Genomic DNA, 54017 nt, shown 5'->3' with positions numbered 1-54017 from the left:
TGGCCGCGCCCATCAGCGCCGCTGCCAGCCCCGCCGCGCCCGCCCACAGCGACGGCACGCGCAGCACCAGCAGCAGCAGCACGAGCACGATCGGCACGGCCGCGACAGTCAGGCTGAGCGCGTCGGGGTGCACCTCTGCACGCTATCGAGCGATCGTGGTCAGGGAAGGACCGACGCATGCCGGGCGCCTCAGCGCCGCACAGCCCTCAGGTCGGAGAATGCCCACAATTGCGGCGCCAAACCCAGTATTGTGTGCCTAGACACGAAATACTGGGAGTGACGATGCAACTGCAGTCCCCGATGAAGGTGATCACGCCGACCGTCGACGGCGATGTGCTGACCGTGCTCGCGCGCGCCGAGCAGCAGTTCACCATCCCGACCCTGGCGAGCATCATCCAGAGCCGTTCGCCCGAGGGCATCAGGCAGGCAATGTCAAGGCTTGTCGAGCAGGGCATCGTCCACCAGCAGTCCATCGGGCGCGCACGCGTCTACGCGCTGAATCGCGAGCATCTCGCTGCGGCAGCGATCGTCGAGCTCGCCGATCTGTCCCGCATCCTGAGCCGCCGCATCCGGGCTGCGATCGAATCGTGGAGCGAACCGCCCGTCTACGCAGCGCTCTTCGGCTCTGCCGCGCGCGGAGAGATGCTCCCCGGCTCTGACATCGACCTCTTCATCCTTCGAGACCGGCCCCTCACCCCGCTCTGGGACATGCAGGTCGCGCAGCTGCTGGAGGACATCACCAAGTGGACCGGCAACGATGCTCAGGTGTTTGAGACCGCCGTGGACGAGGCGCGCGCCAATGGGCACCCAGAGCCCGTCATCGATGACATCCTGCGCGACGGCGTCCCCGTCTTCGGCGACACGACGGCGCTGCGCCGACTGGCGGTTGCGCGGTGACGCCGCGCCCCGGCAGCCAAGCGGACGCGACCGCTCGGATGGCCAAAGCGCGACAGTTCGCTGATGCCGCAGCCTTGTTCTACGACGACACAACCGGCTCCGCAGATCTCCCTGACGCCTACGTAACGACGGCCGTGCACTCGGGCATCGCTGCCGCAGACGTCGTGTGCATCCGACGCTTGGGCGCGTATCAGGCGAGCGGTGCCCATCAGGAAGCAGTCGCGCTGCTCAAGCGCGCGGATGCCGACGCTTCGAAGCACCTCTCGCGACTGCTCAGCCTGAAGTCCAAAGCTGGCTACTCAGCCAATCCAGCGTCGCGCGCCGACGTCGACGCCGCCCGGCGAGCTCACCTCGCGCTGCTTGAGGCAGCCGAGAGCGCATAGGCGGCCGCTCGACGCGTTGCATGCAGCCCACATCGCTCGCCGCGCCCCTTGCCCGTGCGCGCAACCAGATTCGCCGATATTCTAACTGACATCTTGATTGACGAAAGAAACCGGCGGGTGTTCAATCAGAGCAGCAGGGGTCTCAACGAAGGGTCACCGACATGAGCATCGTCATCATCGGCGCGGGGCTGGCGGGCGCGACCGCCGCCACCGAGCTGCGCGAGCAGGGCTACGAGGGCGAGATCGTGCTGATCGGAGCCGAGACCACCCCGCCTTACGAGCGGCCGCCGCTGTCGAAGGGCTACCTGCTGGGCAACGACGCGTTCGAGAAGGCGCTCGTGCACCCCGAGCCCTGGTATGCCGAGCACGACATCGACCTGCGCCTGGGCACCCGCGCCACCGCGATCGACCGCGAGCGCCGCGTGGTGCACGTCGAGCCGGCGAGCGGCGGCGAGAGCACGGGCGGCGGCCAGAGCACCGAGATCCCCTACGAGCAGCTGCTCCTCGCCACCGGCGCCTCCTCGCGCCCGCTGCACATGGACGGCGTCGGCGAGTTCCTGACGCTGCGCTCCAGAGAAGACAGCACCCGCCTCAAGGAGGCCTTCCACGCCGGCACGAAGGTCGCGATCGTCGGCGCCGGCTGGATCGGCCTCGAGGTGGCCGCCGCCGCTCGTGAGGCCGGCAGCGAGGTGACCGTCTTCGAGCAGGCCGCCGTGCCGCTCGAGCGCGTGCTCGGCGCCGAGATCGGCGCCGTCTTCGCCGACCTGCACCGCGGCCACGGCGTCGACCTGCGCATGAGCACGCAGGTCACGGCCGACGACCTCAAGAGCGCCGACGTGCGCATCGCCGCCATCGGCGTCACCCCCGACATCGCGCTCGCCGAGGCCGCCGGGCTCGAGCTCGCCACCCGCGAGCAGGGCGGCGGCGTGCTCGTCGACGCCAGCCTGCGCACGAGCGATCCGCGCATCTTCGCCATCGGCGACATCGCCAACCACGACCACCCCGTGCTGGCCGTGCGCATCCGCGTCGAGCACTGGGACACCGCCATCGAGCAGGGCAAGGCCGTCGCCCGCACGCTCGCCGGCACCGACACGCCCTACGAGCGCCTCCCCTACTTCTTCACCGACCAGTACGACCTCGGCATGGAGTACGTCGGCAGCCCAGGCCCCGACGGCTACGACCGCGTCGACATCGAAGGAGAGACGGATGCGCTGCACGGCGACGCGTTCCGGGCCTTCTGGGTGCGTGGTGACGCGGTCGTCGCCGCGATGCACGTGAACGACTGGGACGCATCCGAGGTGATCCGCGACAGCATCGGCAGCCGCCGAGCGGTCACCGCCGAACCAGTGTCCGCCGAATCGGTGTCCACCGAACCGGCGTCCACCGAATCGGTGTCCACCGAACCGGCGCCCGTGGACAGCGGGGCCGCGCAGTGACCGCCGAGCCCGCCCTGCAGACGCTCGCGCCACCGGTCGCCGAACGAAGCACCGCGACCACGCGACGCATCGGCGCCCGCGAGTTCGACTTCGAGCGGCAGGTCGCGGTGATGGCGGTAGTGAACCGCACGCCCGACTCGTTCTTCGACCGCGGCGCGACCTTCGCGCTCGACCACGCCGTCGGCCACGCGCTGCGCGCGGTCGAGCTGGGCGCCGACTGGATCGACATCGGCGGCGTGCCCTTCGGCCGCGGGCCGGAGGTGACGACCGCGGCCGAGATCGAGCGGGTCGTGCCGGTGATCGAGGCGGTGCTCGCCGCCGCGCCGGACGTCGTCATCTCGGTCGACACGAACCGCGCGGCCGTCGCGCGCGCCGCGATCGCCGCCGGCGCAGCGGTCGTCAACGACACCAGCGGACTGGGCGATCCTGACATGGCAGCGGTGATCGCCGGCTCCGACGCGCACGTGGTGATCACGCACTCGGTCGGCCCGCCGCGGGTCGAGAAGCCGGCCGCCCGCTTCGACGACGTCGTCGGCGACGTGCGCGCGTTCCTCGAGGAGCGCATCCGTCACGCCGAGGCCGCGGGCATCCCGCGCGAGCGCATCATCATCGACCCGGGCCACGACCTCGACAAGAACACCCTGCACTCGCTCGAGCTCACGCGGCGGCTCGGCGAGATCGCCGGGCTCGGGCTGCCGCTGCTCGTGGCGGTCTCGAACAAGGACTTCATCGGCGAATCGATCGACCGGCCGAAGGAGCAGCGGCTGCCCGGCTCGCTCGCGGCGATGACCGCGTGCATCCTCGCCGGCGCCAGGATCGTGCGCATGCACGACGTCGAGGCGACGGTGGATGCGGTGCGGATGACCGAGGCGATCCTCGGCATGCGCGCCCCCGTCAGGCTCGAGCACAACTGCCACCCGACGAGGAACGTGTGAGCGAGGCGCCGGCACCCGACGCTGTGGCACCAGACGCGGCAGACTCGACCGACGTGTTGGCTGACGTGACCGCAGCCGACGTGACCGCGTCGGCCGACGCATCCGCCCGCATCGACCGGCTGTGGCCCGAACCCGCGGCGGACCTCGACGACGAGGCGCTGCTCGAGGCCTACGCCTTCCCGGGCGAGGGGCCGTGGCTGCGCATGAACTTCATCGCCAGCCTCGACGGCGCGGCGACGCGCCAGGGTCGCTCGGGCGGGCTGGGCGACGCCGCCGACCGGCGCGTCTTCGAGCTGCTGCGGTGGGGTGCGGATGCGGTGCTCGTCGGCGCGGGCACGGTGCGCGCCGAGGGCTACGGGGCGATGCGGCTCGACAATGCGGCGGTCGCATGGCGGGTGACGCGCGGGCTGCCCGCGCAGCCGGTGTTCGTGCTCGTCACGCGCACGCTCAACCTCGACCCGGCCTCGTCAGTGTTCACGGATGCGCCGGTGCGGCCGATCGTCTGCACGGTCGCCACCGCTCCCGCGTCGCGTCGCGCCGCGCTTGCAGTTGTCGCGGATGTCGTCGACGTGGGCGAGACCGAGGCCGACCCGCAGCGGCTGCGCGACGAGCTCGCCGCGTGGGGGCTGCCGCGCATCCATGCCGAGGGCGGCCCGAGCCTGTTCGGCGCGTTCGTCGCTGGCGGAGCGGTTGACGAGCTGTGCCTCACGCTCTCGCCGACGCTCGAGGCCGGCGACGCGCGCCGCATCGCGCACAGCCCCCTCGCCGCGCCGACCGGCATGGCTCTCGCCTCGGTGCTGCGCTCGGGCGACGAGCTGCTGCTGCGCTATCGGCGCGCCTGACGCGCGCCGGGGCGCGGTGAGCGGCGGGCCGCACCCCTGTGGAGAGCCTCCGACGGCGACCGCTACGCGCCGTACACTCGAGTCATGACCCGAAACGCGGCGAAAGTGCTCGAGGCGGCCAAGTCGCTCTCGCGTACTGAACGAGCCGAAGTCGCACAGGAACTGCTGTCGACCCTGGATGCCGACGACGTCTCTAACGAGGTGCGATTGGCGGCGCTCCGCTCTGCGGTCGATGCGGCGGCAACGAGTCTCCATGCAGGCGAACGCATCGCTGTCCCTACTGGAGAGCTGCGGGAGTACTTGCGAGATCGAGGAAGGCTGGCAACCGAGCGGGCCGCTGCGCGTTCGCGGTGACCTTCCCACTCGAACTCGCCCCAGAGGCCGAGTCGGATATCGACGACATCCTCGAGTGGTCCGCGTCTCAGTTCGGCGGAGCGATCCGCAACGGCTATGAAGCGCTGCTCGACGCAGCAATCCGCAGCATCCAAGAGGATCCGGACAGACCCGGGTCGCGCGAGCGCTCCGAACTTGGACGCGGCATCCGGAGCCTTCATCTGACGTCGAGTCGAACGGCGGTCGGGGACGGCGCGCGCAAGATCGCACGCCCGCGCCATTTCATCGTCTACCGGCAGGATGGCGAGGTGATCCAGGTGCTGCGCGTGCCGCACGACGCGATGGATCTGCCAACGCAGCGAATGCGTTGAGTCGCGGCACGGTCGCGCATCGCCGCAGCTCAGACCCGTTGCGGCAGCGCTTCGTCGTGCTGCAGGACCACCGGGTGCTCGGTGCCCTCGTCGACCGTGTGGCCGACGGTGCAGAGCCGGTCGATCGCGCGCTCCGCACGCTCGGCGAGCGCCGCGACGTGCGACTCATCGAGGGCGCCGAGGTTCGCGCGGATCGTCGACGCGATCAGGTCGTAGCGATCCTCCTCGGCGTGCTTCCGCTGCTCGATGTCGACCGTCGCGGCAAAGTCGTCGCCGAGCTTGCTCGCGATCGTGTGGTCGGCGGAGAGGATCCCGCAGGCGGCGAGCGCCACGGCGAGCAGCTCGCCCGGCGAGAACACGCCGTCGGCGCTGCCACTGCCGATCGCCACCTCGGCGCCGCGCGCGTTGCGCCCGACGTAGGTCTTCGGCGCGGTGCGCTCGATGTGCAGGGGCGTGGGCTGCGTGCTCATGGGGACATCGTACGAGCGCCCGCGCAGACGGGCCGGGTCGCGTGCACCCGCTCGGCTTCGACGGCTCAGCGATGAGACGAGGAAAGCCCCGCCGAGGCGAGGCCTTCCGAACGTGGACCCAGGGGGATTCGAACCCCCGACCTCCTCGATGCGAACGAGGCGCGCTACCAACTGCGCCATGGGCCCGGACCGGGAAATGCTATCGGATCGCGCCGTCCGGCGCGAAATCGACTGTCGCGCGACTGGCTCAACGTGTGAGGTGGTGCTTCGCCGCACTCAGTGCGGCGAGCGAGCACCTGACACGTTGAGATCCGCGCGGCTCAGCCGACGCGGCGGAGGAATGCCTCGTGCACGTCCATGCCGCCGAGGTCGTCGTCGACGAGTCCCATCGCGGCGAACTTCGAGCCGGGGGCGGCGGGGACCGGCTCGGCGACCTGCGCCGCGGGCGTGCGGTCGGTGGCGCGCGCCGCGGGCGTGCGCTCGTCGCGTGCGAAGATCATGTGCTCGTCGGTCTCGGTCTGGATCGGCGCATCGGCGCGGGTGACATCGAGCGCATCGGCGCGGGTGACATCGAGCGCATCGGCGGCCGCGACCGCGCGCTCCCGGTGCACCTCGCGGATCGGCGGGGCCGGCTCCGTCGGCGACATGCGGCGCTCCGACTCGGTGAGCGAGGCCGCTTCGCCGCCGTCGATGATCTCATCGAAGCTGGCCTCGAGGCGGGTCACGCGAGCGATGGGGCCGGAGATGGCGCGGCGATCCTCCGCCAGCTGCGCCTTCGCCCGTGCCAGCAGATCATCGCTCGGGTGGCGCGCCGGCTCGTACTGCACGCGCAGCCGCTGCTCGGGCACCGAGCGCGGCGTCCAGGCGCGCGAGGCGAGCACCTCCTCGGTCTGCAGCGCAGCGCCGTCGCTCGAAGCGGCGCTCGCGTCAGCGCGCTGCGACTGCCGCGCCACCACCTGCTCGGCCATGCGAGTCTCGGTCGCGACCGCGTGCGCGGCGACCTCGCGCGCCTCGACCAGATCGCGAACGCGCGGCGCCGTCGCCTCGGCGACCCGACGCATCCGCGCCGACGACGAGTTGACCCCCACCAGTCCGACCATGCCCAGCACGGCGACCGCGGCGCCGACGGCCAGCAGCAGCTGCAGGCCGGGCACCAGCGCGCCGGCGGCGGTGGCGACGAAGCCGAGCACGACGAGCGCGAAGCAGGCCAGGCGGGTGCGGCGCAGGCGCTGCGCGCGGGAGACGGTCGACTTCACGGCCGCGCGCACCTCGCGCTCGACCGCCTTGATCTGCTCGTCGAGCTCGCGGGCGCGGGCGACGGCCTTCGCGTGCTCCATCGCCTGCTTGAGGCGAGCTTCCTTGGCGACCGCCTTCTGCTGCACGGCGATCGTGCGGGCGTCGGCCTCCAGCTGCACCTCTTCGGGCGCCTCAGCCGACTCGGCCATGATGCGGAGCGTCTGCTGCAGGCGGATCGCATTGCGCTCGGTCGCGAGGTACTCGCGCTTGCGGGTCCAGACCGGCACCAGGTAGGCGACCCAGAGCACGACGGCGATGATGAGGACGAGTGTCGTCCCGAGACCTGCGAACTCTGGCATGTCCTGCACGGTAGTGCGAGAACGGCGCCGACGACAGTAGGCACTGCGGCGGTTCGTTCACCCTCAGGCTGAAGTCGCACCTCGAGGGTCGCCGCCGACCTCGCCCGGGTACACCGAGCGGTCGAAGGGCGGCACCCGGCCGGCCAGGTAGCGCTCGAGCACGGGCTCGGCGAGCTCGTCCCGCACGAGCGCGAAGCACAGGTGGTCGCGCCAGTCGCCGTCGATGTGGATGTAGCGGCGCCGGCAGCCCTCGTAGCGGAAGCCGAGCTTCTCGACCACCCGCAGGCTGGCGATGTTCTCGGGCCGGATGCAGATCTCCACCCGGTGCAGGCCGCGGCCGAGCATGAGGTGGTCGGTGACCAGGGCGACCGCCGTGGTGGTCGCTCCCCTGCCGGCGAAGCGGCGCGCGATCCAGTAGCCGAGGGTCGACGAGGCGAGCGCGCCGCCGGAGATGTTCGCGACGTTCAGCTGCCCGGCGAACTCGCCGTCGACCTCGATCACCATCGCCATGCCGCTGCCGTCGCGGTCGGCATCCAGCAGCGAGCGGATCGACGAGCGCGTGTCGAAGCGGCCGCTGGGGCGCGAGCCGGGCAGCGTCGCCTCCCAGCGCTCGAGCCACGGCCGGTTCACCTGCAGCTCGGTCTCGAGCGTCTTCGCGTCGCGCAGCTTGATGCCGCGCACGGAGATCGCACCGTGACTCAGGCGCGGGGCGGTGTCGAACACAGTCCGAGCCTACGGCTGGAGCACGCACACCCGCGCACGGAGCGACCGAGAACTCTCCGGTCGTCGATGCATAAGGTGATGTAGCATTACATCATGCTCCGAACGCAGATCTCCTTGCACCCGGAAGAGCGTCAGCTGCTCGACGCCGAGGCGGCGCGCACAGGCCGATCGATCTCGGCGCTGATCCGCGACGCGGTCACGCGCACCTATGGCTCCCTCGACGACGCAGATGCGGATCTGCGAGCGATCGACGCGGCATTCGGCGGCTGGTCCGACCGTGACGAAGACGGCGAGCAGTACGTCGACCGACTGCGCTCGGGCGGGCGGCTGGCTGAGGCGACGGGCCCGTGACGCTCGTCGACACGTCGATCCTCATCGATGTGCTGCGCGGCCGGGATGAGGCGGTCGCAGCGCTGCGCGAGGCTCGGCACGCCGGCCCGCTGCACGCGAGCGAGGTCACGCGGCTCGAGGTGCTCGCGGGCATGCGCCCGAAGGAGGAGCCCGCCACACGCGCCCTGCTCGGCGCGCTCACCTGGCACCCCCTCGACGCGCGCATCGCGGAGATCGCCGGCGAGCTCGGCCGGCGATGGCTGCCCGCGCAGCGCGGCATCGACTCCGCCGACCTCGCGATCGCCGCGACGGCGATCGCGCTGGGCGCACCGCTGGCCACGCGCAACGTCAAGCACTTCCCCATGTTCGAGGACCTCGTCTCGCCGTATTAGGCAGACTCGCTCGCGGGCGCGGCGACCACGTTGAAGTTGTCGCGGAAGAGGTTCTCGGGGTCGACCTCGGCCTTCAGCGCCCGCAGCCGCGCGAGCGTCGCCGGCGGGAAGGCCTCCTCCAGCCGCCCGCGGCGCTGGTCGGTCTCGAACGAGAGATAGAGGCCGGATGCGTGGGGCGCGATGAGCGTGTCCCACGCGGCATCGAGGCGGGCGCGCTGGCCGCCGAACGCGATCACCGAGAACTTCGCCTCCCGGTGCGCGAAGGCCGTCGCGTCGCTCGCCACATCGCCGATCGCGCCGCCCATCGCCCTGATCTGGAAGAAGTAGTGGGCGCCGGCGTCGAGGAAGCGCGCGAGCGCCCGCGCCACCTCGGGGGTGATCGAGCCGATGAGCGCCGAGCGCGTCGCCGGCTCCCCCTGCCCCTGGTGCGCGCCGCCGGGCGCGTTGTCGATCACGCCCGCGTACGGCGTCTTGATCACCTGCTGGCCGACCAGCGGCGCCACCATCGCGAACGGCTGCAGGTGCTCGATGATCGTGTCGGGGTCGGATGCGTCCACGGCGATCATCGCCTGCGCGACCCTCGGCCTGCCCCGCTGGTCGCCGCCCAGCAGCAGGAAGGGCGTCACCACGCGGTCGCTCGCCTCGGTCGTCGCGCCCCAGCGCTCGAAGAAGTCGGCCGTCTCGCTCGCGTCGAAGGCGAGCTGCGCGAAGCCGATCTCGCCCACCGGCTGCGCGAGCATCTCGAACGCGACGGCCACACCCAGGTTGCCGCCGGCGCCGCGCATGCCCCAGAACAGCTCGGCGTGCTCGTCGCGGCTGGCGCGCACGAGCGAGCCGTCGGCGAGCACCACGTCGATCGACTCGATGTGGTCGATGGTCAGCCCGTGCTCGCGGCCCAGGTAGCCGACGCCGCCCGCGGTCGCGAGCCCGCCGACGCCGACGCCGCCGAAGTCGCCCGAGGAGATCGCCCAGCCGCGCTCGTCGAGCACGGTCGCGACCCGGCCCCAGGTGGCACCGGCGCCGATGCGCACGAGCCGCCGGGAGGCATCCACCACGTCGATGCGATCGAGCGCACCCAGGTCGATGACGATGCCGCCATGGTTGGTCGACCGGCCAGAGATGCCGTGCCCGGCCGAGCGGATGCTCAGCGGCACGCGCCCCGCGCCCTCACCCGCGAGCGCCGCGCCCTGCGAGCGCGCGTAGGCGAGCGCCTCGGCGACCTGCGCGGGGCTGGTCGGGCGCAGCAGCACGCCGGGCGCGCCGCCGCGCAGGTAGGTGTTGCGCCGCTCGGGGTACTCCCACGAGCCGGGCTCGACCGCCGTCGCCTTGAGGCTCTCGGGGATCGCCTGGTAGTCGAGCGCCTCGGCGCGCAGCGCGATCGCTGCTGCCGATAATCGCGACGCGACCGCGGTGCCGCGCGCGAGCCGCTCGGCCGCGATCTGCTCGCGCACCGCCGGCGCCACCTCGGCCATGAAGCGCTGCATGACGGTCGGTTCGTCGGTGCTGACGATGAACGTGCCGATGCCGTCCTCGAGGGCCAGCTCGACCAGCCGGCCCAGCTCCGCGGGGTCGGCGAAGTCGGCGCCGACGTTCAGCAGCCGGCGGATCTCGCCCGGCTCGCGGTCGGCCCGCGCTGCCGCCTCGTCGATCGTGGCGTTGCCCTTCGCCAGGTCGCCCGGCTGCATGTAGCCGAGGCTCGGCAGCCAGCCGTCGCCCAGCCGCCCGGTCAGCCGCAGCATGCGGGGCTTGTAGGCACCGATGTGGAGGGGGATCGGATGCGCGGGTCGCGGCCCGCGCTTGGCCCCGCTGGCACGGTGGTGCTGCCCGTCGACGCGCACGCCGCCTCGCTCGCCGGTGTTCCAGATCTCGCGGATGATCGCGATCGCCTCGCCCAGCGCATCGACGCCCTGGCCGGGCGTGAGCTTCGTGCCGCCCATCGCCTCGATCGCGTCCCAGAACCCGCCGGAGCCCAGGCCCAGCTCGATGCGGCCGCCGGTGAGCAGGTCGAGGCTCGCGGCGCTGCGGGCGAGCACGGCCGGCTGCCGCAGCGGCACGTTCGCGACGTTCGGAGAGAGGCGGATGCGCTCGGTCACCGCCGCGACGTAGCTCATGAGGGTCCACGTGTCGTGGAAGGAGGGCTGGTACGGGTGGTCCTGGAAGGTCGCGAGGTCGAAGCCCACCTGCTCGGCCAGCTGCGCGAGCTGCACCGGCTGCTGCGGACGCTGGTTCGTCGGCGTGATGAAGACGCCGAACTCGATCTCGTGGCCGTAGTCCATACCTGACTCAACCGGCCGCGGTGCCGGGCATTCCCCCGGCACCCGGGCCGCGCATCCGCCCCTCGCCGCACCGACGCATCCGCCCCTCTCCAGCCCGCGCAAACGGCCGATTCGCGGAGCGGCTGTGCGCGGAATTCACCCCGACGCGCTACATTCCAGCCCGTGACCGACGACGAAGCCGCCATCGAGGACGCCAAGCGCGTGCTGCGCCGGCAGCTGCGCACCGAGCGGGCCGAGCGCGGTCCGGCGTTCTCCGCCGAGCGGGCGCCGGCGCTCGCCGAGCAGCTCGAGGCGCTCACCCGCTCGCTCGAGGCGCGCACGATCTCGGCCTACCTCTCGACGCCCGACGAGCCCGACACCCGGGCCTTCCTGACCTGGGCGGCCGAGCAGGGCATCCGGGTGCTGCTGCCGATCATCCGGCCGGACGGGCTGCTCGACTGGGCCGAGCACGACGGCACCGAGACCATCGAGGCGACGCTCGGGATGCCCGAGCCCGCGAGCGACGCGCTGCCGCCGACCGAGCTGGAGTCGGTCGACCTCATGCTGATCCCCGCGACGGCGGTCGGGCGCGACGGCTCGCGGCTCGGCGGCGGGCGCGGATTCTTCGACAAGACGATCGCCGCCATGGCAGAATGTCCCTTGGTCTACGCAGTGGTGCATGACGAGGAGCTCTTCGACAGCGTCCCGCACGCCGGCTACGACCAGCCTGTCGACGGCGTGGTCACGCCGTCCGGGATCATTCACCTAGCCACCAGGAGCTGACCTCATGCCCGTCTACGCCTATGCCTGCACCGCCTGCGACCACGCCTTCGACGTGCGGCAGGGCTTTCACGAGCCCGCGCTCACCGTCTGCGAAGCGTGCGGCGGCGCGCTGCGCAAGCAGTTCGGCGCGATCGGCGTGAGCTTCAAGGGCTCGGGCTTCTACCGCACCGACTCGCGCGCCGCCGCCAAGGCCGGCGCCTCCTCCACCATTCCCGGCGGCTCGTCCGCCGGAAAGTCCAGCGGCGACTCGTCCGCCGCCAAGAGCACCAGTAGCCCCCAGCCTGCTGCGAAGACCTCCACCGCATCCAGCGGCGGAGCCGGCACGGTCGCCTGACCGGGCCGTTCACCCCTTCACAACCAGCACACTCTCGAGGAGGACCCCATGGAGGGCTTCAAGAAGTTCCTGATGCAGGGCAATGTGGTCGAGCTCGCGATCGCCGTCGTCATCGGCACCGCGCTCACGGCTGTCATCACCGCGGTCGTCGACGGCATCATCACTCCGATGATCGCCGCCATGTTCAACGCCGATGACATCGCGGATGCCACCGCGGGCATCTTCAAGATCGGCCTGGTCATCGCCGCGCTGATCAACTTCGTCATCATCGCAGCGGTCGTGTACTTCGCGCTCGTCCTGCCGATGGCGAAGCTGAAGGAGCGCAACGACCGCCGCAAGGGCGTCACCGCCGACGAGCCGGCCGAGACCGACGTCGACATCCTGCACGACATCCGCGACCTGCTGCGTGCGCAGCAGGCGCCGGGCACCGCGCCGCGCGCCTGACGCGCCACGCACACCCGCACCACGAACGGCGGTCCCGCGAGGGGCCGCCGTTCTGCGTCTGCGGGTGGCGCCACTGCGCCTCTCCGGCTGCCACCCCCGGCGGCCACCACCGGCGGCCAGCACCGGCGGCCACCACCGGCGGCCACCACCGGCTGCCACTTCCGCGCCCCACCGGCACCGCACCTTCCGCTGGCCGGACCCCTTCGGGATTCGAGGACCCGATGTACCGGGTCCAGCCCGACGGAACAGGTCCACGCAATGGTCTGCTGCCGGCAGAACGGGTCCGCGAATCCCGAACGGGTCCCCGAATCCCGAACGGGTCCCCGAATCCCGAACGGGTCCGCGCAGCGGCGGCGAAGGGACGCGTGCGGGCGGCGTGCGGGCGGCGTGCGGGCGGCGCGCGGCCGCCGCGCAGCCGCCGCGCAGCCGCTAGCGCTTGCCCCAGTGCGGCGGTAGGTCACCCCAGAGGCGCGCGTCGTTCTCGGACGACTGCTGGCGCTCGGTGGGCGGCTCGCCCGTGTAGCCGGGCGACGGCTCCGTGCTCACTCGGCGACCGCGCCTGCGGATCACCATCGGCGCCGGCGCATCCTCGATGAGCTCGTCGGCGCCGGCTGGCTCGGCGGCGCGGGCCGTCTTGTCAGCGCGCGTCGGCTCGCTGTCTGCCGCCTCTGCGGCACCGGCTACCTGGTGCGCGCCAGCCGCACCGTCGGACGCGCGACGGTCGCCGGTCACGACGTCGACGCATCCGCCCCGACGAGCTCGGCGATGCGGTCGGCCACACCCTCGGGGTCGGTGAACAGCTCGAAGGCGTGCACGCGCATCGTGTGCCAGCCGAAGCGGCGCAGCACCTCGGGCCGCAGCCGCAGCGCCTCGCGCAGCGTGCGGTCGCCGTCGTCGTGGTCGGCCTCGATCGCCGCGCAGACGCCGCCGTTGGCGACCACGAGCGGCAGCTGGCCGTCGTAGGAGACGTCGGCCCGCAGCCCGCGCCGGCGCAGCCGCGTCGCCAAGTCGACCATGAGCGGGTCGCCGCCGTAGTACGACTGCGGGCGCTGGCCGGCGGCCGCATCGAGCAGGATCTCGCGCAGCTGCGCGGCTCCGTGCTCGAGCTTCGCCGGGTCGAGCTCTGCCGCGTCGAAGGAGGCGACGATCTGCAGCGACTTGCGCGCCCGCGTCATCGCGACGGCCAGCAGCCGCTCGCCGCCCTCGTGGCCGAGCGTGCCGAAGTCGACGTTCTTGCCGTGCTTGGTGTGCCCGTAGCCGATGGAGAAGATCACCCGGTCGCGGCTGAGCGCGCTCGCGTGCGTGACGTCGACGATGACGAACTGCTCGTCGCGGTCGGCGACCACGAAGTCGGTGAGCGCCGAGTTGTGCGCCAGCGCCGCCATCACGGCCTGCTGCACCCGCACCTCGTGCTTCTCGTTGGCGGTGACCACCATGAGCGACTCCTGCGGGCGCGAGCGCGCGTGCTGCGTGACCAGCTGCACGACCCGCTCGACCTCGGCGTCGGGGCTCTCGACGGTCGCGGCGCCCTGCTCGGGCAGGCCGTGCGCGCCGTGCACGATCGAGGCCGTCAGCGAGGCGTGGCCCAGGTAGGCGCCCGCCCACGGCAGCGCCTCGATGCGGCCCTCGTAGAAGCGCTCGTTGACGGCGGTGACCAGGTCGGCGCCGCCGGTGCGGTACGAGCGGGTCAGGTGCAGCTTGGGCAGCACCGCGCCCAGGCGCGACAGCGCCGACTCGGCGTGCAGCTCGTCGGGGGTGGCGAGCTCGGCGCTGGGGCGGATGCCGAGCGTCGAGATGCCGACGTCGAACGGCGATGGCGTCTGGGTGGCCGAGTCGCCCACCGCGATCACCTGGCGGGCGCGGCTGATGGCGCCCGCGGCCTCGGCGATCGTGATGGCGCCGGCGTCCGCGATGATGCAGACGTCGAAAGGGATGCGCTTGGGCACCCGGTGCAGGTCGTACGGCGAGGCGAGCCACACCGGCGCGACCGAGCGGGTCAGGTGGCCGGCGACGCGCTGCAGCTCGTCGGCGTCCACGGGACCGGCCTTGACGAGTTGCCGCAGCGCATCCGCCTCGCCTCTGTGGTCGTCGACCGCGAGCCGCCACTGCTGGGCGATCTGGTGCGCGAGCCGGGCGCTCGAGGCATCGACGTGGGCCTCGTCGACGAGCGCGAAATCCTGCTCGAGGCGTCGCAGCACCTCGGTGTTGCCGCGCAGCAGGGCACGCTCCTTCGCCAGCATCGTCTGCAGCGCCGACTGCCACCAGGCCAGATCGAGCTCGTGCTCGACCTGGTCGTCGCTGACGTGCCGGTCGGCGAGGTCGGTGAGCAGCGCGTCGAGCTCGAGGCGCTCGATCGAGGCCATCAGCTCGGCCCGCTCCTGGATGTTCTGCAGCGCGTCACTGGGCGCGGCCAGCTCGGCGACCCGCTCGGTGAGATCGCCCATCGACAGGTCGATGCTCTTCGTCTCGGGCCCCAGCGCCGCGTCGAGGCTGCCGAGGCGCGCGGCGACGTCGCGCAGGCGCGCGTCGAGGGCTGCCAGGCCCGCGGGCACCGAGGGGATCGAGCCGTCCGGCGCCCACTTCGCCCACAGCCGCCGCTGCTGCTGCGCCGCGACGAGCACGTCGTGCAGGTCGGGCACGCTGCTGCCGGGCCGCACGTACTCCTCGGCGAGCTTGCGCAGCCGCCGGCGCTGCATGCCGCCGAGCGACTGGATCGCCTCCCGGCGCGGGCCGGTGGCGGTGATGAGCTCGCCCAGCGGCCGGTCGTAGATCGAGGGCGTCATCACGTCGAGCGTGGCGCGCACGTCGGTCAGCAGCGCCACCTGGATGCCGAGCTCGGCCAGCGACGCGGCCGGCCGCAGCTTCGTGTCGCCGATGACCTTCTTGGCCTCGGCCTGCAGCGCGTGCAGATCGCCGCCGGCGAGTGCCTTCGCGTCGTCGAAGGCAGCGGATGCGTCGCCGCTGGTCGCGAACGACGCCCCGTACCAGGGGGTGTCACCCGGGCCGTACTTGAACTGGCCGAGGTCTGCGGCCTTGCGCATGGTGGCGGCCACGCGCGGGCGGTCGGTGGCGAGCTGCCGGGTGGCCTGCTCGCTCAGGCGCGCGCGGGTGGAGGGGGCGGGCGTCAGCATCGCCAGCCGCGAGAGCTCCTTGAGCGCGTCGAGCACGCTCACGTGCAGCTCGGGGTCGACGCGCTGCAGCGCCGCGCGGTAGTCGAGCAGCACCTTGCGCAGGCGCAGCATCGCCTCGTCGATCTCGTTCGTGTCGGGCTTCGCTGAGCTCTCGATGCGGCGGATGGCGGCGATCAGGTCGCGGCGCAGCGTCGCCTCAGAGACGGCGAGGCCCTGCAACTTGGTGGCGGCGAGCCGGTCGCCGATGTCGCGCAGCGTGGCGCGGCGGGGGCTGACGACGAGCACGCGCTTGTCGTCACCGACGAGCGCGGCGATCACGTTCACGAGCGTCTGGGTGAGGCCGGTGCCGGGCAGCGCCTCGATGACGAGCGAGTTGCCGGTGGCGGCCTCGGCGATGACGGCGTCCTGCTCGCCGTCGGCGTCGAGCACCAGTCGGTCGACCTCGGGGTCGCGCCGATCCTGCGGCGTCTCGTCGATGCCGGCGCGACCCTCGCGCAGCCGCCAGGCGGCCTGCTCGTCACCGCGGACGGCGTCGAGCACGTCGTGCTCCTGCTGCTGCAGGTCGGCGGCCATCGGCTCGCCCACGTCGGCGAAGGTCGAGGCGAGCAGCCTCGCCTCCACCGTGAATCCGGGCACGTGCGCGGCTGCCTGCCGCAGCGCATCCAGCACCGCGTTGGGGGTGAAGGTGCCCTCGCCGGAGCCGAGCTGGATGAGCTGCCGCTCGTCGAGCCGCACGCCGTGGTGGCCGCGCAGGATGCTCGCCAGCCGCGGGTTGACGAAGGGGCGGCCGAGCAGCTGCAGCTCGAAGTCACGGCCGCGGCGGCGCACCACCAGCGGGCGCAGCAGCACCGGCCCGTAGACCTCCGTGTCGCCATGCGGGAAGCGGGCCATGCCGATGCCCAGGTGCACGGCGTCGATCGAGCGGGCGGCGGCGAGCTCGATGCCCTTCGAGGCGATCGCGGCGGCGGCCGAGCGGGCGGCGCGCAGCGCGAGGTCGTCGCGGATCAGGCTCGAGAGCGCCGTCGGCCTGCCGGTGATGAACTGTGCCAGACCACCGGGGTGCGTGGTGGAGAGCTCGATCCGGGTGGCGGTGGTGTCGATGAAGTCGGTGAGCGGGCTGCGGCCGCCGACGCTGCGGAGCGCGGCCGCCCAGGCCTCCCACTCCCCTTCGCGCCTGGCGGGCTGCGACTCTGGGGAGGGGACGGATGCGGGGCTGACGAGCTCGCGGTCGGGCCCGGCCACGTCGGTCGGTCGGTCGGGCGCGCCATCGTCGATCGCGTCGCTCTCGGCCGCGGCCTCGCCGAACGCGGCGTCGTCGAACGCGGCTTCGTCGGTCTGCGCGCCGTCGACAGGCCGGTCGCCCTGGTTCTCGGTCTCGTCATCACGCACACCGCGAGGATAGTCAAGCGGAGGCTCGGCGCCTGGGTGACACTGCGAGAACCCGCAGAATCGCGCGGCTCAATCGAGTCGGGTCACCGATCCGGCCGCAGCGATCAGACCCGGATCGTGCGCCGCTACCAGCACCGCGACGCCGTGGTCGACGAGGCCCGCGAGCAGCTCGATGACCGTGTCGGCGCTCTCGCGGTCGAGACTCGCGGTCGGCTCGTCGGCGACCACGACCGCCGGCTCCATCAGCAGCGCCCGCGCGAGCGCCACCCGCTGCCGCTCACCGCCGGAGAGCCGGTCGGGCGTGTGCTGCATGCGATGGTCGACGCCCACGTGCTCGAGCAGCTCGACCGCCCGCGCGGTGAGCCGCTTGACCGCTCGCGTCGGCACGGCCGGCAGCAGCACGTTCTCGAGCGCCGTGAGCCCCGGCAGCAGCTCGCCGCCCTGGTCGAGGTAGCCGAGGAAGGTGTTGCGGCGGTCGGCGAGCGCGTGCGGCGACAGCTCGGCGATCGCATCCCCCGCCCACGCCACGCTGCCCTCGGTCGGGTTCGCGAGCCCGGCCGCGACCCGCAGCACGCTCGTCTTGCCCGAGCCCGAGCGCCCGGCGAGGCAGTGGAAGCCTCCGGCCTCGAGCACCAGGTCGTAGCCCTCGATGACGGTCACGGTGCGGTCGGCGGCGACCGGGTAGGCGATCGTCACGCCGTCGAGTGCGAGCACCGGATGCGTCGCCGCGACCTCGCTGGCCGCCTCGGCTGTGTCTGTGGTGGTCATGGGCGTCCCTCCGTGGAAGCGGGCTCGGCGGCGGCCGACTCGGTCGGGCGAGCTCGCCTCGAAGCGCGCGCTGACGAGCGATCGGTGCGCTGCAGCGCGAGCAGGAGCAGGAGGGCGAGCAGCGCCGCCAGCGCCGCCAGCGCGATCGGCATCGGGTCTTCCACCCCCGCGAGCGGCGCGCCGAACCACGCGATCACGGCGGCGAGCAGGATCGCGGGCACGCCGACCGTCACCAGCTCGACCGCACGGGCGCCCCAGATGCGGCGGCTCCCCCAGCCCATCGCATGCAGCGCCCGCCACTGCCCGGCGCGCAGCCGCGCATCCAGCCGGCGCGCGAGCACCACCAGCACGACACCCGAGACGATGCCGATGGCCGCAAGCAGCGCCTGCACGATCAGCGCCTGCGCGCTCGAGGCGTCGGCGAGCTCGGTCCGGCCCGCGGCGGCGATGCCCTGCTGCACGACCGTCCAGGCGCCGGCTGTCGCGAGCCCGATGAGCACGAGCGCCGTCAGCACCGTGAGGGCATGGCCGAGGTGCAGCCGGGCCTGCCCGATGCCGAAGCCCACCGTCGAGGTCGCGAGCGCTCGAGGCGTCGGCACCGGCGCATGCTTCCCGCCTGCCAGCGCACGCGGCGGTGCGGGAGTGGCATGCAGCGCCGGCACCGAGACCGCGAGCGCCCCGCCGGCGATCACCACGGCGACCGCGAGTGCCCCGCCCACGATCCACGGCGTCGAGGCATCGACATTGCCGATCGACTGCGTCGCCATCAGCCCGATCGCGCCGAGCCCCGCGACCGCCAGCACGCCCAGCGTCACAGCGTCCTCAGCGGCGAACCGACGGGCGATGCGCGAGCGGCGCCAGCCGATCCTGGCGAGCAGCGCCGCATCGCGATGCCGCGGGCCGACGCCGGCCAGCTGCACGACCCCGAACAGCAGCGTGGCCGCGCCGATCGCGAGCGCCAGCACTCCGATGGTCGACGAGACCACCGCCGCCTCGACCCGCTGGGCAGCGCCGATGGACGGCCACCGCTGCTCGACCGTGCCGAGCGCGCCCACCGTCTGCACCGCATCCGTCCCCGAGGCCTCAGCCTGCGCGAGCGCATCGGGCGAGACGCCGAAGGCCCAGCCGCCCAGCTCGATCGGCACGTCCTGCCGGCTCGAGCCCGCCGCCATCGTCACGGTGAAGCCGGCGTCCACGAGCCGCTGCCCGACCTCGGTGACGCGCTGGATGTTCTGCTGCGTGTAGCCGCCCTCGACGCCCGCGACCCGCACGCGGATCGACGAGATCGGGTCGTCGAGCTGCAGCAGTCCCGCTTGCGAGATGTCGGCGACCACCGTCGGCACGGGATTGGTGATGCCGAAGCCGGTGATGGGCGGCGCGAGCTGCACCGGATCGACCGGGGCGCCCGAGGCATCCGCCACCAGGGTCGTCTCGACCCGGTCGAACGAGCCGAGCGGCGCATAGCCGAGCGAGGAGTCGTCGATGGCGATGGCGGATGCGTCGTAGTCGGCGATGGGGACGACGGCAGGCATCCCCTCCAGACTCTGGGGCACGTCGACGTACTGCTCGACGATCTGCCGGTACATCGACTGCGCGCCGATCGCGGTTCCGTCGGCGGACGGCGAGAAGAGCGTGCGACCACGGGCGTCCCACAGCAGACGTGGGTCGAGGTACTCCTCGGCCATGACCGCCACGCCATCCCCTTGCGACGTGAACGGCAGCGCGGCGGTGACCGCAGAGCCCGCTGGGACGATGCCGGGCATCGGCTCGAGCTCGTCAGGGCCGACTCGCGGGGCATCGTCGCCGAGCATCGGCAGGACGATCGCGTCGGTGCCGAAGGGGTCGAGCAGCGTGCTCGCGTCGAGCTCGTACTCCCGCACGAGGGTGCCCGGCTCCTCGCCGAAGACCGAGCGGGGCACCCCACGGATGCCGCCGTCCTCCGGCGCGTCGAAGCCCGACTCGACGCGCACGCTCAGCCGCAGCGATCCCTGCTGCACCGGCGCGGTGAGCACCGGCAGCACAGGCAGCGGATCACGGTTGCCGATGACACCCTGCAGCTCCTGCACAATCTCGCCGTCCGGCCCGGTGACGTCCTGGAGCCGCGCGCTCTGCTGCTCCGCCTCCTGCTCGATCGCGTCGGTACGCGCGTTCGGCGCGCTCTCGAAGTGGTCGGCGAGCGTCTGATACGTCTGCTCGCTGCCTCCGAGGTCTGCGAGCGGTTGCAGGAACGCACCCTCGCCCCCCAGCAGCGTCTGCTCGGCGGCCGGATCGACAAGCGTGATGGTCGACGGCACGACCGGCACCGCCTGCAGGGCAGCGACCACCTGGCCCTCCTCGATCGTGGTCGTCGCGTTGCCCTGGCCGTTCGACCCGACCACTTCCATCGGGAATCGGAGGTTCACGAAGCATTCGGGAGCTTCCGGCGACGGTTCGGTGTAGCCCACGCCGTCAACCCAGCAGGTGCCCTGCTGCTGCGCCGCCTGCTCAGGCGTCATCGGGGTGACCGTCGGAAGATCGGCGTCGTCGAACGAGATGCCGACGCGCACCTGGTCGATGACGCGCTCTCCGAGGCCGTCGTCGCTCGTGTAGGTGAGCGTGAGCCGATAGCCGTGCGGATCCTCCACCGTGTCGCCAGGCGTGATGGGCGCAGAGACGTACAGCCCGGTCGCGCCGAACTCGGTGTCGACCGTCACCGACCCGAGCGGCGCCGCCACCTCCACGCCCTCGATGCCCGCGACCGTCGCGAGGTCATCGAGCGTCATGCGGGTCTCGAGCGCGCCGAGCGCCGACGGCGAGATGAGCCCTTCGAGCTCGACCTCCGAGCCCGGTGCAGTCACCAGCAGGTCGTAGAGGCCGCGCCAGTTGTCGTCGAGCAGCCCCTGCAGCTGCGCCGACGCGGCTGTGCCGGTGCCGGCGCTCGCGATGAGGCTCAGAGCGAGCAGTGCGGTGGATGCGGTGGTCAGTCGCGAGCGCAGCGCACGACGCAGCGGGCCGGGGCTGCCCCCGCTGGTCGGCTTCTGCGCACGCACCCGCCCATCGTCACATGCACGCGCGGGCAGCGGCACCGCATCCGCCGCTTCGTTATTGAACCGTGCTCAATGTGCATTGTTCGCCCGCCTGCATCTGTTGAACAATTGTTGAACGCGCGATACCTTGGCTGGCATGGCGACCACGATCGGGTTCCGCCCCACCGCCGATGACGCGCGGATCCTGCGCAGTGCGGCGCTGCCGGGCGAGAACACATCGGACACGCTGCGTCGGGCTCTCCGCCACCTCGACCACGAGCGCTGGCTGACGCAGTTCCGCGCGGACGCGGAGGCGTTGCAGGACGAAGACCTCAACGCCGAGCCCGAGGCCTGGTGATTCGCGGCGCGGTCTACCGCATCGACCTCGGCCGGCCGCGTGGCCACGAGCAGGGTGGCAAGCGGCTGGGGCTGGTCGTCTCGCCTTCCGACTCGCCGCTTTCGGTCGTCACCGTGATCCCGGCGTCGACCTCGGCGGGAGCGTCGATCTACCGGCCCGAGTTCGAGATCGCCGGCCGCCAGACCCGCATGCTCGTCGACCAGATCCGCTCGATCGACGTCGACCACGTCGTAGGCGAGCCAGTGGACTACCTCACCCGCGATCAGCTCGCCGAAGTCGAGCTCGCGCTGGCGCACTACCTCGGCGTGCAGGACGCCGCCCCGCCGCCGTCCGCGTAGGAGCGGCTCAGTACCAGGCGTCGCCGGTGCGCCGCGTGTAGACGGCGCGCAGCCAGCGGCCCGCCTGCTGCCACAGCGCGAAGCGCGGGCTCAGCGGTAGCTCGTACGTCGGCATGTACTTCACCGGCTCCTGCGCCCACGCGGTCTTGAACGTGTAGAGGCCGCGGATGTCGCTCGTCTCCCACTCGGCCGGGTCGGGGATGTTCGCCAGCTCGTACAGGGTGACGCCGTCGGCGTGCAGGTCCTGCATGATCTTCCACTGCATGAGGTAGGGCGCGAAGATCTTCGCGTTCTCGCGGATCGAGCCCGCATCCTTGTACCAGGCGGTGTCGCCGAAGCGCATCACGAACGCCATCGACTGCACCTCGCCCTCGTAGTGCGCGACGTAGAAGTGGCCCTGGCCGACGGTCTTGTAGACATCCCAGATGCGCTGGAAGTACTCGGGGTGGCGGAAGTAGCCGCCCGAGCGCGTCTTCGTCTCGCCGATGAGGCGGTGCATCTCCGCCTCGTTTTCGGGCGTCATCGGCACCTTCTCGACCGTCACGCCGAACTTGTTCTCGGCCGCGCGGTACGAGTTGCGGGCGCGCTTCTTGAAGCGGGCGGCGACCTCGTCGAGCGTGCCCGTCAGATCGACGGCGACCGCGTGCTGGTACTGGCTCGAGGCGGCCGGCACCCAGCCGTTGCGCTCGAACGCGGCGATCAGCTCGGGATCCTCAGCCTCGAAGGTCTCCATCTTCAGCCCGAACCAGCGCTTCGGGTAGGCCTTGGCGCGCGCGGTGATCGCGTCGATCGCGGCAGCGTCGATGCCCGAGACGCGCGGCAGGAAGAGCAGGCGTCCGGCCAGCGGCGCGGTGCGCTCGAACAGCTGGATGGGCAGCTCGCGGCTGCCACCCTCGGCGGTCGGCACGGCAACCGTGTCTCGCAGCGCCCTCCACGGGCTCGCCTCACGGGTCTTGGCCCACGCATCCGACTGCATGTAGTGCGCGCGCGACTGCCCGGCCAGCACCTGCGCATCCCACGCGACGCCGTCGGTCGCCTTCGCCGGCTTCGGCTCGCTCGAGGTGCTCATGCGCTCGCTCTCTGAAGGGTGGTGGGCGGATGCGGTGTGTCACGCAGGTGCACACGGCACCGCCCTCGATGGTACCGGCGCGCGCCGCCGGGGCGGGGCGTCGAGCCGGCCCTCCCCCGACCGCATCGTGATCGAGCGGGCCACCGGGCGCCAGTGACCGGGCTGCCGACGGCGGAACTGCAGCTGCGGCTGCCTGCGCGGCGCTGAACGCGGCCCCGCGACTGCCATGCTTGGCGAATGGCCCGGCCAACTGATCTGCTCGCCGTCCTCGTCGACGGCGACAACGTGGCGCCGTCGATGATCGGCGCAGTGCTGACGGAGGTCGCGCGCCTCGGCACCGCCACCGTCAAGCGCGTCTACGGCGACTGGTCGCAGTCGAACCTGGTCGGCTGGAAGGCGGCCGCGAGCGAGCATGTGCTGCAGCCGATGCAGCAGTTCGCCAACACCAGGGGCAAGAACGCGACGGACATCGCGCTGATCATCGATGCGATGGATCTGCTCTACACCGGGCGCTTCCAGGGCTTCTGCATCGTCTCCTCCGACGGCGATTTCACGCGCCTCGCGTCGCGCATCCGCGAGCAGGGGCTCACTGTCTACGGCTTCGGCGAGCGGAAGACGCCCGAGTCGCTGCGGAATGCCTGTGACGAGTTCACCTACCTCGATGTGCTGACCGCACCCGAGGCCGAGGACGTGGCGCCAGCGCCCAAACGCGTTCCCGCTCCTCAGCTGCGGAACGATCCGAAGCTGGTCAACGGACTGCGCGCGTGCGCGACCACGGCGTCGGGTGAGGACGGCTGGGCGAATCTCGCAACGGTCGGCTCGCTGATGCGCAAGCAGCAGCCCGACTTCGACTCCCGCAACTGGGGCTATGCGAAGTTCTCCGACCTCGTGCGAGCGACCGAGCTGTTCCAGATCGAGAGCCGCGAGGGCGGCGGCATGCAGGTACGCAGCAAGAAGTAGCGCTCAGGCCGCGGTGCGCAGCAGCCGGAAGTCGTGCCGGCGCAGCAGCCGCAGCACCACCGCCCCCGCTCCGCCGAAGGCTCGCAGGCCGGCGTCGGTGCCGTACGGCTCGACCGCGACGATCTCGTGCGGGGCGCCGTCGACGACCAGGACGCATCCGCCCGCCGCGACGATGTTGCGGTACCAGTTGACGTCGTCGCCGTAGGTCAGCTCACACACGAAGCCCTCGGGCACCGGCGCCACGATGATCGGCGTCTCGAACGTCTTGCCGCTCTTGCGCCCGACGTGGCGCACGAGCGAGAACGGCCCGACCGAGCTGCGCGCCGCCCTGCTCGTGAGCTTGTTGAGCGTGTGCTTGATGAACCAGAGCCAGGCGCGTCGCATGACGCCATCATGCTCCTGAGGAGGAGTGCCTCGGGGCGGCGCTCCTCGCGCCGCCCCGCGCACCGCGCTCAGCGCTGGTTGTACTCCGCTGCCGCCGCCACCACGTCCGTGGAGAACGTTCCCTGCGTGACCGCGGTCGCGCCGCCGTCGACCGGGATCGTGACGCCGGTCACGTAGTCGGCGAGGTCGCTCGCGAGGAAGGTTGCGACCTTGGCGATGTCATCGGCCGTGCCGGTGCGGCCGATCGGCTGGGTGGATCCGAGCCGCTCGGCGAGGAAGTCGGCGAACGGCTCGGCCTCCTCCATCGCCACGCCGAACGAGCGCGCCATGATCGGCGTCATGATGATGCCCGGCGCGATCGCGTTCGAGCGGATGCCGAGCGGCGCGAGCTCTGCGACCGCCTGGCGCACGACGCCGACGACCGCATGCTTCGCGACGGTGTAGCTCGCCGCCGACCAGCCGCCCTGGATGCCCGCGGCGGAAGCGGTGGAGACGATCGACCCGCCCGTGCCCTGCGACTGGAACTGGCGCGCCGCATACTTGTGGCCGAGCAGCACCGAACGCGTCAGCAGCGCGAGCGTCTTGTCGAAGCCTTCCGAGCCGACCTCGAGCATCGACGACGGGTCGCCCCCGGCGCCGGCGTTGTTGAACATGATGTCGAGCTTGCCGAAGCGCTCGACGGTCGCGGCCACGAGCGACTCGATCGCGGCCTCGTCCGTGACGTCGGTGTGGACGTACAGCGTGCTGTCGCCCAGTCGCTCCACGATGGACGCGCCGAGCTCGTCCTGGATGTCTGCGATCGCGACCTTCGCGCCTTCTGCGACGAAGCGCTCGACGGTCGCGAGGCCGATCCCGCTGGTGCCGCCCGTGACGATGGCGACCTTGTCTGCAAGCAGTCCTGTCATTTTCGATTCCTCTCACTCACGACCCCGGATTGCCTTGCGCCCCCGGTGGGGCCGAGCCCCGGGGTATCACCCGTCAACCTCGACGGAAGGCACCCGACGCGAATGCGTCGACGATCTCCATGTAGGTCTCCTCCGGCTCGGCACCCCGCGTCACCATCGCCTCGAGGGCGAGCCGGGTGGCACTCGCGACCGCAGCGGCCGCCGTTCGCGCGGCGATGCTCTCGGGGTCGAGCCCGAGCCGGGGCGCGAGCGCCGGACCGAGCGCGCGCTCGCCGGCGTGCACCTTGCGCAGGAACACCGACCACATCGCGTCGTCCTGGAAGACGAGCGGGAAGAGCGTGCGGGTACGGGTCGCGGCTTCTCCGCCCAGACCAGCGCGATAGGCCGCTCGAAGCAGCTCGGCGATCGGCAGCTCCGCCGGTGCACTCACGATGGGCTCGTCGAACCGCCTCGTGATCCAGTCGAACAACGGTGCGACGCACTCTGCCTTGCTCGGGAAGTAGCGATGGAAGGTGCGGGGCGGCACATCGATGACCGCGGTGATCTCGGCGACTGTGAGCTCCGTGGTGCCGCGCGCCATGAACAGCTCGCAGCAGCGCTCCGAAGCCCGCAGACGCGACGCCTCGAGCGCGCTGAGTCCACTGTTTCGCTCCATGGCTTCATGCTAGGCCAGTGTGGCAGAAACTGCCACACTGGTGACGACCCAGGCCGTGGTCATCGTGCCGCCCGGCGAGGATCTCCCCTGCGGTTCGCGATCGACGGCGGCGTCGCGGCTCGCTGTTCTCTGACAGCGTGGTGTCGGGCCGATGAACTCTGCCCGCAGGCGGATCGATGGCGAGGAATGGCCGATAGCGTGGATTCTCTGCCCGTGGCTCGTTTGCACACGCGACCCGAGGCATCCGCCCCTCTTCACATCCGGAGCCCCATGACGTCTACAGCCACCGGCGCGGTGCCCACGCAGCGCCCCCAACCGCAGCACCAGCCTGCGGAGATCGATCCCCGCGGGATGCGGGTGATCTGGCTGTTGCTCGTCGCGGCCTTCGTCGCGATCCTGAACGAGACGACGATGGGCATCGCCATCCCGGCGCTCAACGAGGATCTCGGTCTCGCGCCCGAGCTCGGGCAGTGGCTGACGAGCGCGTTCATGCTCACGATGGCCGTCGTCATCCCCACCACGGGCTTCCTGCTGCAGCGCTTCACCACGCGGCAGATCTTCATCGCCGCGATGACGCTCTTCTCGATCGGCACGCTCGTGTGCCTCGTCGCGCCCGGCTTCGCCGCGCTGCTGCTGGGCCGCGTCATCCAGGCCGCAGGCACGGGCATCATGATGCCGCTGCTGATGACCACGATCATGAACGTGGTGCCGGCGCACTCGCGCGGCCGCACGATGGGGCTCGTCGGCCTCGTGATGTCGCTCGCGCCCGCCATCGGCCCGACGCTGTCGGGCGCGGTGCTCGAGCTGCTCAACTGGCGCTGGACGTTCGCGATCGTGCTGCCGATCGCGCTCATCGCGCTCTTCGTCGGCGCGAAGTGGCTGACGAACCTGGGTGAGACGAGCAAGCCGCCGCTCGACGTGCCCTCGGTCATCCTCTCGGCACTCGCCTTCGGCGGCATCGTCTTCGGCCTGAGCCAGCTGGGCAGCGGCCAGGGCGGGGAGGGCGGAGCCGGGGCATCGGCGCTCTCGCCGGTCGCGCTCGGCAGCATCGCGCTCGTCGCCGGCCTGGTGATGCTGGTGCTGTTCGTCTGGCGCCAGCTCAGGCTGCAGCGACGGGAGGGCGCACTGCTCGACCTCCGCGTCTTCCGCTCGCGCAACTTCACCGTCTCGGTCGTCATCATGTCGATCATCTCGATGGCGATGTTCGGCACCCTCACGCTGCTGCCGCTCTATCTGCAGAACGTCGTCGGCCTCGACCCGCTGCAGGCCGGCCTCATCCTGCTGCCGGGCTCGGTGCTCATGGGGCTGCTGGGCCCGGTCATGGGTCGCATCTATGACGCCAAGGGGCCGCGAGTGCTGCTGGTGCCCGGCACGCTGCTCGTCGCCGGCGTGCTGTTCTTCTACTCCACCGTCGGCGAGACCACCCCCGCCGTGGTGCTGGCGCTCGCGCAGACGGCGATGTCTGTCGGCATGTCGATGTCGTTCACGCCGCTGTTCTCAGCCTCGCTCGGATCCCTCCAGCGCCGCCTCTACTCGCACGGCTCCGCCGTGCTCAACACCCTGCAGCAGGTCGCGGGCGCTGCCGGTGTCGCGATCCTCATCGGGCTGTACTCGAGCGTCTTGCACGCGGGAGAGGCCTCCGGGTTGTCGATCGCCGTGGCCGGTGCCCCCGGTGCGCGAATGGCCTTCCTCGTCGCGGCGATGATCTCGCTCGCGGCGGTCGTGCTCGCCTTCTTCATCCGCAAACCGGCCGACCAGGAGGTGCCAGCATGAACGAGACCGAGCTGCGTGCGCTGCTCGAGCGCTCCCCTACGATCGCCGTCGTCGGCGCCTCCACGCACCCCGCGAAGGCGGCCCACCGCATCCCGGCGATCCTGATCGAGGCGGGCTTCACCGTCATCCCCGTGCACCCCACGGCGACCGAGATCCTCGGCCAGCGCGCCTACCCCACGCTCGCCGAGATCCCCGTGCCGGTCGACCTCGTCGACGTCTTCCGCCCCGCGGCGGAGACGCCGGGCATCGCCCGGCAGGCGGTCGAGATCGGTGCGCCGGCGCTCTGGCTGCAGCTGGGCATCGTCTCGGCCGAGGCGGCCGAGATCGCCAGCTCGGCAGGGCTCGACTACGTCGAGGACGCGTGCACGGGAGCGCTCGTCGACCGCCTCGGCATCCGTCCGCGTCGCGAAGGCTGACCCCTTCGCCTGGGCGGCGGCCGCAAGCTGTCGCCGCGCAGGGTCAGTTGGGCTTCGTGGCCTTGCCATCGAGCCAGAGCGTGTCGCTCTCGTCGCGGTGCGAGCCGGTCGAGCCGACGTGCTTCGCGTCGATCTGCGGGCCCTTCCTGATGACGTGCACGAGCGCCATGCCGTGCCCGCGACCGAGGTCGTAGTCGGCCTGCAGCCAGGCGAGGATCTCGCCGGCCTTCACCTTGTGATCGTCGAAGCCGCGCGCCTTGGCCTGCTCGACGAGCGCGCGTGGCGTGAGCCCGGTCTTGTCCTCGATCGCGTCGAGGTACGCCTGGAACGACATGGGCACAGGGTATTCCGCTCGCGCCCGCGACGGAGGAAGATCGCCGCCATGACCAAGTACCTGATCTCGTTCCCCGCCCCCGCGATGCAGGTGCCCGACGCCGAGATGCAAGCGGTGTCGGATGCGTCCCACGAGGTCGTGCGGGAGGCCAAGGCGGCCGGCGTGTGGGTGTTCGGCGGCGGCATCGACGAGGGCGTGCCGCCCGTGATGGTCGCCGGCGACGGCACCGTGACCGAGGGCACCTATCCGCAGACGAAGGAGCTCACTGGCGGCTTCGCGGTGCTCGAGCTGCCCGACCGCGACGCAGCGATGGCGTGGGCCGCGAGGATCACGGAGGGCTGCCGGTGCGCGCAGGAGGTGCGCGAGTTCATGTTCGACCCGGAGTCGTGATCGGCCAGAGCGTTGGTGCCCCTGGAGGGATTCGAACCCCCAACCAGCTCCTTAGGACGGAGATGCTCTTCCATTGAGCTACAGAGGCAGTGCCCGACGAGTCTAACGCGGGCCGCACGTGCGAAGCGCCCGCCCCCGGTGCGGGGACGGGCGCTCAGCGCGGGGGTTCAGCTCACGTGATGTCGTAGAACACCGGGGTGGAGCCGCCGATGTCGACACCCGCGACCACCGTGTTGTAGCCCGACCAGCCTCCGTGCACCGCGCTGCCGCCGCCGATGTAGATGCCGATGTGCGGGCTGCCGGTGCCGCCGTTCGCGTAGTAGATGATGTCGCCGGGCGACGCCGCCGAGCGGGGGATCACGGGGCCGAGGCTCGAAAGGTTCACCATGCCCGTGTACGTCAGGCCAGCAGCTGCGATCGCGCGGGCCACGAGCGCGGTGCAGTCCTGCGCCACGCCGACCTGCGCGAGCGCGGCGTTGGCGATGACGCTGCCGGATGCGCCGGCAGGCGCCGAGCTGGATGCCGCCGCCGAGGAGCCAGAGGTCGACGAGCCGCTGGAGCTGGAGCTGGCAGCTGCGGCAGCCTGTGCCTGCGCCTGCGCCTGCTCTTCGCGCTCGGCCTCAGCGGCTGCCTCGAGCTCTGCTCGGATCTGCTCGAGCTCTGCGGGGGTCGTGGCCTCCACCTCGAGGCGGACATCGGCCAGCGTGCTCTCGCCGGCGGTCACCACACCGGAGACCTGCTGCGCATCGCGGGCGACGAGCGTCGACAGCGACTCCTGCGAGCCCGTGTCAGAGCTGGAGGCGAAGGCCGGCAGCGCGAGCGGGGTGGCAAGGGCGGCCGCAACGGCGATCACGCCGACGCGACGGGCGCCACGCACGACCGAAGCGCGGTCGAAGCGCTTCTTGCCGGGCTCGGTGCCGGTCAACTCGGTAGAAGTCGTCACAGGTTGATGCTCCAAAACTCTCGTTGCGTAGACGCGCCGCTGGGCGACACATCGACATACGTTACCAAATCGTTACCGATTTGTCATCAGGCTCGCAGGTTCAGCCGAACCGGCGCACCTCGGGGGTGCCGAACGCGGCGAGCATCGCCGCGTAGTTCGAGTACTTGACGGGCTTGCCGCTCGTTGCGGAGTGGATGATCTGGTTGCCGCCCGCGTAGACAGCGACGTGCCCGTCCCACACCAGCAGGTCACCCGCGGCGACCTGCGAGGCCGGCACGGGCGTGCCGTAGCCCGCCTGCGCGTTCGACGCGTGCGGGAGGTAGTGGCCGGCCTGGCCGTAGACCCACATCGTGAAGCCTGAGCAGTCGAATCCAGTGGCCGGGCTCGAGCCGCCCCAGACGTACGGGACGCCGAGCTGCGACTGCGCGATGGCGACGATGCCGCTGTTCGCCGGGATGCTCACGGTCGCCGCGGCCGCTGCGCCCGAAGCCGAGGATGAGCCGGATGCGTTCGCGGCGGCGGCCTCCCGCGCCTCGGCGAGCTCGGCCTGGCGGGCCTCCTCTGCCTCCTGCGCTGCCGCGCGGAGCTCTTCGAGCTCTGCGGGGGTGGTGCCCGACATGCCGTCGCGCCCGATCGCCTCGACGCGGGCGTCGGCGGCGACCGTGACGGTCTGCGAGTTCTCGGCGATGATGCTGGCGAGCTGCTGCTGCGAGAACGCCGGGCCCTGCTGCGAGAACGCGGCGGCCGGCAGCGACAGGGCGCCGACGAGCGCCGCGGCGATGCTGACGACGCCGAGACTCTTGGCGCCGCGGCGCACGGTGCCTGGCATGGTGCGAGCAGGGTCGTTCGCGACCGCGACGGTCGTGGTGTGCTGCTTCACAATCGGTGATCCCCCAGGACATTTCGTGCAGTTCCCCACACGGCTGCGTGCGGGGCTGACCCGGCGACACTACCCGACCGTTACCAATTCGTCACAATCGACAGGCACGGTATCGGCGAGCCTGCACGCTCCCTGAGCGGATCCTGAACGCGGGCGGCCTCAGGCCTCGAGGTAGACGTGCTGCGCGAGCTCGATCGGGAGGTCGATCGCCGCGCCGCCGACGACGGCGAGACGGATACGGCCCGCGGCCTCGGTCACCACCACCCGCGCGCCCGGCAGGACGCCCGCGGCCTGGAGCTCTGCCAGCCCCTCGACGTCGAACTGGATCGGCTCCCCCAGGCGCCGCACGACCGACTCGCCCCGGACATCCGTCGCCGGCACGACGCCTTCGAGGAAGGGCGCGGCCGGCGCCAGCCCCAGCTCCTCCAGCCCAGGGATGGGCGTGCCGTAGGGCGACTCAGTCGGGTTGCCGAGCAGGGCCAGCAGCCGGCGCTCGACCTGCTCGCTCATCACGTGCTCCCAGCGGCAGGCCTCGTCGTGCACCAGGCTCCAGTCGAGCCCGATCACATCGGCCAGCAGCCGCTCGGCCAGCCGGTGCTTGCGCAGCACGCGGGTCGCGAGCGCGCGGCCCTCGTCGGTCAGCTCGAGGTGCCGGTCGGCGGCGACCACCACGAGGCCGTCGCGCTCCATGCGGGCGATCGTCTGCGAGACGGTGGGGCCGGAGTGGTTCAACCGCTCCGAGATGCGGGCGCGCAGAGGGACGATGCCCTCCTCCTCGAGATCGAGGATCGTGCGGAGGTACATCTCAGTCGTGTCGACGAGATCGGTCACCCGCAGCTCTCCCTCTTGTCACGCATCCGGATGCCCCCACCTTATTGTCCTGCGCTCATAGGATCGTCCTGTGAGCGACATCCTTCTCCCCACCGACCTCCTGCCCGCCGACGGCCGCTTCGGCTGCGGCCCCTCGAAGGTGCGCCCCGAGCAGGTCGCGCGCCTGCAGTCGAGCCTCGAGCTGCTCGGCACCAGCCACCGGCAGGCGCCGGTCAAGTCGCTCGTGCGCTCGGTGCGCGAGGGGCTGGCCGAGCTCTTCTCGCTGCCCGAGGGCTACGAGGTGCTGCTGGGCAACGGCGGCTCGACCGCCTTCTGGGATGCCGCCGCGTTCGGCCTCATCGAGCGCCGCTCGCACCACCTGACCTTCGGCGAGTTCGGCGCCAAGTTCGGCAAGGCCGCCGCCGCGCCCTGGCTCGAGGCTCCGTCGATCGCGACCGCCGAGCCCGGCTCGCGCCCGCTGCTCGAGCCGGTCGCCGACGGTGTCGAGGTCGACGTGGTGGCCTACCCGCACAACGAGACCTCCACCGGCGTCTTCCACCCGGTGGTGCGGGCTCGCAGCACCGACGGGTGGGGGGCGGATGCGCTGACGGTCGTCGACGCCACGAGTGCGGCAGGCGGTCTATCCGTCGACGTCGCCGAGGCGGATGTCTACTACTTCGCACCGCAGAAGAACTTCGCCTCCGACGGGGGCCTGTGGCTCGCGCTCGCATCGCCGGCGGCGATCGAGCGGATCGAGCGCATCGCGGCGTCGGGCCGCTACATCCCCGACTTCCTCTCGCTGCAGCAGGCGGTCACGAACTCGCGGCTCGACCAGACGCTCAACACGCCGGCGCTCACGACGCTGCTGCTGCTCGACGAGCAGGTGCAGTGGATGCTCGCCGGCGGCGGGCTGGCCGCCATGGCGGCGCGCACGGCCGAGTCCTCGGGGACGCTCTACGCGTGGGCCGAGGGCCGCGCCGAGGCGACGCCGTTCGTGACCGACCCCGAGCACCGCTCGAACGTGGTCGTGACGATCGACTTCGACGACTCGGTCGACGCGGCGGCGCTGGCGAAGGCGCTGCGCGCGAACGGCGTGGTCGACACCGAGCCGTACCGCAAGCTCGGCCGCAACCAGCTGCGGGTCGCGACCTTCGCGGCGATCGAGCCGAGCGACGTCGTGCAGCTCACCCGCTGCCTCGACTTCCTGCTCGACGCGCGCTGAGCGGCCTGCCGACGCCGCCGGCGATTGCGCGCGAATGACGGATTGCTGCAGGAGTGACGCATCACTGGCGCACGGATCCCTCATTCCCTCGGCGAGGTGGCCGCGCATCGAACGGCTGCGCACCGCGCGGCTGATGCTCGACCCGCTGCACGTCGATGATGCGGATGCGATGGTGCGGGTGCTCCACGACGCCGCCCTGTACGAGTACACGGGCGGGGAGCCGCCGAGCGTCGCACAGCTGCGGCGGCGCTACACCGCGCAGGTCGTCGGGCAGTCGCCCGACGGTGCGGAGCGGTGGCTGAACTGGGTCATCCGCCTGCAGCCGTCGGGCGCGCCCGTCGGCTACGTGCAGGCCACCGTCGAGGAGGAGGACGGCGCGCGCACGGCGGAGGCGGCATGGGTCATCGGTGTCGCGCATCAGGGGCAGGGCTGCGCCGTCGAGGCCGCCGCAGCGATGATCGAGTGGCTCGCCGCGCAGCACGTGCGCACGGTGATCGCCCACGTGCATCCGCAGCACGAGGCATCGATGCGGGTGGCCGCTCGGCTCGGGCTGTCTCGCACCGACCGCAGCGAGGACGGCGAGGTGCGCTGGGAGCGCATGCTGTAGGTCTGGCCGTCCGTTGCGGGATCTGCACCTGTGGATTTCCAGCCGCCGACGCACGCGCTTCCCGATATCATCGCGATATCGAGGGGAGTCGGCATGGGTGAGCAGGCGCAGGTGCGGCTGATCCGCGAGCGCGCGGGCCTCACGCAGCGACAGCTGGCAGAGCGCTCAGGCGTCGCGCAGCCCAACATCGCGGCCTACGAGCGCGACGCCAGGCGCCCGTCGCCGGCGATGCTGCAGCGTCTCGCATCAGCGGCCAGACCTCGCCCCAGCGTCGTTCTCGCCGAGCAGCGATCCGCAGTCGAGGAGCTCCTGCGCGAGCACCATGCCAGCAGCGCACGGGTCTTCGGCTCGGTCGCCCGCGGCACCGACCGCCCCGGCAGCGACCTGGATCTGCTCGTCGCATTCGATGCCAGCGCCTCGCTGTTCGACATCGTGGGCCTCGGGCACGACCTCGAGGATCTGCTGGGCGTCGAGGTCGATGTCGTCAGCGAAGGCGGTCTGCGTCCCAAGCATGCGCGCATCCGCGAGGAGGCGGTGCCGCTGTGATGGACGCACGCATCCGGGAATCGCTCGACGACCTGCTCGAGTTCGCGGCGACCGGGGCGCGCATCGTCGAATTGGGAAGAGCGCGCTTCGACGACGACGAGCTCGTGCAGCTGGCGGCCGAGGCGGTCTTCATCCGCATCGGTGCCGCCGTCGCCCGTCTCGGCGATTGGTTCACCGCCGCGCACCCCGCCGTGCGCTGGAGGCAGATGAAGGACCTCCGCAACCTCGTCGCGCACGAATACGCGGTGATCGACTACGACGTCCTCTGGCGCACGCTGGAGGTCGACCTCCCGCGAGAGGCAGCCGCGATCAGGGCAATCCGCGACGACGAAGGCTGACGGAGCCCACGCACGGAACGTCGCCGATCACCCGCGATCTTCGCCGGGCTCCCCTGCCGCGGAGCCGCGTCAGTCGCGGGAGTCGTCCGGCTCCGAGTCGGACTCGGCGTCCGCCTCGTCGTCCCAGTCGGCGTCGTCGTCCTCGGCGGCATCGTCCTCGACATCGAAGTCGTCGTCGAAGTCGTCCTCCAGATCGGCCTCGAGATCGGACTCGAACTCGTCGTCCTCGTCGTCCTCGTCGGAGTCCGCGTCGGCACCCTCGGCGTCCTTCGCGGCGAGGTAGTCGGCGAGCCGCTCCGACCACGGCACCCACGCGGGCGCCAGCAGCGAGGTCTCCCCGGGCAGCAGCGCCACCTCGAGCACGGTCGGGCCGCCCTCGAGGCCGCGCGAGAGCAGCACCGTCCACGACCAGTCGGGGTAGCCGGCGAGCGTCGAGGCGTGGCGGATGGTGACCACGTGGGCCTGCCCGTGGGCACCGCCCTCGGCGAGCGCGCCCTGCACCTCGCCGACCGCGCCGGCCGGCGCGATCTCGTCGAGCGCCGCGAGCGCCAGCTCGAGCTCCTCCATCGTGGGCGTCGTCGGCTCGGGTGCCGGCTGCGCGGCGTGCGCGGCAGCGTGATCGATCGGCGCCGCGTGCGACGGCTCGGTCGCCGCCGACTCCGGCCACTCGCCCTCGCCCGCCTCAGGCTCAGGGATGTGGTGCTCGTGGTGCTCGGGCAGCGCAGCCACGTCGTGCTCAGGCGTCGAGGTCATCGGCGACCCTTCGCAGCATCTGCGCGACGGTGGAGCCGTGCGCGGCGCTCGGATAGCGCCCGCGGCGCAGGTCGTTGCCGATCGTGTCGAGCAGCCGCACCAGATCCTCCACGATGATCGCCATGTCCTCGGTGTCGCGGCGCGCGGCGCGCACGGCGGTCGGCCCGACCACCCGCACCGACAGCGCCTGCGGCCCACGGCGGCCGTCGGCGACGCCGTACTCGACCTTCGCGCCGGGCTTGATCGTCACGCCCTCCGGCACCGCCGAGGCGTGCAGGAACACCTCGCCGCCGTCATCGCCGGCGATGAAGCCGAAGCCCTTGGCCTCGTCGAAGAACTTCACCCTGCCCGTCGGCATGGCACCCTCCTGCTGCAGATCGATGGCGGCGCCCTGCCGCTCGCCCCAGCGTAGTGGCGTCCGCCGCGCCCCAGAGCCGCGATATCCTGGTCGGATGCCGAAGGCCAGCAGCAACCCGACGCAGCGCCCCAGGAAGCGCGCACCGCAGCCCGTCGCCGAGACGCGACCGGGCCGGGATGCGCTCGAGCGCGCGCTCGCCATCGCCGTCGTCGTCTTCGGCGCGATCGCCGTGCTCGGCTTCGCCGCCACCCTGCTGCACGTCGCCTTCCGCGACGGCAACGACTTCTTCGCGGGCGTCGCGTGGCAGTACGCGTACTGGCTGCCGCTGCTGGCGCTGCCGATCATGATCGTGCTGGTCGTCGTGCTCGTCATCATGAGCGCGCGCGACAAGGCCCGCACCCACCGAGCCTGACCCGGCATCGCCCGTGACCGCATCCGTGACCGTCGTCGACCTCGCCGCCCGCATCCAGGCGATGGCCGATGACGCGCTCGACCTGCTGGTGGTCGAGCGGCAGGCGCCGCCGCAGCTGTCGTCGACGTTCGACCTCGCCGAGCACCTGATGACGGATGCGTCCATCGCGTCCGCGCTCAGGTGGCGGTCGGGTGCCGAGCTCGCCGTGCTGCGCGACGGCGGCTCGACGCCCCGGCTCGACGCCCTGCTGCTCGGCATCGACGGCGAAGCGCTGCCGCGCGTGCGCTCCTTCGCGGCGACAGCGATGCCCGCCGGCGGGCAGGCTGCGGAGGCCGAGCCCGTCGAGAGCGCCACCGCGCCGCAGTCGGCGATCGACGAGACCATCAAGGTCTCCGAGCTGGTGCACCGCGTCGCCGATGCGCCGGTCACGCTGCGCAGCCGCTCGCAGCTGCCCGCCGCCGTCGGGCGCGAGCTGGCCGCCGCCGTCGACGGCGACCCCGCCCAGCTGGAGGAGCGGCTCGAGCCCGCACTGCTCGCCGGCCTCATCGACCGACGCGACGGCCGCATGCGCGCCACCGTCGACGCCGACGCCTGGCTCGCGTCGCCGGTGCCCGAGCGCTGGGCGCTGATCGCGCAGGCCTGGCTCGACGCCACTCCCGACGCCGCGGCGATCGCCGGCGACCCGCGCACGCGGTTCCCGCTCGCCGACGCCGCCGTGCTCGCCGTCCGCGAGCGCCAGCGCAGGCAGGCCGAGCGCCTCGGCCTCGCCGACCGCGGCACCCCCACGACGCTCGCCGCCGACCTGCAGCAGCGCCCGGCCGCCGCGCTCGAGGCGCTCGCCGCCCACGTGCCGCCGGCCACCGCATCCGTCTACCTGCAGCCCGACCTCTCGGCCGTCGCCCCCGGCCCGCTCGAGGCGACCGTCGAGTCGCGCCTGCGGCGGCTCGCGCGCATCGAGCGCGCCGGCATCGCCTCGCACTGGCGGCTCACCGCGCAATCGATCGCCGCCGGCCTGGTCGCCGGCGAGGATGTCGAGGGCATGCTGGCCTTCCTCGAGGAGGTCTCGCTCACCGGCCTGCCGCAGCCGGTCGCCTACCTGGTGCGCGACACCGCCGCGAAGTTCGGCTCGCTGAGGGTGCGCAGCATCGACCCGCTCGCCGAGGGCGGTGCGCGCTCGCAGGCGCGCAGCGACGACGAGCAGCTCATCCGCACGATCGCCGTCGACCGGGCGCTCGTCAGCGCCGGCCCGCTGCAGACCGGCCCGCACCGCGTCACCTTCCGGCTCGGCGCCGAGGAGGCGCTCGCGGCGCTGCTCGAGGAGCGCTACCCGGCCGTGCACGAGGACGAGGCTGGCGAGCTCGTGCGCCCCGCGGTCGAGCGCTCGCCCCGGCCGGTGCACGAGCGGCACCGGCTCGTCGACCGGCTGCGCGACGCCGGCTTCGAGGTCGGCGACCAGGAGCGCGCCTGGCTCGAGCGCCAGCTGCAGGGCGCGATCCGCGACCGCATGCCGGTGCGCCTGACCGTCACCACCGCGACCGATCCCGTCGACATCGAGCTCGTGCCGCTGGCCGTCGCGAACGGCCGGCTGCGCGCCCGCGACGCCAACCGCGACATCGAGCGCACCCTGCCGCTGAGCGCGATCACGAAGGTGGCGGGCCTCGGCGCCCTGAGCTGACGCTCGCGGCGGCCTGCGCATCCGCCGCTCCGCCGCTCCGCCGCTCGCCGCTCGCACGCATAACAGCGTTGCTGGACCCCTTCGGTCGCCGGGGACCCGATGCAACGGGTCCCACAATCCAGAACGGGTCCGCCAAGTGGCATCGGCAGTCCGCACCAGCGCACCCGGCCAGGGGGGCGCGCCCCGCCACCATCCGGGGCCTGGGACGGGCCCCGGCGCTGGGGTCGCAGCGAAGGCCAGCAGTGGCCTCCGCCTGCAGCTCCACCGCGCGAGTAGACTGGCACGCTATGACTCAGCCAGGCCCGCTCATCGTCCAGTCCGACCGGACTGTGCTCCTCGAGGTCGCGCACCCCGACGCGACAGCGGCCCGCCAGGCCCTGCAGGTGTTCGCCGAGCTCGAGCGCGCACCCGAGCACATCCACACCTACCGCGTCACGCGGCTGGGGCTGTGGAACGCGCGCGCCGCGGGCCACACCGCCGACGAGATCGTCAGCACGCTCGACACGCACGCCAAGTTCCCCGTCCCGCCCGGCGTCGCCCTCGACATCCGCGAGACCATCGGCCGGTACGGCCGCCTCGTCATCGAGCGCGACGAGGAGGGCCTGGTGCTGCGCAGCGACGACCGCCCGGTGCTCGAGGAGGTGCGGCGGTCGAAGAAGATCCAGCCGCTGCTCGCGGGCCCCGTCGAGGGCGGCATCCGCATCGTCGACTGGGCGCGCGGCGAGCTCAAGCAGGAGCTCGTGAAGCTCGGCTGGCCGGCAGAGGACCTCGCCGGCTACACCCCCGGCACCCCGCTCGAGATCGACCTCGTCGAGGACGGCTGGTCGCTGCGGCCGTACCAGGCGGATGCGGTGTCGCACTTCGCCGAGGCCGGCTCGGGTGTCGTCGTGCTCCCCTGCGGCGCGGGCAAGACCATCGTCGGCGCGGCGGCGATGGCCGCCACCGACACCACGACGCTGATCCTGGTGACGAACACCGTCTCGGCGCGCCAGTGGAAGGCCGAGCTGCTGGCCCGCACGAGCCTCACCGAGGACGAGATCGGCGAGTACTCCGGCCAGTCGAAGGAGATCAAGCCGGTCACCATCGCGACCTACCAGATCCTCACCGTCAAGCGCGGCGGCGAGTACGCGCATCTGGGCGTGCTCGACGCGCTCGACTGGGGGCTGATCGTCTACGACGAGGTGCACCTGCTGCCCGCGCCGGTGTTCAAGCTCTCCGCCGACCTGCAGGCCCGCCGCCGGCTCGGCCTGACCGCCACGCTCGTGCGCGAGGACGGCCGCGAGTCGGACGTGTTCAGCCTGATCGGCCCGAAGCGCTTCGACGCGCCCTGGAAGGAGATCGAGCAGCAGGGCTTCATCGCGCCGGCCGAGTGCTACGAGGTGCGCATCGACCTCGACGAGGACGAGCGGCTCGAGTACGCCGCCTCGGGTGACCGCGACCGCTACCGGATCGCCGCCTCCAGCCCGCGCAAGATCGACACCGTCAAGCGGGTGCTCGCACAGCACCCCGACGAGCCGACCCTCGTGATCGGGCAGTACCTCGACCAGCTCGACGAGCTCTCGGCCGCCCTCGACGCCCCGCTCATCACCGGCGAGACGCCGGTGTCCGAGCGGCAGGAGCTCTTCCAGGCGTTCCGCGACGGCACCGAGCGCGTGCTGGTGGTCTCGAAGGTGGCGAACTTCTCGGTCGACCTGCCGGATGCCTCCCTGGCGGTGCAGGTGTCGGGCTCGTTCGGCTCGCGCCAGGAGGAGGCGCAGCGCCTCGGCCGGCTGCTGCGGCCGAAGGGCGGCCGCACGGCCCGCTTCTACACCGTGGTCGCGCGCGACACGGTCGACCAGGAGTTCGCGCTGGGCCGCCAGCGCTTCCTCGCCGAGCAGGGCTACGCGTACACGATCCTCGACGAGCACGAGCTCGGTCTGGCCGACCACGTCGCCGTCTGACCGCATGCACAGGGCTCACAGGAACCACTCAGTCAACGATCAGAGACTGATGCCATGACTGAGCCCAACGCCAAGATCCTCGTCGTCGACGACGAGCCGCACATCCGCGACCTGCTGTCCACCAGCCTCCGTTTCGCCGGCTTCGACGTGCGCGCCGTCGGCGCGGGAGCCGCCGCGATCTCGGCGGTGCTCGAGGACGAGCCCGACCTCATCCTGCTCGACGTGATGCTCCCCGACATCAGCGGCTTCGGCGTGACCAAGCGGCTCCGCGCATCCGGGTTCACCTCCCCCATCCTCTTCCTCACCGCGAAGGACGACACGGAGGACAAGATCACGGGCCTCACCGTGGGCGGCGACGACTACGTCACCAAGCCCTTCTCGCTCGACGAGATCATCGCCCGCATCAAGGCGATCCTGCGCCGCACGATGGCCGAGACCGACGACGCCTCGATCAGCGTCGGCGAGCTGGTGATGAACCAGGACACCCACGAGGTGTCGATCGCGGGCGACGAGATCGAGCTCTCCCCCACCGAGTTCAAGCTGCTGCGCTACCTGATGCTCAACGCCAACCGCGTGCTGTCGAAGGCGCAGATCCTCGACCACGTCTGGGAGTACGACTTCAACGGCGACGTCGGCATCGTCGAGTCGTACATCTCCTACCTGCGGCGCAAGATCGACGATCGGGTGAGCGAGCCCATGATCGTCACCAAGCGCGGGTTCGGCTACATGCTGAAGACGCCCAAGGCGTAGGTGCGCGCACTGCTGACGCGCCTGCTCGGCCGCATGTCGCTGGCCGGGCGGATCACGGCGCTGATCGTGGTCGTGATGACCTTCGGCCTCGCGCTCGCGGGCGTCGGCACGGTGTCGATCATCCGCGACGCGCAGGTGGCCGACATCGACGGGGAGCTCGATCAGGCGATGCGGGCGTTCACGAGCGAGGAGATCACCCGATCCGACTCGCCCGAGCAGTGCGATCTCGCGCAGCGCATGCCCAACACCTACTACCTGGGCGTGGCCGATCCCTCCGGCACGGTGCTGTGCGACAACAAGCTGCCCGGCGCCTCCAACCCCGACCTGACCGACCTCTCGCTCGGCACGGTGGCCGAGCAGGATCGCGCCTTCACGCTCACCTCGATCGACGGCATGACCCGCTGGCGCACGCTCATCGCGCCGAGCACGGTGAGCGGCACGGGCGAGCTGCTGGTGTCGATCGTGGCGGTCGACATGACCTCGGCCGAGTCGAGCACCACCAACTTCCTGCTGGTCTTCGTCGGCTTCTCACTGCTGGCGGTCGTGCTGGGTGCCGCGCTCACGCGCATCCTCGCCGTCTCCACCCTGCGGAGCCTGCGCAAGACCGCCGCCGAGGCGCAGCGCTTCGCCGACGGCGACTACGACACGCGCCTCACCGGCGAGCACCCGCGCACCGAGGTCGGCTCGCTGCAGCTCTCGCTCAACACCATGCTCGACCGCATCGAGGCCGCCATCGAGCAGCGCGACGATTCGGTCGCGCGCATGCGCCAGTTCGTCGGCGACGCCAGCCACGAGCTGCGTACGCCACTGGTCGCGGTGCGCGGCTACGCCGAGCTCTACCGCATGGGTGCCATCTCCCAGCCCGAGGACGTCAAGAACGCGATGGAGCGCATCGAGGGCGAGGCCAAGCGCATGGGCCGGCTGGTCGAGGATCTGCTGCAGCTCGCCCGCCTCGACGAGCGCCGCCCGCTCGACCTGCAGCCGCTCGACCTGGTGCCGCTCGTCAACGACGCCGCGAGCGACACCCGCGTGGGCACGCCCGATCGGCGCATCACCGTGGTGCCCATCGACGCGGATGCGCACGGTCCCGTCGCGGGGATGGTCGACGACGGTGCGCCCCAGACCGGCGTCTTCACCCCGCCGCCGCTCACCCCGCCAGCGGTCGTGCTGGGCGACGAGCACGCGCTGCGGCAGCTCATCTCGAACCTGATCGGCAACGCCACCCGCTACACCCCCGACGGCACGCCGATCGAGCTGGGCGTCGGCGTCTCGACCCGTCGCCGGGAGGCGGTCGTGCTCGTGATCGACCATGGCGAGGGCATCCCGGTCGAGCTGCGCGACCGGGTCTTCCAGCGCTTCTTCCGCGCCGACTCCTCGCGCGCCCGCGACACCGGCGGCACCGGGCTGGGGCTGGCGATCGTGCGCGGCATCGTGCGCGCCCACTCCGGCCGGCTCGACGTGGTCGACACCCCGGGCGGCGCCACCTTCCGCATCGCCATCCCGCTCGCGGACGAGGCCGCGGTCATGCAGCTGAGCGAGCGGCTGCGGCCCGAGGGCACGCTCACCTCCACCGGCAGCAATCCACAGGGCCGGCTGCACAGCCACGGCTGATCGGGCGCCTGCCCTACCTTCTGCCCATGAGCGCGGATGCTCCGCGCAGGAGTGAGGGGATCATGAGCAGGTACGTCGTCGACGCCGATGCCATCCACGGAGCCAGCGTCGCGGTGCGGGGCACCGCCACCCGGCTGCAGTCGGAGGTCTCGGCCATGCACAGCCAGCTGCAGGCGCTGCAGGACTCGTGGAGCGGGCAGGCGTCCGTCGCCTTCCAGGGCGTGGTGCAGGACTGGCGCGCGACGCAGGTGCGGGTGGAGGAGTCGCTCGCCGCGATCAACGAGGCGCTCGCGCAGGCGGGCCGCCAGTACGACGAGGTGGAGCAGGGCAACCTGCGGATGTTCGCGGCGTAGCCCGCGCCACCCGCTGGTCGAGCAGCCGTCGCGGCGGCGCATCGCGACGGGCGTCAGGCCGTCGGCGACCCCACGTGGTCGTTCCGGCGGTCTGGCTCGGCGCCGGCCAGCGCCGGCCGTCGGTACGAGGCCCAGACCGCCATGAGCCCACCGAGCACGAACGGCATCGCCGCGACCGACAGCCCGATGGTCGGGTCGGTCAGCATCACCGCGAGCGCCAGCCCCAGCACCAGTCCGCTGAGCACGCAAGTGGTGATGACGAGCAGCAGCGTGCGCCACTGGTAGGTCGCGACCACCGCCACGACCAGGAGCGCCATCGCGACCAGCAGCGCGACGCCTGCCGGGTCAGCCAGCGCATCGATGTTGGCTGTGCCGAGCCAAATGAGCAGCAGCGCGCCCACGACGGCGCTGTAGCTGACGTAGGGCCTCATGCCGCCGAGACTACTCGTCCGCGATCCGCGCGTCACGAGATGAGGATCGGTTCCGAGCAGAGGACGATGCGTCCTCCGTTCGTGACGGATCGCGAATCCTTCCTCGGCTCGTGACGCCCGGCCCTGGAACGACGAAGAGCCCCAGTCTCGCGACTGGGGCTCTTCGAGGGGATGGATCAGAAGTCCATGCCACCCGTGGGGTCTGCAGGCATGGCCTGCGACTTCTCGGGCTTCTCGGCGACGACTGCCTCGGTGGTGAGGAAGAGGCCGGCGATCGACGCGGCGTTGGCGAGCGCCGAGCGCGTCACCTTCACCGGGTCGGAGATGCCCGCGGCGAGCATGTCGACGTACTCGCCGGTGGCAGCGTTGAGGCCGAAGCCGACCTCGAGGCCTCGCACCTTCTCGGCCACGACGCCCGGCTCGAGGCCTGCGTTCAGCGCGATCTGCTTCAGCGGAGCGTCGACGGCCACCTTGACGATGTTCGCGCCGGTGACCTCGTCGCCCGTGAGCTCGAGGTTGTCGAACGCGGTCTTCGCAGCCTGGATGAGCGCGACGCCACCACCGGCGACGATGCCCTCCTCGACTGCAGCCTTCGCGTTGCGGACGGCGTCCTCGATGCGGTGCTTGCGCTCCTTGAGCTCAACCTCCGTCGCGGCACCCGCCTTGATGACGGCCACGCCGCCGGCGAGCTTGGCGAGGCGCTCCTGGAGCTTCTCGCGGTCGTAGTCGCTGTCGGTGTTCTCGATCTCCTGACGGATCTGACGCACGCGGCCCGCGATGGCGTCGGCCTCGCCGGCGCCCTCCACGATCGTGGTCTCGTCCTTGGTGATGACGACCTTGCGCGCACGGCCGAGCATGTCGAGCGTCGTGTTCTCGAGCTTGAGGCCGACCTCCTCGGAGATCACCTGGCCGCCCGTGAGGATCGCCATGTCGGCGAGCATCGCCTTGCGACGGTCACCGAAGCCCGGAGCCTTGACGGCGACGGACTTGAAGATGCCGCGGATCTTGTTCACGACCAGCGTCGCGAGCGCCTCGCCCTCGACGTCCTCGGCGATGATGACGAGCTGCTTGCCCGCCTGGATCACCTTGTCGACGACGGGGAGCAGGTCCTTGATGTTCGAGACCTTGGAGTTGACGATCAGGACGTAGGGGTCCTCGAAGACCGTCTCCTGGCGCTCGGGGTCCGTCACGAAGTACTGCGACAGGAAGCCCTTGTCGAAGCGCATGCCCTCGGTGAGCTCGAGCTCGGTGCCGAAGGTCTGCGACTCCTCGACGGTGACGACGCCCTCCTTGCCGACCTTGTCGATGGCCTCGGCGATCAGCGCGCCGATCTCCTCGTCAGCAGCCGAGATCGAAGCCGTGGCGGCGATCTCCGCCTTGGTCTCGACCTCCTTGGCGTTCTTGAGCAGCTGCGCGCTCACGGCTGCGGCGGCCTTGTCGATGCCGCGCTTGAGGCTGATCGGGTCAGCACCGGCCGCGACGTTGCGCAGGCCCTCGCGGACGAGCGCCTGAGCGAGCACGACCGAGGTCGTGGTGCCGTCGCCGGCGACGTCGTCGGTCTTCTTCGCGACCTCCTTGACGAGCTCGGCGCCGATCTTCTCGAAGGGGTCCTCGAGCTCGATCTCCTTGGCGATCGAAACGCCGTCGTTCGTGATGGTGGGGGCGCCCCACTTCTTCTCGAGCACGACGTTGCGGCCGCGCGGTCCGAGGGTCACCTTCACCGCGTCGGCGAGCGTGTTGAGTCCACGCTCCAGCCCGCGGCGGGCCTCCTCGTCAAATGCGATCATCTTTGCCATTGGATCTCGTCCCTCCTGGACGCTGGTGACGTTCAACTGGCACTCCAACGGTGGGAGTGCCAGGCCCAAGTCTGGCACTCGGGGCGGTCGAGTGCAAGCCGCCGGGCGCGCGTGCTCCGAGCCGCAGAGCAGACCGGGCCCGAGCCGCAGAGCAGACCGGGCCCACGCCGCCGAGCGCGGCGGGCTCACGCCGCCGGCGCTGTCGGCTCAGGGCGCTTCCGGCGTGGGGCTGTGCGTCAGCTCGCCGTCGTCCCGCGGCGCGGTGCTCGGCGCCGTCCCCAGCGCATCCGGCCCCAGCACGATCGTGATCGGGGTGCCAGAGAGCCTGCCGTCCGACAGCAGCGCCTGGCCGGCGCCGAGCTGCTCGGCGAGCCCGCGCGCGACCGGCGCGAGCTCCTCGCTGTCGAACCAGACGATCGTCGTCTCGCTCGGCTCGGAGCTGCCGGCGGTGGCGACGACCTGCCAGCCGGCGTCTGCCAGCGCCTGCCCGACGCCGGCCGCGAAGCCGTCCTCGCCGGAGGTGTCGAGCACGGTGATGGAGGCATCCAGCGACGGGTCGATGGCGGAGGGGTCGCTGATCGTCTCCGGCGCCTGCGTGGGGGACGGCTCGGGCGCTCGCGGCCGCAGCATGTCGAGCGCGAACAGCCCCACGGCGGCGAGCACGATCGCCAGCGCGAGCGCGGCGAGCAGGATCGCCCAGCGCGGCCAGCGGCTGGTCGAGGAGGAGCGATGGACGCCGACCCGTTGCCTGGGGCTCATCGAGCCTCGCGAAGGCGAAGCAGCCTGCGCACCAGCATCGGATCGTGCCGCACGGCCTCCCGCGTCTCCAGCAGCCCGTCGAGCACCTGGTAGTAGCGCGTGGTGGTCCAGCCGAACTCCGCGCGGATCGCGCGCGCCTTCGCGCCGCCGTGGCTCGTCCAGCCCGCCTCGAAGTCGAGCATGCGGCGGATGCGTGCCTCGCGCGCCGCGGCGAGGTCGTGCGCCGTCGTAGCGCCAGTGGGCGCAGCGTCGTGGGCGGCCTCGTCGACGTGCGCCGACGCATCCGCCTGTGTGGACGCATCCGCCTGTGTGAACGCATCCGCCGACACGAAGGCGAGGGCTGCCGCCTCGTCGGCGGTGCCTCTCGTGCGTGCGCGCGGGTCGGTCGGCATGCCCTCGATCCTACGGCCGCGGGCGGGTTGCGCCCGCCGCGAAACGCGAGTGCCGAGGCGTAGGCTGGAGGCATGAACGAACGCATCGAACGCTCCGACGCCCAGTGGCGCGAGGCTCTCTCGCCCGAAGCCTTCAAGGTGCTGCGCGAAGCGGGCACCGAGCGCCCCTGGACGGGTGCGCTGCTCGACGAGGCCCGGCAGGGCGTCTACACCTGCGGCGCGTGCGGCAACGAGCTCTTCCGCGACGAGACGAAGTTCGACGCCGGCTGCGGCTGGCCGAGCTTCTACGAGACGGTGAACGAGGACGCGGTCGAGCTGATCGAGGACCGCACGCTCGGCATGACGCGCACCGAGGTGCGCTGCGCGAAGTGCGGCAGCCACCTGGGCCACATCTTCGACGACGCACCGCAGACGCCGACCGGCGACCGCTACTGCATGAACTCGCTGGCGCTGAACTTCACGCCCGAGTCCTGACGCTCACGCGGCGACTCGCCGCTTCGGCAGGCGGATCGACGAGACGCCGACCGCCACGATCGTGAGCGCCGCCCCGATGAGCGACCACGTCGAGACCGGATGGTCGGCCGGGAAGACCAGATCGAGCGCCACCGAGGCGACGACCTGCCCGCAGATGACGGCGAGCCCGAGCGCGAGCACGCCCAGGTGGTGCACCGCGACCGAGACGAGCGCGACGAAGACGACGCCGAGGGTGCCGCCGACGTAGAGCCACGGCTCCGTCGGCAGCGGCTCCGAGGTCTTTCCCGCGACGGTCTGCACGGCGACGACCAGCGCGAGCGCGACGGTGCCGACGGCGAAGTTCTGGGTGGCCTGCGCGATCGCCGAGCCGGAGTGCCGCTGCACGAGCCCGCCCATCGCCTGCTGCAGCGACTGCAGCAGTCCAGCGACGAACGGCAGCACGGCGAGCCAGATGCCGTCGAGCCGGCCGGTGCCCACGAGCGCCAGGGCGACGGCCGCGAGCGCCAGCACGGCGCCGGCGACGCGCGGCACGGTGATGGGCTTGCGCGCCAGCCCGCCGAAGGCGAGCCGGTCGACGGCGAGGCCGCTGATCGTCTGCCCCGCGACCACGCCGACGGTGAACAGGGCGACGCCGATCGTGCCGACGACGAGGCCCTGGGTGGCGACCAGCAGGGCGCCGATCAGGCCGGTCGAGATGTACCACCACGGCATCGAGCCGTCGCGGATGACGGCCACCAGCCGCACCAGGCCGGCGCGCGCCTTGGGCGCGACCGCCAGCACGAGCACGAGCAGCACGCAGCCGACCGCGAACGAGATGAGGGCGGCGAGCAGGCCGTGGTCGAGCCTGGCGCCCAGCTCGCCGTTGATGCGGCCCTGGGTGGCGAGGCCGGCACCTGCCGCGACCGCGACGAGCGTCCACAGCACCGGCCGGCGGTGATCGGCGGCGCCGCTCGCCGCGCTGCTCGTCCCGGGCAGCTCGATCGGTCCGGTCTGCTCGCTCACCCGGCAAGCCTAGGCCGGTCAGCCGCGCGCGGCTCGCGAGCCCGGCCGCCGCGTCGCGCTCTGGTCGCCACGGGCGCAGCCGGGCGGCGGTCGCGTCGGCGGGGCTCGGTCGGGCTGAGGTGGGGCTGGGCGCCGAGCCAGCCTAGAATGGCTGGGCGCCCGGCTCACCGGGCCGCGCCTCCTTAGCTCAGTGGTAGAGCAACGCTCTTGTAAAGCGTAGGTCGTCAGTTCAATCCTGACAGGGGGCTCCGGTGTCACCCCGACGCCGTGCGTCGATCGCCGGGCTACGGCTGCGGCGGCGCCGCGGGGTCGGCGATGAACGCGGCCAGCGCATCCGCATCGCCCACGTCGCCCGCGAACGTCACGCCGTCGACGATCACCGTCGGCACGCCGCGCAGCGGCTCGACGCCCTGCAGCGGCTGCTCGATCGCGCGCACGGTCGCCTGCCGAACCGACCACGCGAACTGCGCCGACTGCACGCACTCCCCCACCGCGGCGCTCGCGTCTGCCGGCACGTGCTCGGCGGCCAGCGCCGACACCTCGCTCGCCTCGAACGGCTGCTGCTGCAGGTGCGCCAGCAGCGCGGTCTGGAACGGCCGGTAGCCCTCGGGCGCAGCGTCGGCGACGCAGGCGAGCGCGTTGGCGCCGAGCGTCGAGGCGTAGCCGCTGTCGATCGTGTCGCCGAGCGAGACCGGCAGGTAGGCCACCCGCGCCGCGCCGCTGTCGGCCAGCTCGGTCAGCAGCTCGCCGCTCGCCGCCAGCAGCCGGTCGCAGTACTCGCAGTCGGCGTCGATGACCACGAGCACGTCATGGGGGGCGGATGCGTCGGCCGGCTCCGCAGGCACGCCGTCGGCCGGCACGGGCTCGGCGGGCACGACGCCGTCGGCGTCGAAGGCGATCGCGTCGGCCAGGTTCGCGGGGCCCTCGGCGGGCGCGAGCGTGACGATCTGGCCGCCGAGCGCCTGCTGCAGCGTCTCGAGCTGCGGGTCGCGGATGAGCCAGCGCCCCGAGACGAGCACCGTCTGCTCCTGCAGCTGGCGCTCGGTCGCGATGGCCTGCGCCTGGTCGGCGTCGGCGGCGAGCAGCAGCTCGGTGTCAGCGCCGCAGGTGGCGACCACGGGAGCGTCGTCCGACTCGCGGTACTGCTCGACCAGCTCGGCGCACTCACCGCCCGCGTCGAGGTAGGCGGCGCCGAGCTCGCCGATCGTGGTGATGGGCGGCGGAGGCGCCGGGGTGCAGCCGCTCAGCGCGCCCCCGACCAGCAGCGCGAGCGCGAGCAGCGCAGCGCCGGCCGGCCGGGCGGCGCGCGGCATCAGCCCTCGTCGGTGGGAGCCGGCGTCTCGGCAGGCGCCTCGCCCTCGGCAGGCTCCTCGCTCGACTCACCGGTCTGCTGGCCGGCGACGGCGGTCACGAAGGCCTGGAAGCCCGCAGCGTCGTCGACGCCGCCCTGGTACTTCTCGCCGTTGACGAGCACCGTCGGGGTGCGGTCGGCGACCACGCCATCGGTGCCCGGCAGGGGCTGCGTGCCGGCGCGCACCGTGGCCTCCTCGGCCCAGCTCATGAAGCGGCCCTCGTTGATGCAGTCGGCGAGGCCGCCGGAGGTGTCGATGCCCGCCTGCTCGGCGACGCCCACGATCTCGGCGTTCGACAGGCCCGCAGTGCTCTCCTCGGGCTGGTTGTCGAACATCGCGGTGTCGAAGTCCCAGAAGCTGTCGGGGGCGAACTCGGCGACGCACGCGGCCGCGGAGGCCGCGCGGGTCGAGTACTTCGTGCCGAGCGAGGCGCGATCCAGGATCGAGATCGGGTGGATCTCGACCGTTGCGGCGCCGGTCGAGATCAGCTGCTCGAGCGTGGCGCGGTTGGCCTCGTCGAAAGCACCGCAGACCGGGCACATGTAGTCCTGATAGATCTCGATCTGGATGATGTCCTGGCGCTTCTCGGTCGGCGTCGGCTCACCGTCCGCGGGCGTGGCCGCGGTGGTCTCGGCGACGAATTCCTGCCCGATGACGATGCCGTTCGAGGCCATGTTCTCGGGGCCGGGGCCCTCCGGCCGGATGCTGTTGACGATCACGATCGCGACGACCGCGACGACTGCGACCGCCGCGATGATGATGCCGCCGACCGTCAGGCCCTTCTTGAGGCGCTCCCTGCGGCGGCGCTCCTCCTGCATCTTGCGGGCCTGCTCGCGTGCCTGCGCGCGGCGCTCGTTCTTCGTCAGCTTCTCGCTCATGCGTCCTTGTCCTGGGGTCGGCCGGGGAACCGGCAGGTGGGCGCGATCACATCACACGCCGCGATCCAGGGTACCGGCGATCGCTATGCGAAGCGGCCGCCCTGCTGTGCGAAGATCATGAGTGCGGGCGAAGCCGCCCGTCCTGACACAACGGATCGTTCGGCACGTACCTGCCGATGGAAGGAAAACGACAATGGCGTCTGTGACGTTCGACAAGGCATCCCGGGTCTATCCGGGAAGCACGAAGCCCGCGGTGGACCAGATCGACCTGGAGATCGCCGACGGCGAGTTCCTGGTGCTGGTCGGCCCCTCCGGCTGCGGCAAGTCCACCACCCTGCGCATGCTCGCCGGCCTCGAAGAGGTCAACGACGGCCGCATCCTGATCGGCGACCGCGACGTCACCGACATGCCCCCGAAGGATCGCGACATCGCGATGGTCTTCCAGAACTACGCGCTCTACCCGCACATGACGGTGGCCGAGAACATGGGCTTCGCGCTCAAGATCGCCGGCGTCGCCAAGGAGGAGCGCGCGAAGCGCGTCGAGGAGGCGGCGAAGCTGCTCGACCTCGAGCCCTACCTGGCGCGCAAGCCCAAGGCGCTCTCGGGCGGTCAGCGCCAGCGCGTCGCCATGGGCCGCGCGATCGTGCGCCAGCCGCAGGTGTTCCTGATGGACGAGCCGCTGTCGAACCTCGACGCCAAGCTGCGCGTGCAGACGCGCACGCAGATCGCCTCGCTGCAGCGCCGCCTGGGCGTCACCACCGTCTACGTCACGCACGACCAGACCGAGGCGCTCACGATGGGCGACCGCATCGCGGTGCTCAAGGACGGCGTCCTGCAGCAGGTCGGCACCCCGCGCGACCTCTACGGCGAGCCCGCGAACGTGTTCGTCGCCGGCTTCATCGGCAGCCCCGCCATGAACCTCATGGAGCTGCGCACGAGCGAGGGCGGCGTGCACTTCGGCGACCGCCTCGTGCCCATCTCCCGCGACCAGCTGGCGGGCGTCAAGGACGGCATCATCGTCGGCGTCCGGCCCGAGGACGTCTCGGTCTCCGAGCAGGGCGACGGGCTGCCGGTCGAGGTCGACCTGGTCGAGGAGCTCGGCGCCGACGGCTACCTCTACGGCCACGCCGACGTCGAGGGCAAGCGCGTCGACATCGTCGCGCGCGTCGACGGCCGCAACCACGCCAAGCTGGGCGACACCGTCTACATCACGCCCGACGAGACGCACCTGCACGTGTTCGACAAGGAGTCCGGCATCCGCATCTGACCCCTCTGCGGCGAAGGGCTCCGGCTTCGGTTGGGGCCCTTCGCCGTCTCACGGTGCGGGCGGATGCGTCGGGCCGGCCCGCCCGCGCCCGTCACGGCGGCGGCGTGCGCGCCTACGATGGCGGCATGCCCTCTGACCTGCGCATCACCTCGGCGCTGATGGACGCGAGCCTGCTCGATCTGCCGTGGGATCTGCCGCTCGAGGAGTGGGGCGAGGACGACGTGGTGCAGCTGCCGAAGGGCATCTCGCGCCACCTGGTGCGCTTCGCGCGGCTCAGCGGCCGCGTGGTCGCGATCAAGGAGACCACCGCCGAGATGGCGAACCGCGAGTACGCGATGCTGCGCCGGCTGCAGCGCCTCGACGTGCCGTGCGTCGAGCCGCTCGCGGTGATCGCCGAGCGCACCGACGCCGACGGCAACCCGCTCGCGGCGGCGCTCGTCACCCGCCACCTGCGCTTCTCGCTGCCCTACCGCGCGCTCTACTCCTCGTCGATGCAGGAGGCGACCGCCGAGCGGCTCGTCGATGCGCTCGCCGGGCTGCTGGTGCGACTGCACCTGGTGGGCTTCTACTGGGGCGACGTGTCGCTGTCGAACACGCTCTTCCGCCGCGACGCCGGCGCCTTCGCCGCCTACCTCGTGGATGCCGAGACGGGCACCATCGAGACCGGCGGCCTCTCGGACGGGCGCCGCGCCGACGACCTCGAGGTGGCGCGGGTGAACATCGCCGGCGAGCTGCTCGACCTGGCGGCGGGCGACCGGCTGGATGCCGCCATCGACCCGATCGCGGTGGCCGGCTCGATCGTCGAGCAGTACCGCTCGCTGTGGCACGAGCTGCACAGCGACCAGGTGATCGCCGCCGACGAGCGCTGGCGCATCCGCGACCGCATCGAGCGCCTCAACGCGCTCGGCTACGACATCGGCGAGCTCGCCATCCGCACCGGCGACGGCGGCACCACCGTCGCCATCCAGCCGAAGGTCGTCGACCCCGGCCACCACCACCGGCGGCTGCAGTCGCTCACCGGCATCGACGCGCAGGAGAACCAGGCCAGGCGCATGCTCAACGACCTCGACGAGTACGTCGCGGTGCAGCACGACGCGCGGCCGAACGTGGGCGACGAGGCGCTCGCCAACGAGTGGTTCGAGCGGGTGTTCGCGCGCGTGGTCGCCGCGGTGCCGCTCGAGCTGCGCGGCAAGCTCGAGGGGCCAGAGGTCTTCCACGAGGTGCTCGAGCACCGCTGGTTCCTGTCAGAGCAGCAGCAGTGCGAGGTGACCCTGAAGGAGGCCACCTACAGCTACATCGAGACGCAGCTGGCGTTCAAGCGCGACGAGGCGGCGCTGCTGAACGTGCCGAGCACCATGACGATGCCGATCGTCACCCTGCAGGAGCGGCCGGGCGACGACGAGGACGACGAGCCCGACTGGCGCGATCTGGTCTAGCGGGACCTGAGCCCCGGGACGGGGCTCAGCGCTGGGGTCGCGGGCCCGAAAAGGCCTTCGCCCTAGTGCTCCACCGCGCGGATCTTCGCGACCTCGTACAGGGTGACGGATGCCGCGATGCCGGCGTTCAGCGACTCGGTCATCGACTCGATGGGAATCGACACGATCGCGTCGCAGGTCTCCGCCACCAGGCGCGAGATGCCCTTGCCCTCGCTGCCGACCACCACGACGAGCGGCCCGTCGGCGAGCTCGAGCTGGTGCAGCGGCACGTCACCGTCCCCGTCCAGGCCGATCACGAACATCCCCTCGCCCTTGAGCTCCTTGAGGGTCGCCGTGAGGTTGGAGGCCATCGCGACCGGCACGCGCGCGGCGGCGCCGGCGCTGGTCTTCCACGCGCTCGCCGTCACGCCCACCGAGCGGCGCTGCGGCACGATCACGCCCTGCGCGCCGAAGGCGGCGGCCGAGCGGATGATCGCGCCCAGGTTGCGCGGGTCGGTGACGCCGTCGAGCGCGATGAACAGCGGATTCTGGCCACGGCCGCGCACGGTCTCGAGCAGGTCGATGGGGTGCGCGTACTGGTACGGCGGCACCTTGAGCGCCACGCCCTGGTGCACCGTGTCGTGACCGGAGATGCGGTCGAGCTCCGGCCGCATCACCTCGAGCACGGGCACGCCGCGCTTGGTGGCGAGCGAGAGGATCTCCTTGACGCGGTCGTCCATCTCGAGCCGGGCGGCGAGGATGAGCGAGGTCGCGGGGATCCTCGCCTTCAGCGCCTCGAGCACCGAGTTGCGGCCGGTGACCAGCTCGGAGTCGTCCTTCGCCGACGAGGGCTTGCGGTGGCGCGGCGGCTCGGGCCGGCGGCTCTTGCCGGCGACGGCCTCGTAGCGCTCACGGGCGGCCTTGCGCTGGCCTGCCGGGTGCCACGAGCGGTCCTCCGCCTTCGGCGTCGGCCCCTTGCCCTCGAGCGACTTGCGGCCCTTCCCGCCGGTGCCCTTCAGTGGGCCCTTCTTGCGCGCGGGGCGCTGCGGCTTGTTCATGCGATGCTCCAAGTGGTGGTCTGCTTGCCGTCCTCGACGAGGATGCCGGCGGCCGCGAGCGCGTCGCGGATGCGGTCGGAGGCGGCGAAGTCCTTCGCCGCACGGGCCTCGCGGCGCTCCGCCAGCAGCGTCTCGACCAGGCTGGTCAAGGCGGCGGACTGCGGTGCGCCGGAGGAGGCCGACATTCCAGAATGCCACACCGCGTCCGCGGGGTCGAGTCCCAGTGCGCGCAGCATCGCCAGCGCCTCCCCAGCCAGGGCGAGCGCGGCACCGCTGTCGCCGGCGTCGAGCGCGGCGTTCGCGGCCCGGGTGGTGTCGTGCAGCACCGCCACCGCCTGCGGGGTCGAGAGGTCGTCGTCCATGGCCGCGCCGAACGCATCCGGCACGTCCGTCTCGGGCAGCTCTCCCACGCGCCGGGCCCGCTCGAGCATCGCCTCGATGCGGCCGAACGCCGCCTCGGCCTCGGTGAGCGAGCCGCCCTCGAGGCTGCCGCCCTCGGTGCGCAGGTCGATCGTCGAGCGGTAGTGCGAGGCCGCCAGCAGGTAGCGCACCACGATCGGGCGCACGGTGCTGAGCAGGTCGGCCGCGAAGATCGAGTTGCCGAGCGACTTCGACATCTTCTCGCCGTTCACGTTGACGAGCCCGTTGTGGCTCCAGACGCTCGCGAAGCCGAGCCCGGCGGCGGCCGACTGGGCGAGCTCGTTCTCGTGGTGCGGGAACCGCAGGTCGAGCCCGCCGCCGTGGATGTCGAAGGCGTCGCCGAGGTACTTGCGCGACATCGCCGAGCACTCGATGTGCCAGCCCGGCCGGCCCGCGCCCCACGGCGACTCCCAGGAGGCCGACTCCGGCTCGCCGTCCTTGCTGGCCTTCCAGAGCGCGAAGTCGCGGGGGTCGCGCTTGCCCCGCGGGTCGGCGTCGGCGGCCGGCTCCATCTTGTCGATCGACTGCCGCGTGAGGGCGCCGTACTGCTCCCACGAGCGCACGTCGAAGTAGACGTCGGCCGAGCCGTCGAGCGCAGGGTAGGCGTGGCCGCGCTCGATGAGCAGAGCGATCAGCGCGTGCATCTCGGTCACGGATGCGGTGGCCCGCGGCTCGTACGTCGGCGCGAGCACGCCGACGGCCCGGTAGGCGGCCGTGAACTCGAGCTCGATGCGGTAGGCCAGCGCCCACCAGGGCTCGTCGACGGCGTTCACCAGCACCTTGTCGTCGATGTCGGTAACGTTGCGCACGAAGGTGACGCGGTTGCCCCGGTACGCGAGCCAGCGGCGCCAGAGGTCGTGGGCCACGGCGCTGCGCACGTGGCCGATGTGCGGGCTCGACTGCACGGTGGGGCCGCAGACGTACATCGACACCTCGCCGGCCTTGAGCGGCTGGAGGTCGACGACGGCCTGCTGCTTCGAGTCGTAGATGCGCACGGTCACGGTTCCATAGGCTACTTGCCGTGCGCCACCGCCGGTCGAGCCGCCCTCACCGCGAGTTCTCCACACCCCGTTCGAATCTCTCTTCCCATGTCAGTGGCCGCTGATTGAATGCCTGCATGTTCGAGGACGGCATGGATGCGGAGGGGTACATCGATGCTGTCCGTGCCGGCGCGATC

General features: G+C 71.8%; 59 protein-coding genes and 3 tRNA genes (1 of these 62 running past the window's edge). 32 read left to right on the top strand and 30 right to left on the bottom strand.

The annotated features are described in order from the left end of the window. Nucleotides 1-133: the 5' portion of an L-lactate permease gene (locus J1M46_RS14795; RefSeq protein ID WP_206448478.1), read on the bottom strand. It extends 1364 nt beyond the left edge of the window; 133 of the gene's 1497 nt are visible here — the first part of the coding sequence; it begins with the start codon at nucleotides 131-133; the stop codon falls past the left edge of the window. Nucleotides 134-177: 44 nt separating this feature from the next. Here J1M46_RS14795 and J1M46_RS14790 point away from each other — a divergent pair, with 44 nt between their 5' ends. The 7 genes from J1M46_RS14790 (at nucleotide 178) to J1M46_RS14760 (ending at nucleotide 5197) form a co-directional block, all read left to right on the top strand. Beyond that, complete coding sequence (locus J1M46_RS14790; RefSeq protein ID WP_206448477.1) at nucleotides 178-897, top strand: nucleotidyltransferase domain-containing protein; 720 nt, start codon at nucleotides 178-180, stop codon at nucleotides 895-897. Then, nucleotides 894-1280, top strand: a complete 387-nt coding sequence (locus J1M46_RS14785) for a hypothetical protein (RefSeq protein ID WP_206448476.1) — start codon at nucleotides 894-896, stop codon at nucleotides 1278-1280. The genes J1M46_RS14790 and J1M46_RS14785 overlap by 4 nt, the downstream gene beginning before the upstream one ends. Nucleotides 1281-1441: 161 nt before the next feature. Beyond that, the gene (locus tag J1M46_RS14780) at nucleotides 1442-2716 is read left to right on the top strand and encodes an NAD(P)/FAD-dependent oxidoreductase (protein ID WP_206448475.1); all 1275 of its coding nucleotides are present in this window, start codon (nucleotides 1442-1444) and stop codon (nucleotides 2714-2716) included. 110 nt (nucleotides 2717-2826) lie between these two features. Beyond that, nucleotides 2827-3651 carry a dihydropteroate synthase gene (folP, locus tag J1M46_RS14775; protein WP_206448758.1) on the top strand — a complete coding sequence of 275 codons (825 nt, stop codon included), beginning with the start codon at nucleotides 2827-2829 and terminating at the stop codon, nucleotides 3649-3651. After that, nucleotides 3648-4493, top strand: coding sequence for a pyrimidine reductase family protein (locus J1M46_RS14770; RefSeq protein WP_342384400.1), 846 nt, complete (start codon nucleotides 3648-3650; stop codon nucleotides 4491-4493). Before folP ends, J1M46_RS14770 begins: the two co-directional genes overlap by 4 nt. Before the next feature lie 84 nt (nucleotides 4494-4577). Then, nucleotides 4578-4847, top strand: a complete 270-nt coding sequence (locus J1M46_RS14765; protein WP_206448474.1) for a hypothetical protein — start codon at nucleotides 4578-4580, stop codon at nucleotides 4845-4847. After that, complete coding sequence (locus J1M46_RS14760; RefSeq protein WP_206448473.1) at nucleotides 4844-5197, top strand: type II toxin-antitoxin system RelE/ParE family toxin; 354 nt, start codon at nucleotides 4844-4846, stop codon at nucleotides 5195-5197. Before J1M46_RS14765 ends, J1M46_RS14760 begins: the two co-directional genes overlap by 4 nt. A 29-nt stretch (nucleotides 5198-5226) precedes the next feature. Here the strand turns inward: J1M46_RS14760 and J1M46_RS14755 are convergent, their stop codons facing one another. The 4 genes from J1M46_RS14755 to J1M46_RS14740 all read right to left on the bottom strand — a co-directional run bounded on the left by J1M46_RS14755 (nucleotide 5227) and on the right by J1M46_RS14740 (nucleotide 7985). After that, nucleotides 5227-5667 (bottom strand): OsmC family protein, encoded by a 441-nt coding sequence (locus J1M46_RS14755; protein WP_206448472.1) that lies wholly within the window; start codon nucleotides 5665-5667, stop codon nucleotides 5227-5229. A 113-nt stretch (nucleotides 5668-5780) separates the two neighbouring features. After that, nucleotides 5781-5853 (bottom strand) — tRNA-Ala (locus J1M46_RS14750). A 134-nt stretch (nucleotides 5854-5987) separates the two neighbouring features. Then, entirely contained in the window at nucleotides 5988-7262 is a 1275-nt protein-coding gene (locus J1M46_RS14745) for a hypothetical protein (RefSeq protein WP_206448471.1), read from the bottom strand. Nucleotides 7263-7325: 63 nt separating this feature from the next. Then, on the bottom strand, nucleotides 7326-7985 hold the full coding sequence (locus tag J1M46_RS14740) for a GNAT family N-acetyltransferase (RefSeq protein WP_206448470.1): 660 nt from the start codon (nucleotides 7983-7985) through the stop codon (nucleotides 7326-7328). A gap of 93 nt (nucleotides 7986-8078) precedes the next feature. Between J1M46_RS14740 and J1M46_RS14735 the strand changes: the two genes are divergently transcribed. Beyond that, nucleotides 8079-8336: a ribbon-helix-helix domain-containing protein gene (locus tag J1M46_RS14735; protein WP_206448469.1), complete on the top strand. Its 258-nt coding sequence runs from the start codon at nucleotides 8079-8081 to the stop codon at nucleotides 8334-8336. Then, nucleotides 8333-8707, top strand: coding sequence for a PIN domain-containing protein (locus J1M46_RS14730; protein WP_206448468.1), 375 nt, complete (start codon nucleotides 8333-8335; stop codon nucleotides 8705-8707). Before J1M46_RS14735 ends, J1M46_RS14730 begins: the two co-directional genes overlap by 4 nt. On the opposite strand, the gene J1M46_RS14725 is transcribed toward J1M46_RS14730, so the two are convergent. Beyond that, complete coding sequence (locus tag J1M46_RS14725) at nucleotides 8704-10983, bottom strand: LLM class flavin-dependent oxidoreductase (RefSeq protein WP_206448467.1); 2280 nt, start codon at nucleotides 10981-10983, stop codon at nucleotides 8704-8706. The two genes, J1M46_RS14730 and J1M46_RS14725, sit on opposite strands and share 4 nt — an antisense overlap. 162 nt (nucleotides 10984-11145) lie before the next feature. Between J1M46_RS14725 and J1M46_RS14720 the strand changes: the two genes are divergently transcribed. Genes J1M46_RS14720 through mscL form a run of 3 tightly spaced genes read left to right on the top strand, consistent with a single transcriptional unit; the run spans nucleotide 11146 to nucleotide 12523 of the window. Continuing rightward, the gene (locus J1M46_RS14720; RefSeq protein WP_206448466.1) at nucleotides 11146-11745 is read left to right on the top strand and encodes a 5-formyltetrahydrofolate cyclo-ligase; all 600 of its coding nucleotides are present in this window, start codon (nucleotides 11146-11148) and stop codon (nucleotides 11743-11745) included. Nucleotides 11746-11749: 4 nt separating this feature from the next. Continuing rightward, nucleotides 11750-12079 carry an FmdB family zinc ribbon protein gene (locus J1M46_RS14715; RefSeq protein ID WP_206448465.1) on the top strand — a complete coding sequence of 110 codons (330 nt, stop codon included), beginning with the start codon at nucleotides 11750-11752 and terminating at the stop codon, nucleotides 12077-12079. A 48-nt stretch (nucleotides 12080-12127) separates the two neighbouring features. Then, nucleotides 12128-12523, top strand: coding sequence for a large conductance mechanosensitive channel protein MscL (gene mscL / locus J1M46_RS14710; protein WP_206448464.1), 396 nt, complete (start codon nucleotides 12128-12130; stop codon nucleotides 12521-12523). Between the two features lie 429 nt (nucleotides 12524-12952). Here mscL and J1M46_RS14705 read toward each other — a convergent pair whose 3' ends face one another. The 4 genes from J1M46_RS14705 to J1M46_RS14690 form a co-directional block, all read right to left on the bottom strand. Further along, nucleotides 12953-13255 carry a hypothetical protein gene (locus tag J1M46_RS14705; RefSeq protein ID WP_206448463.1) on the bottom strand — a complete coding sequence of 101 codons (303 nt, stop codon included), beginning with the start codon at nucleotides 13253-13255 and terminating at the stop codon, nucleotides 12953-12955. Then, entirely contained in the window at nucleotides 13252-17043 is a 3792-nt protein-coding gene (locus J1M46_RS14700) for an AAA family ATPase (protein ID WP_206448462.1), read from the bottom strand. Before J1M46_RS14700 ends, J1M46_RS14705 begins: the two co-directional genes overlap by 4 nt. A 69-nt stretch (nucleotides 17044-17112) precedes the next feature. After that, nucleotides 17113-17811, bottom strand: a complete 699-nt coding sequence (locus tag J1M46_RS14695) for an ABC transporter ATP-binding protein (protein WP_206448461.1) — start codon at nucleotides 17809-17811, stop codon at nucleotides 17113-17115. Next, nucleotides 17808-20840, bottom strand: a complete 3033-nt coding sequence (locus J1M46_RS14690) for a hypothetical protein (RefSeq protein WP_206448460.1) — start codon at nucleotides 20838-20840, stop codon at nucleotides 17808-17810. Before J1M46_RS14690 ends, J1M46_RS14695 begins: the two co-directional genes overlap by 4 nt. A 133-nt stretch (nucleotides 20841-20973) precedes the next feature. Between J1M46_RS14690 and J1M46_RS14685 the strand changes: the two genes are divergently transcribed. Both J1M46_RS14685 and J1M46_RS14680 read left to right on the top strand, forming a co-directional pair. Then, nucleotides 20974-21174, top strand: a complete 201-nt coding sequence (locus J1M46_RS14685; protein WP_206448459.1) for a hypothetical protein — start codon at nucleotides 20974-20976, stop codon at nucleotides 21172-21174. Then, a complete protein-coding gene (locus J1M46_RS14680) occupies nucleotides 21171-21512 on the top strand; it encodes a type II toxin-antitoxin system PemK/MazF family toxin (RefSeq protein WP_342384399.1) in 342 nt (113 codons plus the stop codon). The genes J1M46_RS14685 and J1M46_RS14680 overlap by 4 nt, the downstream gene beginning before the upstream one ends. A gap of 7 nt (nucleotides 21513-21519) precedes the next feature. Here J1M46_RS14680 and J1M46_RS14675 read toward each other — a convergent pair whose 3' ends face one another. Continuing rightward, nucleotides 21520-22581, bottom strand: coding sequence for a lipid II:glycine glycyltransferase FemX (locus J1M46_RS14675; protein WP_206448458.1), 1062 nt, complete (start codon nucleotides 22579-22581; stop codon nucleotides 21520-21522). Nucleotides 22582-22818: 237 nt separating this feature from the next. On the opposite strand from J1M46_RS14675, the gene J1M46_RS14670 reads away from it, so the two are divergent. Next, nucleotides 22819-23541 carry an NYN domain-containing protein gene (locus J1M46_RS14670; protein WP_206448457.1) on the top strand — a complete coding sequence of 241 codons (723 nt, stop codon included), beginning with the start codon at nucleotides 22819-22821 and terminating at the stop codon, nucleotides 23539-23541. Between the two features lie 3 nt (nucleotides 23542-23544). On the opposite strand, the gene J1M46_RS14665 is transcribed toward J1M46_RS14670, so the two are convergent. From J1M46_RS14665 to J1M46_RS14655, 3 genes are all read right to left on the bottom strand, one after another. Next, entirely contained in the window at nucleotides 23545-23925 is a 381-nt protein-coding gene (locus J1M46_RS14665; RefSeq protein WP_206448456.1) for a nitroreductase family deazaflavin-dependent oxidoreductase, read from the bottom strand. A 68-nt stretch (nucleotides 23926-23993) separates the two neighbouring features. Then, nucleotides 23994-24830, bottom strand: a complete 837-nt coding sequence (locus J1M46_RS14660) for an SDR family NAD(P)-dependent oxidoreductase (RefSeq protein ID WP_206448455.1) — start codon at nucleotides 24828-24830, stop codon at nucleotides 23994-23996. 73 nt (nucleotides 24831-24903) lie between these two features. Next, complete coding sequence (locus J1M46_RS14655) at nucleotides 24904-25485, bottom strand: TetR family transcriptional regulator (RefSeq protein WP_206448454.1); 582 nt, start codon at nucleotides 25483-25485, stop codon at nucleotides 24904-24906. 270 nt (nucleotides 25486-25755) lie between these two features. On the opposite strand from J1M46_RS14655, the gene J1M46_RS14650 reads away from it, so the two are divergent. Then, on the top strand, nucleotides 25756-27258 hold the full coding sequence (locus J1M46_RS14650) for an MDR family MFS transporter (RefSeq protein WP_206448453.1): 1503 nt from the start codon (nucleotides 25756-25758) through the stop codon (nucleotides 27256-27258). Continuing rightward, nucleotides 27255-27674, top strand: coding sequence for a CoA-binding protein (locus J1M46_RS14645; RefSeq protein ID WP_206448452.1), 420 nt, complete (start codon nucleotides 27255-27257; stop codon nucleotides 27672-27674). The genes J1M46_RS14650 and J1M46_RS14645 overlap by 4 nt, the downstream gene beginning before the upstream one ends. 43 nt (nucleotides 27675-27717) lie before the next feature. Here J1M46_RS14645 and J1M46_RS14640 read toward each other — a convergent pair whose 3' ends face one another. Further along, a complete protein-coding gene (locus tag J1M46_RS14640) occupies nucleotides 27718-28008 on the bottom strand; it encodes a DUF4287 domain-containing protein (protein WP_206448451.1) in 291 nt (96 codons plus the stop codon). Nucleotides 28009-28056: 48 nt separating this feature from the next. Between J1M46_RS14640 and J1M46_RS14635 the strand changes: the two genes are divergently transcribed. Continuing rightward, entirely contained in the window at nucleotides 28057-28398 is a 342-nt protein-coding gene (locus J1M46_RS14635) for a YciI family protein (RefSeq protein ID WP_206448450.1), read from the top strand. A 13-nt stretch (nucleotides 28399-28411) separates the two neighbouring features. Here the strand turns inward: J1M46_RS14635 and J1M46_RS14630 are convergent. The 4 genes from J1M46_RS14630 to J1M46_RS14615 form a co-directional block, all read right to left on the bottom strand. Further along, a tRNA-Arg gene (locus tag J1M46_RS14630) sits at nucleotides 28412-28486 on the bottom strand. A gap of 84 nt (nucleotides 28487-28570) precedes the next feature. Further along, nucleotides 28571-29341 carry an NlpC/P60 family protein gene (locus J1M46_RS14625; protein WP_206448449.1) on the bottom strand — a complete coding sequence of 257 codons (771 nt, stop codon included), beginning with the start codon at nucleotides 29339-29341 and terminating at the stop codon, nucleotides 28571-28573. Nucleotides 29342-29441: 100 nt separating this feature from the next. Then, the gene (locus tag J1M46_RS14620; RefSeq protein ID WP_206448448.1) at nucleotides 29442-30221 is read right to left on the bottom strand and encodes an NlpC/P60 family protein; all 780 of its coding nucleotides are present in this window, start codon (nucleotides 30219-30221) and stop codon (nucleotides 29442-29444) included. A 159-nt stretch (nucleotides 30222-30380) separates the two neighbouring features. After that, nucleotides 30381-31052 (bottom strand): iron dependent repressor, metal binding and dimerization domain protein, encoded by a 672-nt coding sequence (locus tag J1M46_RS14615; RefSeq protein ID WP_206448447.1) that lies wholly within the window; start codon nucleotides 31050-31052, stop codon nucleotides 30381-30383. A 70-nt stretch (nucleotides 31053-31122) separates the two neighbouring features. On the opposite strand from J1M46_RS14615, the gene serC reads away from it, so the two are divergent. From serC to J1M46_RS14595, 4 genes are all read left to right on the top strand, one after another. Then, a complete protein-coding gene (serC, locus tag J1M46_RS14610) occupies nucleotides 31123-32253 on the top strand; it encodes a phosphoserine transaminase (protein ID WP_206448446.1) in 1131 nt (376 codons plus the stop codon). Between the two features lie 133 nt (nucleotides 32254-32386). Beyond that, nucleotides 32387-32860, top strand: coding sequence for a GNAT family N-acetyltransferase (locus J1M46_RS14605; RefSeq protein ID WP_241249145.1), 474 nt, complete (start codon nucleotides 32387-32389; stop codon nucleotides 32858-32860). Nucleotides 32861-32953: 93 nt separating this feature from the next. Then, complete coding sequence (locus J1M46_RS14600; protein WP_206448444.1) at nucleotides 32954-33406, top strand: nucleotidyltransferase domain-containing protein; 453 nt, start codon at nucleotides 32954-32956, stop codon at nucleotides 33404-33406. After that, on the top strand, nucleotides 33406-33744 hold the full coding sequence (locus J1M46_RS14595) for a HepT-like ribonuclease domain-containing protein (RefSeq protein WP_206448443.1): 339 nt from the start codon (nucleotides 33406-33408) through the stop codon (nucleotides 33742-33744). Before J1M46_RS14600 ends, J1M46_RS14595 begins: the two co-directional genes overlap by 1 nt. Before the next feature lie 69 nt (nucleotides 33745-33813). Here the strand turns inward: J1M46_RS14595 and J1M46_RS14590 are convergent, their stop codons facing one another. Both J1M46_RS14590 and J1M46_RS14585 read right to left on the bottom strand, forming a co-directional pair. Then, nucleotides 33814-34497: a DUF3027 domain-containing protein gene (locus tag J1M46_RS14590; protein WP_241249144.1), complete on the bottom strand. Its 684-nt coding sequence runs from the start codon at nucleotides 34495-34497 to the stop codon at nucleotides 33814-33816. Next, nucleotides 34481-34855, bottom strand: coding sequence for a cold-shock protein (locus J1M46_RS14585; protein WP_206448442.1), 375 nt, complete (start codon nucleotides 34853-34855; stop codon nucleotides 34481-34483). Before J1M46_RS14585 ends, J1M46_RS14590 begins: the two co-directional genes overlap by 17 nt. Before the next feature lie 94 nt (nucleotides 34856-34949). On the opposite strand from J1M46_RS14585, the gene J1M46_RS14580 reads away from it, so the two are divergent. The 6 genes from J1M46_RS14580 to J1M46_RS14555 all read left to right on the top strand — a co-directional run bounded on the left by J1M46_RS14580 (nucleotide 34950) and on the right by J1M46_RS14555 (nucleotide 41596). Continuing rightward, the gene (locus tag J1M46_RS14580; RefSeq protein WP_206448441.1) at nucleotides 34950-35267 is read left to right on the top strand and encodes a hypothetical protein; all 318 of its coding nucleotides are present in this window, start codon (nucleotides 34950-34952) and stop codon (nucleotides 35265-35267) included. Nucleotides 35268-35280: 13 nt separating this feature from the next. Continuing rightward, nucleotides 35281-36942 carry a helicase-associated domain-containing protein gene (locus J1M46_RS14575; RefSeq protein WP_206448440.1) on the top strand — a complete coding sequence of 554 codons (1662 nt, stop codon included), beginning with the start codon at nucleotides 35281-35283 and terminating at the stop codon, nucleotides 36940-36942. Between the two features lie 287 nt (nucleotides 36943-37229). Then, nucleotides 37230-38882, top strand: a complete 1653-nt coding sequence (locus J1M46_RS14570; RefSeq protein WP_206448439.1) for a DNA repair helicase XPB — start codon at nucleotides 37230-37232, stop codon at nucleotides 38880-38882. A 54-nt stretch (nucleotides 38883-38936) separates the two neighbouring features. Then, nucleotides 38937-39632: a response regulator transcription factor gene (locus tag J1M46_RS14565; protein WP_206448438.1), complete on the top strand. Its 696-nt coding sequence runs from the start codon at nucleotides 38937-38939 to the stop codon at nucleotides 39630-39632. Continuing rightward, nucleotides 39633-41243, top strand: a complete 1611-nt coding sequence (locus J1M46_RS14560; RefSeq protein WP_206448437.1) for an ATP-binding protein — start codon at nucleotides 39633-39635, stop codon at nucleotides 41241-41243. Between the two features lie 62 nt (nucleotides 41244-41305). Continuing rightward, complete coding sequence (locus J1M46_RS14555) at nucleotides 41306-41596, top strand: WXG100 family type VII secretion target (protein ID WP_092915541.1); 291 nt, start codon at nucleotides 41306-41308, stop codon at nucleotides 41594-41596. 53 nt (nucleotides 41597-41649) lie between these two features. On the opposite strand, the gene J1M46_RS14550 is transcribed toward J1M46_RS14555, so the two are convergent. The 4 genes from J1M46_RS14550 to J1M46_RS15540 form a co-directional block, all read right to left on the bottom strand. Further along, on the bottom strand, nucleotides 41650-42027 hold the full coding sequence (locus J1M46_RS14550) for a hypothetical protein (RefSeq protein ID WP_206448436.1): 378 nt from the start codon (nucleotides 42025-42027) through the stop codon (nucleotides 41650-41652). A gap of 176 nt (nucleotides 42028-42203) precedes the next feature. Beyond that, nucleotides 42204-43823, bottom strand: a complete 1620-nt coding sequence (gene groL, locus J1M46_RS14545) for a chaperonin GroEL (RefSeq protein WP_206448435.1) — start codon at nucleotides 43821-43823, stop codon at nucleotides 42204-42206. A 207-nt stretch (nucleotides 43824-44030) separates the two neighbouring features. Next, nucleotides 44031-44582: a LytR C-terminal domain-containing protein gene (locus J1M46_RS14540; protein ID WP_206448434.1), complete on the bottom strand. Its 552-nt coding sequence runs from the start codon at nucleotides 44580-44582 to the stop codon at nucleotides 44031-44033. Continuing rightward, the gene (locus tag J1M46_RS15540) at nucleotides 44579-44974 is read right to left on the bottom strand and encodes a DUF3263 domain-containing protein (RefSeq protein ID WP_241249143.1); all 396 of its coding nucleotides are present in this window, start codon (nucleotides 44972-44974) and stop codon (nucleotides 44579-44581) included. The genes J1M46_RS14540 and J1M46_RS15540 overlap by 4 nt, the downstream gene beginning before the upstream one ends. A 72-nt stretch (nucleotides 44975-45046) precedes the next feature. On the opposite strand from J1M46_RS15540, the gene msrB reads away from it, so the two are divergent. Beyond that, nucleotides 45047-45448: a peptide-methionine (R)-S-oxide reductase MsrB gene (gene msrB, locus J1M46_RS14530; protein WP_206448433.1), complete on the top strand. Its 402-nt coding sequence runs from the start codon at nucleotides 45047-45049 to the stop codon at nucleotides 45446-45448. A gap of 3 nt (nucleotides 45449-45451) precedes the next feature. Here msrB and J1M46_RS14525 read toward each other — a convergent pair whose 3' ends face one another. Continuing rightward, nucleotides 45452-46450 carry a DMT family transporter gene (locus J1M46_RS14525; RefSeq protein ID WP_206448432.1) on the bottom strand — a complete coding sequence of 333 codons (999 nt, stop codon included), beginning with the start codon at nucleotides 46448-46450 and terminating at the stop codon, nucleotides 45452-45454. Between the two features lie 176 nt (nucleotides 46451-46626). On the opposite strand from J1M46_RS14525, the gene J1M46_RS14520 reads away from it, so the two are divergent. Beyond that, nucleotides 46627-46698, top strand: a tRNA-Thr gene (locus tag J1M46_RS14520). A 36-nt stretch (nucleotides 46699-46734) separates the two neighbouring features. Here J1M46_RS14520 and J1M46_RS14515 read toward each other — a convergent pair. Both J1M46_RS14515 and J1M46_RS14510 read right to left on the bottom strand, forming a co-directional pair. Continuing rightward, the gene (locus J1M46_RS14515; protein ID WP_206448431.1) at nucleotides 46735-47763 is read right to left on the bottom strand and encodes a DsbA family protein; all 1029 of its coding nucleotides are present in this window, start codon (nucleotides 47761-47763) and stop codon (nucleotides 46735-46737) included. After that, nucleotides 47763-48680 carry a DsbA family protein gene (locus J1M46_RS14510; protein WP_206448430.1) on the bottom strand — a complete coding sequence of 306 codons (918 nt, stop codon included), beginning with the start codon at nucleotides 48678-48680 and terminating at the stop codon, nucleotides 47763-47765. The genes J1M46_RS14515 and J1M46_RS14510 overlap by 1 nt, the downstream gene beginning before the upstream one ends. A 193-nt stretch (nucleotides 48681-48873) precedes the next feature. On the opposite strand from J1M46_RS14510, the gene J1M46_RS14505 reads away from it, so the two are divergent. Continuing rightward, nucleotides 48874-49947, top strand: a complete 1074-nt coding sequence (locus J1M46_RS14505) for an ABC transporter ATP-binding protein (protein WP_206448429.1) — start codon at nucleotides 48874-48876, stop codon at nucleotides 49945-49947. A 125-nt stretch (nucleotides 49948-50072) separates the two neighbouring features. Continuing rightward, complete coding sequence (locus J1M46_RS14500; RefSeq protein ID WP_206448428.1) at nucleotides 50073-51383, top strand: DUF4032 domain-containing protein; 1311 nt, start codon at nucleotides 50073-50075, stop codon at nucleotides 51381-51383. A 62-nt stretch (nucleotides 51384-51445) separates the two neighbouring features. Here J1M46_RS14500 and rlmB read toward each other — a convergent pair whose 3' ends face one another. Beyond that, nucleotides 51446-52420, bottom strand: a complete 975-nt coding sequence (gene rlmB / locus J1M46_RS14495) for a 23S rRNA (guanosine(2251)-2'-O)-methyltransferase RlmB (protein WP_206448427.1) — start codon at nucleotides 52418-52420, stop codon at nucleotides 51446-51448. Further along, the gene (gene cysS / locus J1M46_RS14490) at nucleotides 52417-53841 is read right to left on the bottom strand and encodes a cysteine--tRNA ligase (protein ID WP_206448426.1); all 1425 of its coding nucleotides are present in this window, start codon (nucleotides 53839-53841) and stop codon (nucleotides 52417-52419) included. Before cysS ends, rlmB begins: the two co-directional genes overlap by 4 nt. Nucleotides 53842-54017: the final 176 nt, after the last annotated feature.

The organism is Agrococcus sp. KRD186 (assembly GCF_017168255.1).
In the GTDB taxonomy this organism is placed as follows: Bacteria; Actinomycetota; Actinomycetes; order Actinomycetales; family Microbacteriaceae; genus Agrococcus.
Note: the sequence above shows the minus strand (reverse complement) of the source record. Positions and strands in the feature narration are given on the sequence as shown.

Bases quoted from the DNA above. Each gene is read 5' to 3' on its own strand.
- J1M46_RS14790 (WP_206448477.1), top strand. From the start codon at position 178: ATGCCGGGCGCCTCAGCGCCGCACAGCCCTCAGGTCGGAGAATGCCCA.
- J1M46_RS14780 (WP_206448475.1), top strand. From the start codon at position 1,442: ATGAGCATCGTCATCATCGGCGCGGGGCTGGCGGGCGCGACCGCCGCC.
- folP (WP_206448758.1), top strand. From the start codon at position 2,827: ATGGCGGTAGTGAACCGCACGCCCGACTCGTTCTTCGACCGCGGCGCG.
- J1M46_RS14765 (WP_206448474.1), top strand. From the start codon at position 4,578: ATGACCCGAAACGCGGCGAAAGTGCTCGAGGCGGCCAAGTCGCTCTCG.
- J1M46_RS14755 (WP_206448472.1), bottom strand. From the start codon at position 5,667: ATGAGCACGCAGCCCACGCCCCTGCACATCGAGCGCACCGCGCCGAAG.
- J1M46_RS14745 (WP_206448471.1), bottom strand. From the start codon at position 7,262: ATGCCAGAGTTCGCAGGTCTCGGGACGACACTCGTCCTCATCATCGCC.
- J1M46_RS14735 (WP_206448469.1), top strand. From the start codon at position 8,079: ATGCTCCGAACGCAGATCTCCTTGCACCCGGAAGAGCGTCAGCTGCTC.
- J1M46_RS14725 (WP_206448467.1), bottom strand. From the start codon at position 10,983: ATGGACTACGGCCACGAGATCGAGTTCGGCGTCTTCATCACGCCGACG.
- J1M46_RS14715 (WP_206448465.1), top strand. From the start codon at position 11,750: ATGCCCGTCTACGCCTATGCCTGCACCGCCTGCGACCACGCCTTCGAC.
- mscL (WP_206448464.1), top strand. From the start codon at position 12,128: ATGGAGGGCTTCAAGAAGTTCCTGATGCAGGGCAATGTGGTCGAGCTC.
- J1M46_RS14695 (WP_206448461.1), bottom strand. From the start codon at position 17,811: ATGACCACCACAGACACAGCCGAGGCGGCCAGCGAGGTCGCGGCGACG.
- J1M46_RS14685 (WP_206448459.1), top strand. From the start codon at position 20,974: ATGGCGACCACGATCGGGTTCCGCCCCACCGCCGATGACGCGCGGATC.
- J1M46_RS14675 (WP_206448458.1), bottom strand. From the start codon at position 22,581: ATGAGCACCTCGAGCGAGCCGAAGCCGGCGAAGGCGACCGACGGCGTC.
- J1M46_RS14670 (WP_206448457.1), top strand. From the start codon at position 22,819: ATGGCCCGGCCAACTGATCTGCTCGCCGTCCTCGTCGACGGCGACAAC.
- J1M46_RS14665 (WP_206448456.1), bottom strand. From the start codon at position 23,925: ATGCGACGCGCCTGGCTCTGGTTCATCAAGCACACGCTCAACAAGCTC.
- J1M46_RS14660 (WP_206448455.1), bottom strand. From the start codon at position 24,830: ATGACAGGACTGCTTGCAGACAAGGTCGCCATCGTCACGGGCGGCACC.
- J1M46_RS14655 (WP_206448454.1), bottom strand. From the start codon at position 25,485: ATGGAGCGAAACAGTGGACTCAGCGCGCTCGAGGCGTCGCGTCTGCGG.
- J1M46_RS14650 (WP_206448453.1), top strand. From the start codon at position 25,756: ATGACGTCTACAGCCACCGGCGCGGTGCCCACGCAGCGCCCCCAACCG.
- J1M46_RS14645 (WP_206448452.1), top strand. From the start codon at position 27,255: ATGAACGAGACCGAGCTGCGTGCGCTGCTCGAGCGCTCCCCTACGATC.
- J1M46_RS14640 (WP_206448451.1), bottom strand. From the start codon at position 28,008: ATGTCGTTCCAGGCGTACCTCGACGCGATCGAGGACAAGACCGGGCTC.
- J1M46_RS14635 (WP_206448450.1), top strand. From the start codon at position 28,057: ATGACCAAGTACCTGATCTCGTTCCCCGCCCCCGCGATGCAGGTGCCC.
- J1M46_RS14605 (WP_241249145.1), top strand. From the start codon at position 32,387: ATGCTCGACCCGCTGCACGTCGATGATGCGGATGCGATGGTGCGGGTG.
- J1M46_RS14600 (WP_206448444.1), top strand. From the start codon at position 32,954: ATGGGTGAGCAGGCGCAGGTGCGGCTGATCCGCGAGCGCGCGGGCCTC.
- J1M46_RS14595 (WP_206448443.1), top strand. From the start codon at position 33,406: ATGGACGCACGCATCCGGGAATCGCTCGACGACCTGCTCGAGTTCGCG.
- J1M46_RS14590 (WP_241249144.1), bottom strand. From the start codon at position 34,497: ATGACCTCGACGCCTGAGCACGACGTGGCTGCGCTGCCCGAGCACCAC.
- J1M46_RS14585 (WP_206448442.1), bottom strand. From the start codon at position 34,855: ATGCCGACGGGCAGGGTGAAGTTCTTCGACGAGGCCAAGGGCTTCGGC.
- J1M46_RS14580 (WP_206448441.1), top strand. From the start codon at position 34,950: ATGCCGAAGGCCAGCAGCAACCCGACGCAGCGCCCCAGGAAGCGCGCA.
- J1M46_RS14570 (WP_206448439.1), top strand. From the start codon at position 37,230: ATGACTCAGCCAGGCCCGCTCATCGTCCAGTCCGACCGGACTGTGCTC.
- J1M46_RS14565 (WP_206448438.1), top strand. From the start codon at position 38,937: ATGACTGAGCCCAACGCCAAGATCCTCGTCGTCGACGACGAGCCGCAC.
- J1M46_RS14555 (WP_092915541.1), top strand. From the start codon at position 41,306: ATGAGCAGGTACGTCGTCGACGCCGATGCCATCCACGGAGCCAGCGTC.
- J1M46_RS14550 (WP_206448436.1), bottom strand. From the start codon at position 42,027: ATGAGGCCCTACGTCAGCTACAGCGCCGTCGTGGGCGCGCTGCTGCTC.
- groL (WP_206448435.1), bottom strand. From the start codon at position 43,823: ATGGCAAAGATGATCGCATTTGACGAGGAGGCCCGCCGCGGGCTGGAG.
- J1M46_RS14540 (WP_206448434.1), bottom strand. From the start codon at position 44,582: ATGAGCCCCAGGCAACGGGTCGGCGTCCATCGCTCCTCCTCGACCAGC.
- J1M46_RS15540 (WP_241249143.1), bottom strand. From the start codon at position 44,974: ATGCCGACCGACCCGCGCGCACGCACGAGAGGCACCGCCGACGAGGCG.
- msrB (WP_206448433.1), top strand. From the start codon at position 45,047: ATGAACGAACGCATCGAACGCTCCGACGCCCAGTGGCGCGAGGCTCTC.
- J1M46_RS14515 (WP_206448431.1), bottom strand. From the start codon at position 47,763: ATGCCGCGCGCCGCCCGGCCGGCCGGCGCTGCGCTGCTCGCGCTCGCG.
- J1M46_RS14510 (WP_206448430.1), bottom strand. From the start codon at position 48,680: ATGAGCGAGAAGCTGACGAAGAACGAGCGCCGCGCGCAGGCACGCGAG.
- J1M46_RS14505 (WP_206448429.1), top strand. From the start codon at position 48,874: ATGGCGTCTGTGACGTTCGACAAGGCATCCCGGGTCTATCCGGGAAGC.
- J1M46_RS14500 (WP_206448428.1), top strand. From the start codon at position 50,073: ATGCCCTCTGACCTGCGCATCACCTCGGCGCTGATGGACGCGAGCCTG.
- rlmB (WP_206448427.1), bottom strand. From the start codon at position 52,420: ATGAACAAGCCGCAGCGCCCCGCGCGCAAGAAGGGCCCACTGAAGGGC.